The organism is Jeotgalibaca porci, assembly GCF_011299095.1.
GTDB lineage: Bacteria > Bacillota > Bacilli > Lactobacillales > Aerococcaceae > Jeotgalibaca > Jeotgalibaca porci.
The window spans coordinates 173015-217500 of record NZ_CP049889.1 but is presented as its reverse complement, the minus strand read 5'-3'; the positions used below and the strand labels follow the sequence as shown (position 1 = coordinate 217500).

General features: G+C 41.3%; 36 protein-coding genes, 19 tRNA genes, 2 rRNA genes, 1 riboswitch and 1 other annotated feature (2 of these 59 running past the window's edge). Of the genes, 51 read left to right on the top strand and 6 right to left on the bottom strand.

Annotation, left to right across the window (positions count from 1 at the left end; genetic code table 11):
- From G7058_RS01290 to G7058_RS01190, 21 genes are all read left to right on the top strand, one after another.
- Positions 1–1303, top strand: a 23S ribosomal RNA gene (locus tag G7058_RS01290) (it extends 1609 nt beyond the left edge of the window).
- 104 nt (positions 1304–1407) lie between these two features.
- Positions 1408–1523 (top strand): 5S ribosomal RNA (gene rrf / locus G7058_RS01285).
- Positions 1524–1550: 27 nt separating this feature from the next.
- Positions 1551–1623: transfer RNA gene (locus G7058_RS01280), tRNA-Val, on the top strand.
- 45 nt (positions 1624–1668) lie between these two features.
- Positions 1669–1741, top strand: a tRNA-Lys gene (locus G7058_RS01275).
- A gap of 23 nt (positions 1742–1764) precedes the next feature.
- Positions 1765–1846, top strand: a tRNA-Leu gene (locus G7058_RS01270).
- Positions 1847–1851: 5 nt separating this feature from the next.
- Positions 1852–1924 (top strand) — tRNA-Thr (locus G7058_RS01265).
- Between the two features lie 7 nt (positions 1925–1931).
- Positions 1932–2003, top strand: a tRNA-Gly gene (locus G7058_RS01260).
- 10 nt (positions 2004–2013) lie between these two features.
- A tRNA-Arg gene (locus tag G7058_RS01255) sits at positions 2014–2087 on the top strand.
- A 10-nt stretch (positions 2088–2097) separates the two neighbouring features.
- Positions 2098–2171 (top strand) — tRNA-Pro (locus G7058_RS01250).
- 17 nt (positions 2172–2188) lie between these two features.
- A tRNA-Ala gene (locus G7058_RS01245) sits at positions 2189–2261 on the top strand.
- Between the two features lie 12 nt (positions 2262–2273).
- Positions 2274–2347, top strand: a tRNA-Met gene (locus tag G7058_RS01240).
- 60 nt (positions 2348–2407) lie between these two features.
- Positions 2408–2480 (top strand) — tRNA-Met (locus tag G7058_RS01235).
- Between the two features lie 42 nt (positions 2481–2522).
- Positions 2523–2595, top strand: a tRNA-Phe gene (locus tag G7058_RS01230).
- 5 nt (positions 2596–2600) lie between these two features.
- Positions 2601–2671: transfer RNA gene (locus G7058_RS01225), tRNA-Gly, on the top strand.
- Between the two features lie 5 nt (positions 2672–2676).
- Positions 2677–2750: transfer RNA gene (locus G7058_RS01220), tRNA-Ile, on the top strand.
- Positions 2751–2764: 14 nt separating this feature from the next.
- Positions 2765–2854, top strand: a tRNA-Ser gene (locus G7058_RS01215).
- A gap of 19 nt (positions 2855–2873) precedes the next feature.
- A tRNA-Glu gene (locus G7058_RS01210) sits at positions 2874–2945 on the top strand.
- Positions 2946–2985: 40 nt separating this feature from the next.
- A tRNA-Ser gene (locus G7058_RS01205) sits at positions 2986–3075 on the top strand.
- Positions 3076–3121: 46 nt separating this feature from the next.
- Positions 3122–3194: transfer RNA gene (locus G7058_RS01200), tRNA-Met, on the top strand.
- 74 nt (positions 3195–3268) lie between these two features.
- Positions 3269–3344: transfer RNA gene (locus tag G7058_RS01195), tRNA-Asp, on the top strand.
- 1 nt (position 3345) lies between these two features.
- Positions 3346–3416 (top strand) — tRNA-Gly (locus tag G7058_RS01190).
- A 128-nt stretch (positions 3417–3544) separates the two neighbouring features.
- Here G7058_RS01190 and G7058_RS01185 read toward each other — a convergent pair.
- Both G7058_RS01185 and G7058_RS01180 read right to left on the bottom strand, forming a co-directional pair.
- Positions 3545–4885: an ISL3 family transposase gene (locus G7058_RS01185; RefSeq protein WP_166061837.1), complete on the bottom strand. Its 1341-nt coding sequence runs from the start codon at positions 4883–4885 to the stop codon at positions 3545–3547.
- A 149-nt stretch (positions 4886–5034) separates the two neighbouring features.
- Positions 5035–5844, bottom strand: a complete 810-nt coding sequence (locus G7058_RS01180) for a hypothetical protein (protein ID WP_166061836.1) — start codon at positions 5842–5844, stop codon at positions 5035–5037.
- Positions 5845–5978: 134 nt separating this feature from the next.
- Positions 5979–6053: riboswitch (SMK box riboswitch) on the top strand.
- Between G7058_RS01180 and metK the strand changes: the two genes are divergently transcribed.
- A complete protein-coding gene (gene metK, locus G7058_RS01175) occupies positions 6051–7247 on the top strand; it encodes a methionine adenosyltransferase (RefSeq protein WP_166061835.1) in 1197 nt (398 codons plus the stop codon). It overlaps the preceding riboswitch by 3 nt.
- 22 nt (positions 7248–7269) lie before the next feature.
- On the opposite strand, the gene G7058_RS01170 is transcribed toward metK, so the two are convergent.
- On the bottom strand, positions 7270–7851 hold the full coding sequence (locus G7058_RS01170; protein WP_166061834.1) for a tRNA (mnm(5)s(2)U34)-methyltransferase: 582 nt from the start codon (positions 7849–7851) through the stop codon (positions 7270–7272).
- A 152-nt stretch (positions 7852–8003) separates the two neighbouring features.
- Here G7058_RS01170 and G7058_RS01165 point away from each other — a divergent pair, with 152 nt between their 5' ends.
- The 3 genes from G7058_RS01165 to lepA all read left to right on the top strand — a co-directional run bounded on the left by G7058_RS01165 (position 8004) and on the right by lepA (position 14686).
- Complete coding sequence (locus G7058_RS01165) at positions 8004–10019, top strand: LysM peptidoglycan-binding domain-containing protein (protein ID WP_166061833.1); 2016 nt, start codon at positions 8004–8006, stop codon at positions 10017–10019.
- A 45-nt stretch (positions 10020–10064) separates the two neighbouring features.
- Positions 10065–10258, top strand: a binding site (T-box leader).
- A gap of 69 nt (positions 10259–10327) precedes the next feature.
- Positions 10328–12742 (top strand): leucine--tRNA ligase, encoded by a 2415-nt coding sequence (gene leuS / locus G7058_RS01160; RefSeq protein ID WP_166061832.1) that lies wholly within the window; start codon positions 10328–10330, stop codon positions 12740–12742.
- A 117-nt stretch (positions 12743–12859) separates the two neighbouring features.
- Positions 12860–14686 (top strand): translation elongation factor 4, encoded by a 1827-nt coding sequence (lepA, locus tag G7058_RS01155; protein WP_166061831.1) that lies wholly within the window; start codon positions 12860–12862, stop codon positions 14684–14686.
- Between the two features lie 100 nt (positions 14687–14786).
- Here lepA and G7058_RS12045 read toward each other — a convergent pair whose 3' ends face one another.
- Complete coding sequence (locus G7058_RS12045; protein ID WP_373706069.1) at positions 14787–14933, bottom strand: hypothetical protein; 147 nt, start codon at positions 14931–14933, stop codon at positions 14787–14789.
- A 94-nt stretch (positions 14934–15027) separates the two neighbouring features.
- Between G7058_RS12045 and G7058_RS01150 the strand changes: the two genes are divergently transcribed.
- The 9 genes from G7058_RS01150 to G7058_RS01110 all read left to right on the top strand — a co-directional run bounded on the left by G7058_RS01150 (position 15028) and on the right by G7058_RS01110 (position 22628).
- Positions 15028–15738 (top strand): DUF1538 domain-containing protein, encoded by a 711-nt coding sequence (locus G7058_RS01150; protein WP_166061830.1) that lies wholly within the window; start codon positions 15028–15030, stop codon positions 15736–15738.
- A gap of 14 nt (positions 15739–15752) precedes the next feature.
- Complete coding sequence (locus tag G7058_RS12040) at positions 15753–15905, top strand: DUF1538 family protein (protein WP_166061829.1); 153 nt, start codon at positions 15753–15755, stop codon at positions 15903–15905.
- Positions 15853–16242 (top strand): DUF1538 domain-containing protein, encoded by a 390-nt coding sequence (locus tag G7058_RS01140; RefSeq protein ID WP_264372321.1) that lies wholly within the window; start codon positions 15853–15855, stop codon positions 16240–16242. Before G7058_RS12040 ends, G7058_RS01140 begins: the two co-directional genes overlap by 53 nt.
- Entirely contained in the window at positions 16199–16981 is a 783-nt protein-coding gene (locus G7058_RS01135; RefSeq protein WP_166061827.1) for a P-II family nitrogen regulator, read from the top strand. Before G7058_RS01140 ends, G7058_RS01135 begins: the two co-directional genes overlap by 44 nt.
- Before the next feature lie 83 nt (positions 16982–17064).
- Positions 17065–18738 (top strand): formate--tetrahydrofolate ligase, encoded by a 1674-nt coding sequence (locus tag G7058_RS01130; protein ID WP_166061826.1) that lies wholly within the window; start codon positions 17065–17067, stop codon positions 18736–18738.
- Between the two features lie 73 nt (positions 18739–18811).
- Complete coding sequence (locus G7058_RS01125) at positions 18812–20698, top strand: ABC-F family ATP-binding cassette domain-containing protein (RefSeq protein WP_166061825.1); 1887 nt, start codon at positions 18812–18814, stop codon at positions 20696–20698.
- 23 nt (positions 20699–20721) lie between these two features.
- Positions 20722–21669, top strand: a complete 948-nt coding sequence (locus G7058_RS01120; RefSeq protein WP_166061824.1) for a thymidylate synthase — start codon at positions 20722–20724, stop codon at positions 21667–21669.
- Positions 21670–21686: 17 nt separating this feature from the next.
- Positions 21687–22163, top strand: coding sequence for a dihydrofolate reductase (locus G7058_RS01115; protein WP_166061823.1), 477 nt, complete (start codon positions 21687–21689; stop codon positions 22161–22163).
- 135 nt (positions 22164–22298) lie between these two features.
- Positions 22299–22628 (top strand): hypothetical protein, encoded by a 330-nt coding sequence (locus tag G7058_RS01110; RefSeq protein WP_227004464.1) that lies wholly within the window; start codon positions 22299–22301, stop codon positions 22626–22628.
- Between the two features lie 381 nt (positions 22629–23009).
- Here the strand turns inward: G7058_RS01110 and trhA are convergent, their stop codons facing one another.
- Positions 23010–23657: a PAQR family membrane homeostasis protein TrhA gene (gene trhA / locus G7058_RS01105; protein WP_166061821.1), complete on the bottom strand. Its 648-nt coding sequence runs from the start codon at positions 23655–23657 to the stop codon at positions 23010–23012.
- A gap of 115 nt (positions 23658–23772) precedes the next feature.
- On the opposite strand from trhA, the gene G7058_RS01100 reads away from it, so the two are divergent.
- The 14 genes from G7058_RS01100 (at position 23773) to codY (ending at position 36870) form a co-directional block, all read left to right on the top strand.
- Positions 23773–24399: a DUF2140 family protein gene (locus tag G7058_RS01100; protein WP_166061820.1), complete on the top strand. Its 627-nt coding sequence runs from the start codon at positions 23773–23775 to the stop codon at positions 24397–24399.
- 27 nt (positions 24400–24426) lie between these two features.
- The gene (locus G7058_RS01095) at positions 24427–24681 is read left to right on the top strand and encodes a YozE family protein (protein ID WP_166061819.1); all 255 of its coding nucleotides are present in this window, start codon (positions 24427–24429) and stop codon (positions 24679–24681) included.
- A gap of 2 nt (positions 24682–24683) precedes the next feature.
- The gene (deoD, locus tag G7058_RS01090) at positions 24684–25388 is read left to right on the top strand and encodes a purine-nucleoside phosphorylase (RefSeq protein WP_166061818.1); all 705 of its coding nucleotides are present in this window, start codon (positions 24684–24686) and stop codon (positions 25386–25388) included.
- 41 nt (positions 25389–25429) lie between these two features.
- On the top strand, positions 25430–26926 hold the full coding sequence (locus G7058_RS01085; protein ID WP_166061816.1) for a S41 family peptidase: 1497 nt from the start codon (positions 25430–25432) through the stop codon (positions 26924–26926).
- Positions 26927–27463: a signal peptidase I gene (lepB, locus tag G7058_RS01080; protein WP_166061815.1), complete on the top strand. Its 537-nt coding sequence runs from the start codon at positions 26927–26929 to the stop codon at positions 27461–27463.
- Between the two features lie 28 nt (positions 27464–27491).
- Entirely contained in the window at positions 27492–28097 is a 606-nt protein-coding gene (gene lepB, locus G7058_RS01075; RefSeq protein ID WP_166061814.1) for a signal peptidase I, read from the top strand.
- 105 nt (positions 28098–28202) lie between these two features.
- A complete protein-coding gene (gene ylqF, locus G7058_RS01070; RefSeq protein ID WP_166061813.1) occupies positions 28203–29081 on the top strand; it encodes a ribosome biogenesis GTPase YlqF in 879 nt (292 codons plus the stop codon).
- A complete protein-coding gene (locus G7058_RS01065; protein WP_166061812.1) occupies positions 29074–29856 on the top strand; it encodes a ribonuclease HII in 783 nt (260 codons plus the stop codon). Before ylqF ends, G7058_RS01065 begins: the two co-directional genes overlap by 8 nt.
- Positions 29857–29914: 58 nt before the next feature.
- Positions 29915–30808 (top strand): DNA-processing protein DprA, encoded by an 894-nt coding sequence (gene dprA / locus G7058_RS01060; protein WP_227004463.1) that lies wholly within the window; start codon positions 29915–29917, stop codon positions 30806–30808.
- Positions 30809–30903: 95 nt separating this feature from the next.
- Complete coding sequence (gene topA, locus G7058_RS01055; RefSeq protein WP_166061811.1) at positions 30904–32970, top strand: type I DNA topoisomerase; 2067 nt, start codon at positions 30904–30906, stop codon at positions 32968–32970.
- 182 nt (positions 32971–33152) lie between these two features.
- Positions 33153–34076, top strand: a complete 924-nt coding sequence (gene xerC, locus G7058_RS01050) for a tyrosine recombinase XerC (protein ID WP_227004462.1) — start codon at positions 33153–33155, stop codon at positions 34074–34076.
- A 25-nt stretch (positions 34077–34101) separates the two neighbouring features.
- Positions 34102–34629 (top strand): HslVU peptidase proteolytic subunit, encoded by a 528-nt coding sequence (hslV, locus tag G7058_RS01045; RefSeq protein ID WP_166061809.1) that lies wholly within the window; start codon positions 34102–34104, stop codon positions 34627–34629.
- A 15-nt stretch (positions 34630–34644) separates the two neighbouring features.
- Positions 34645–36051: an ATP-dependent protease ATPase subunit HslU gene (gene hslU, locus G7058_RS01040; protein WP_166061808.1), complete on the top strand. Its 1407-nt coding sequence runs from the start codon at positions 34645–34647 to the stop codon at positions 36049–36051.
- Positions 36052–36063: 12 nt separating this feature from the next.
- A complete protein-coding gene (gene codY, locus G7058_RS01035) occupies positions 36064–36870 on the top strand; it encodes a GTP-sensing pleiotropic transcriptional regulator CodY (protein ID WP_166061807.1) in 807 nt (268 codons plus the stop codon).
- A 63-nt stretch (positions 36871–36933) separates the two neighbouring features.
- On the opposite strand, the gene plsY is transcribed toward codY, so the two are convergent.
- A complete protein-coding gene (gene plsY / locus G7058_RS01030) occupies positions 36934–37542 on the bottom strand; it encodes a glycerol-3-phosphate 1-O-acyltransferase PlsY (protein WP_166061806.1) in 609 nt (202 codons plus the stop codon).
- Between the two features lie 203 nt (positions 37543–37745).
- Between plsY and parE the strand changes: the two genes are divergently transcribed.
- From parE to pflB, 3 genes are all read left to right on the top strand, one after another.
- Positions 37746–39815 (top strand): DNA topoisomerase IV subunit B, encoded by a 2070-nt coding sequence (parE, locus tag G7058_RS01025; protein ID WP_166061805.1) that lies wholly within the window; start codon positions 37746–37748, stop codon positions 39813–39815.
- Entirely contained in the window at positions 39815–42292 is a 2478-nt protein-coding gene (parC, locus tag G7058_RS01020) for a DNA topoisomerase IV subunit A (protein WP_166061804.1), read from the top strand. The genes parE and parC overlap by 1 nt, the downstream gene beginning before the upstream one ends.
- A gap of 282 nt (positions 42293–42574) precedes the next feature.
- Positions 42575–44486, top strand: partial view of a formate C-acetyltransferase gene (pflB, locus tag G7058_RS01015; protein ID WP_166061803.1) — the 5' portion only. It continues 317 nt past the right edge of the window; the window shows 1912 of its 2229 coding nt (coding positions 1–1912); its start codon is at positions 42575–42577; its stop codon lies off the right edge, out of view.

Below are 44486 nucleotides of genomic sequence, written 5' to 3'. Positions count from 1 at the left end.
AAGAAAAGCTTCTAGTTAGAAAACAACTGCCCGTACCGCAAACCGACACAGGTAGTCGAGGAGAGAATCCTAAGGTGAGCGAGCGAACTCTCGTTAAGGAACTCGGCAAAATGACCCCGTAACTTCGGGAGAAGGGGTGCTGACCGCAAGGTCAGCCGCAGTGAATAGGCCCAAGCGACTGTTTATCAAAAACACAGGTCTCTGCAAAATCGAAAGATGACGTATAGGGGCTGACGCCTGCCCGGTGCTGGAAGGTTAAGAGGAGAGGTTAGCTTCGGCGAAGCTTTGAATTGAAGCCCCAGTAAACGGCGGCCGTAACTATAACGGTCCTAAGGTAGCGAAATTCCTTGTCGGGTAAGTTCCGACCCGCACGAAAGGCGTAACGATTTGGGCACTGTCTCAACGAGAGACTCGGTGAAATTATAGTACCAGTGAAGATGCTGGTTACCCGCGACAGGACGGAAAGACCCCATGGAGCTTTACTGCAGGTTGATATTGATTGTTTCTGCTACATGTACAGGATAGGTAGGAGCCATAGAAGTCGGGACGCCAGTTTCGATGGAGGCATCATTGGGATACTACCCTTGTAGCAGGACCAGTCTAACCCGCCGCCCTTATCGGGCGGGGAGACAGTGTCAGTCGGGCAGTTTGACTGGGGCGGTCGCCTCCTAAAAAGTAACGGAGGCGCCCAAAGGTTCCCTCAGAATGGTTGGAAATCATTCGTAGAGTGCAAAGGCAGAAGGGAGCTTGACTGCGAGACAGACAAGTCGAGCAGGGACGAAAGTCGGGCTTAGTGATCCGGTGGTACCGCATGGAAGGGCCATCGCTCAACGGATAAAAGCTACCCTGGGGATAACAGGCTTATCTCCCCAAGAGTTCACATCGACGGGGAGGTTTGGCACCTCGATGTCGGCTCGTCGCATCCTGGGGCTGTAGTCGGTCCCAAGGGTTGGGCTGTTCGCCCATTAAAGCGGCACGCGAGCTGGGTTCAGAACGTCGTGAGACAGTTCGGTCCCTATCCGTCGCGGGCGTTGGAAATTTGAGAGGAGCTGTCCTTAGTACGAGAGGACCGGGATGGACACACCGCTGGTGTACCAGTTGTTCTGCCAAGGGCATTGCTGGGTAGCTATGTGTGGAAGGGATAAACGCTGAAAGCATCTAAGCGTGAAGCCCCCTCGAGATGAGATTTCCCATCATCTAGAATGAGTAAGACCCCTGAGAGACGATCAGGTAGATAGGCTAGGAGTGGAAGTGCAGCGATGTATGGAGCGGACTAGTACTAATCGGTCGAGGACTTAACCAAGATTTAGAATAAAAAAAGCAAGCGATGAATGAGCTTTGGTCAGCTGTTCAGTCGTGTTATGGATTCAGTTTTGAGGGAACGTTGTTCCTTTAATTAAATAATTGTGCGGTGACGATGGCGAGAAGGTCACACCTGTTCCCATCCCGAACACAGAAGTTAAGCTTCTTAGCGCCGATTGTAGTGAAGGGTTTCCCTTTGTGAGAGTAGGACGTTGCCGCGCACTTGTTTTTTTGTCTATTTTATTTATGGAGGTTTAGCTCAGCTGGGAGAGCATCTGCCTTACAAGCAGAGGGTCGGCGGTTCGATCCCGTCAACCTCCATTATCTGACTTTCAAACGGGTCAGATAAAGAGATTTAATTTATTTGAGGCATTAGCTCAGTTGGTAGAGCATCTGACTTTTAATCAGAGGGTCGCAGGTTCGAACCCTGCATGCCTCATTCTATTATTAATAATAGAAAACGCGGGTGTGGCGGAATTGGCAGACGCACTAGATTTAGGATCTAGCGCCGCAAGGCGTGGGGGTTCAAGTCCCTTCACCCGCATATTAGCCGGCTTAGCTCAGTTGGTAGAGCATCTGATTTGTAATCAGAGGGTCGAGGGTTCAAGTCCTTTAGCCGGCATTTTTTTGCGGAAGTAGCTCAGTGGTAGAGCACCACCTTGCCAAGGTGGGGGTCGCGGGTTCGAACCCCGTCTTCCGCTTTTGCATATTGCAGCCATAGCTCAACTGGATAGAGTACCTGACTACGAATCAGGCGGTTGTAGGTTCGACTCCTACTGGTTGCATTTTTAACATCGGGAAGTAGCTCAGCTTGGTAGAGCACTTGGTTTGGGACCAAGGGGTCGCAGGTTCGAATCCTGTCTTCCCGATATAGTAATAGTATTATGGGGGCTTAGCTCAGCTGGGAGAGCGCCTGCCTTGCACGCAGGAGGTCAGCGGTTCGATCCCGCTAGTCTCCATTCCATATACTTAGCGGTGTAGCTCAGCTGGCTAGAGCGTCCGGTTCATACCCGGGAGGTCGTGGGTTCGATTCCCTCCGCCGCTATACCAGATATCTTGCTACTTATGCAGCGAAATAAATGGAATTAAAGACAATTAATATTATCGCGGGGTAGAGCAGTTGGCAGCTCGTCGGGCTCATAATCCGGAGGTCACAGGTTCGAGTCCTGTCCCCGCAATTTCATGACTGTGTGAAATAAAACAGAAGTGACTCAGAAATAGGCTTGGTAGCTCAGTTGGTAGAGCACTTGATTGAAGCTCAAGGTGTCGGCGGTTCGATTCCGTCCCAAGCCATTTTAGCGGGTGTAGTTTAGTGGTAAAACCACAGCCTTCCAAGCTGTTGTCGGGAGTTCGATTCTCCTCACCCGCTTCTGAGGGCCTATAGCTCAGCTGGTTAGAGCGCACGCCTGATAAGCGTGAGGTCGATGGTTCGAGTCCATTTAGGCCCATTTAAACGTTTTTTGGGGAAGTACTCAAGAGGCTGAAGAGGCGCCCCTGCTAAGGGTGTAGGTCGGATCATACCGGCGCGAGGGTTCAAATCCCTCCTTCTCCGTATTACAATTTTATTTCATGGCCCGTTGGTCAAGCGGTTAAGACACCGCCCTTTCACGGCGGTAACACGGGTTCGAGTCCCGTACGGGTCATTGTCATTGTTTATGACATATTTTAATATCAGCTTATTTCGGAGGATTACCCAAGTCCGGCTGAAGGGAACGGTCTTGAAAACCGTCAGGCGTGTAAAAGCGTGCAAGAGTTCGAATCTCTTATCCTCCTTTGATATCTTTTTATAGATATCCAAAATATATTAATATTTTATTATCGCGGGGTAGAGCAGTTGGCAGCTCGTCGGGCTCATAATCCGGAGGTCACAGGTTCGAGTCCTGTCCCCGCAATTTCATGATTGTTTTGCTTTAGCAACTTTCAAGCATGATACACTTGAGTGCAAACTCACAGTGTTATTTTTTTCGGTTCCGTGGTGTAGGGGTCAACATGCCTGCCTGTCACGCAGGAGATCGCGGGTTCAAATCCCGTCGGGACCGCCACGCGGGTGTAGTTTAGTGGTAAAACCACAGCCTTCCAAGCTGTTGTCGGGAGTTCGATTCTCCTCACCCGCTTAATTGAGTACAGTAAAGCCCTCAACTATTACTAATATAGTTGAGGGCTTTTTTCGGTTCTATGTCAAATAGTGTTGGTGGACCCTATGAAAGTCAAAGCGAGAATTAATTTTTCGCTTTGACTTTTTTTATTCACCTTGGTGAGCTAGTTCATCCTGATAGTGCAATGCCTTCGGCTCAAAACGACTTGCTGTCAGACGATAACTGATGAGAATCCGTGCACGCAGGTGACTATAATTTCGGTAACCAAACCCAGAACGTTTGATGTTCTTGATTTTATTATTGACGCCTTCAATTGCCCCGTTAGAAAGGGTATATAAACAGGCGTTGCGAATGCCTTTTTGATGCTTAAATAAAGTCTGGACGGTTGTACGGACTTTCCTTGGTAACGCATATTTTTTGGACTCTTCTAAGGTAGTGTTAAACTGTTCAAAATCATGGTTATGGAGCGCGAAACGGAGGTCATTTACCAACTTGTAGACGTGACGCAACCGCGGGTTGAGAGACAATAAATAATCAATCATCATCTTTTCAGTCATAAGTCCGTCATAAAGGCGATCTGTCTTGTAATCGGTAAAATTTAATTCCCATTCGTTCTTCAAAAGTAACTTCCATTGTTTCTTTAACTTACGGTAATCTGTCGCACTTTTATTGCGTATTTCATTCATCACACGTATTCGGAACGTATTCAGAGCGCGATTCAGATGCTGCACAATATGAAAACGATCGATGATAACCTCAGCTTTTGGGAAACAGTTCTTTACCACCTCCAAATACGGTGAGTACATATCCATGGTAACGGTCTTGACGCTGTAACGGGAATCTTTAGGATACCGCATAAAGTAATCAATCAAGTGAACCTTTCTCCTGTCTTCGACGACATCGATTAACCGATGGTTTTGGGCATCAAGAAACAGAAAACTCATAGACCCCGAGACATTTTTAACAGACTTAAATTCATCGATAGAGAGGTGCTGCGGTAAATAAAGATACTTGGAAGCTAATGGTTCCCCGACCTTTTCAAGTACACGTATAACAGTGCTATTGGAAACAGAAAGATGCTGTGCCACCAATTTCATGGACTGTATTTCACGTAATTCCATCGCAATTGTCCGCTTGATAATATTAGAAATAAAACAATGCCGTTCAACCAGTTTTGTTTCAGCGATAAACGTTTGGTCACAATGCTTGCACAAGAAACGTTGTTTCTTTAGACGCAGAAGAAGCGGTTGAAAATTGATGTGTGTCAGCTTGATAGTGGATATTTTTGTTCCATTCTTAATAATGTCTTGATGAGAATGATTGACGACACCACATTTTTCACAATAATGTGGCGTGTATGTCAGTTTTCCTTGCAAGATCATATGATTAACTTCTTTGCTTTTCTTAAATTCCAATGGAATTTCTTCCAATTGAATATTTGGGTCTTCTATTCCGAGCATTTTTTTAATACAATAAGTTTGGGTCATGTGAATCCTCCTGTTGTTTTGTGTGGTAACTTAATTATAGGGGTTCACGGACCTTTTTTGTCTTTAAAAACAGAAAAAGTGCCGGTGAATCATTTCGATTCACCAACACTATTTACTATAGAGCCCTTTTTTCTATGTATAATCTGGCTTTATGCAGGGTACTGTACCAATATGGCATATAAAACAATTGTTATTAAGATGATTAAATTTAGATAATTATCCATACGCATGGATATACGAAACTTTTTAATTACTAGAAGGACGAACAAACCTAACAGTGGTAACGCATAAAGGAAAACGGTGGTGAACGTCACGCTTTGCACCAATAGTAAAATAATAATCGAGATTGTACCGACCGCGTAACTAATGCTGATTAACGGCAAGTAGTAGAGTTCTATGAAATATTGATAACGACTATCTTCTTCCATAAACATTCCTCTTTGGCGATAAATAACCAGTGATAGAAGGATAAAGATATTAGGTATAACATAGCCTATAAAATCCCATTCCAGGAATCGCGTCTGGATATAATAAGAAAGGTAACCGAGAATAATCACCTTGAAAAAGAGCTGTAATACCACATAGAAGACAGATTGTTCCATTCTAAGTGCCGGATTATAAGCAATGAAGATAAAGAGCAGGTAGAGTAGTAATAAGCCCACACTCAACCAATTTACCGTGGTCCAGATAAGAAGAAGGACTATCAGCATTGCAGCCCAGTAGATTGGATTTAGAATAGAAGGGTACGCCAACGTTTTTTTTACTTTTTTGATTAAGATTCTTTCCAATAAACTAGTAAGTAAAAGAAACGTGTAGAGTAATATGGTAGGGAATAATTGAAGCCCTGTTTGTCTTGAACCTAAAACCGTTCCGAATAGTATCAAAGAAAAAGGAAGGGTTCCCCAAGCAAAAAGTGGATGGTTAAGACACCTTATAATAAGAGTTAGTAGCTGGTTCATGATTCACATCCTAAATATGATAATTTCCTAATCTTCATCTAATCAAATATACGACATGATGTCAATAGTATGCGAAGAATTAGGTTGCTTTTTCGTTGTAAAACGTGTATATTAGAACCGTTGCTGTTTTAGAGGCAGAGAGCAATATCCCGATAGGATCCTGCAAAAGGAGAAGCCTTGTAACCAAAAAAATGGGGGAATTACATATGGTAGAGAAAAAATTATTTACATCAGAATCTGTAACAGAAGGACATCCGGATAAAATAGCTGATCAAATCAGTGATGCAATTTTAGATAAACTATTATCTTTGGATCCGCAAGCGCGTGTTGCTTGTGAGACAGCTGTTACAACTGGACTTGTCTTCGTGTTTGGAGAAGTTACGACTTCTGCTTATGTGAATATCCAGGAAGTAGTAAGAGAAACAGTTACTGAAATAGGGTATACACGTGGAAAGTTCGGTTTCGATGCGGACAATCTAGCCGTTATGGTAGCGTTAGATGAACAATCTGATGATATTGCACTTGGTGTAGATAAAGCGTTGGAAATCAGAGAAGAAGCAGTTGTATCTGAAGAAGACAACAAGCTCATTGGTGCAGGCGATCAAGGTCTAATGTTTGGATTTGCGATTAACGAAACAGAAGAGCTAATGCCATTACCAATCAGTTTAAGTCACAAGTTAACTGAGAAACTTGCAGAGGTTAGAAAAGATGGTACGATGGAATACTTGCGTCCAGACGGAAAAGCGCAAGTAACTGTTGAGTATGATGAAGAAGACAAACCACTGCGTGTTGATACTGTTGTTTTAAGTACACAACATGATGAGTTGGTTACATACGATATCTTAAAAGATGACGTTATGGAAAAAGTAATTAAAGCAGTTATTCCAACAGAGTTGCTTGATAGTGAAACGAAATTCTATATCAACCCAACGGGACGCTTCGTCACAGGAGGACCAAAGGGTGACTCTGGTTTAACTGGTCGTAAAATTATCGTTGATACTTACGGTGGGTATGCACGTCATGGTGGAGGTGCGTTTTCTGGGAAAGATGCAACAAAGGTTGACCGTTCAGCAAGTTACGCAGCACGTTATATTGCTAAGAATATTGTTGCTGCAGGTATTGCTACAAAATGCGAGATTCAATTAGCTTACGCAATTGGGGTCGCAGAACCTGTATCTATTTCCGTAGACACTTTTAACACTAGTGATGTATCAGAAGAGCGCTTGATTGCTGCGATTCGTCAAATTTTCCAATTAACACCAGCGGGAATTATTAATATGTTGGATCTTCGTCGTCCAATCTATAAAAAGACAGCTGCATATGGTCACTTCGGTCGTTCAGACAGTGATTTCACATGGGAAAAAACTGACAAAATCGAAGCATTAAAAGAAGCTTTGGCATAATCAAAACACGTACAAACACCAATTAGGATGTTTGTACGTGTTTTCTTTTTTCTATAGCCAATAGGAAAGGCGGATTATTCTTTTGATTAATAAAGCCATATTGGAGAACAGAATACGCATTTTGATCCAGAGTCATCACATAATCTAAGACTCCTTCTTTTTCGTCTTTTCCTTGCATGTGTCCACTATAGACAACTAAGAGCATTAATCCACCAACACGTAAGCGCGGTAACAGCGTATCAATACTGGTCAACGTTGATTCTCGCATGGTTGTAATACGCTTGTCGCTGCCGGGCAAATAACCCAAATTATAAATAACCGCCCCTAACTCACAATCTGGTTCTAGAAACGTATGTGCCTGTTCGTGCCCGATATGATGTAACGAGACCTGTTCTAAGACACCGGCTTGTAAACATTTTTCTTTAGTAATGGCGATTGCTTCCTCTTGAACGTCAAATCCATGAATGTGTCCGGTCTGTCCGACTAGCGACGCCAAGAAGAGGGTATCGTTTCCTTTTCCAACGGTAGCATCTATGACTATGTCTCCCGTTTTTACTGTTTGACGCAAGAGCGTATGACTATAAGTAATGGCTCTCTCTAACATATTTTCAGCTCCTTCCCACTTATTATAGTATGAACTATGTTACAAATAGATTACAATTCTAACATTTGTACAAAAAGCAACACATCATAAATCAAACGCTTTATAATGTTGGTAATTGACGATTAGAAATGGTAAGAACGGAGTGGATAAATTTGAGCAGTTCAAGAAAACAAGTAATCAAAAAAAGAAAACTAACTCTATTAAACGATAAACTTAAACATACGTCCCTTAGAATGCGGAAAAGTTTCGCACTTATCGGTGCTTCTGCCCTTATTCCTTCACTAGTAGCACCTACTATACAAACAAAAGCGGCTGAAGTATCCGTAAAAGGACAAACCGCTCAGCATCAAAATCCGTTTCTTAATTCGATCATTCCCGCTGCGTCTAAAATCGCTGAAAAAAATGATCTTTATGCTTCTGTCATGATGGCTCAGGCTATCTTGGAAAGCGGCTGGGGACAAAGTACACTTGCAAAATCACCTAACCATAATCTCTTTGGGATTAAAGGGGATTATGAAGGCGAAACTGTAGCGATGGATACCTTAGAAGACAGCGGTAATCAAAATTACTACCAAATTAATGCGGAATTCCGTAAATACCCATCTTACTCAGAATCATTAGAAGATTATGCAGCCCTTATACGTGGAGGCACGAATTGGGATCCGTCTTATTATAGTGGTGCTTGGAAAAGTAATACTCAATTGTATCAAGATGCTACACAGCATTTAACAGGTCGTTATGCAACAGACACTGCATACGCAACTAAATTAAACGCAATTATTCAGACGCATGGTTTAACAAATTACGATACGCCTTCTTCACCAAGTAACCAAACTGGGACCAAGCCCGTAACGACTGTCCCAGGCGCTTCTTATAGTGTCAAAGCTGGCGATACCTTATACAAAATTGCGAATATGCATGGTATTTCGGTTGTACAATTAATGGAATGGAACCAATTAAATAGTTCAAATATCTATGTTGGCACGACTCTAAAAGTGAATGCAACCGTGCCAGTTAGTGTTGAAAAACCAACACCGACTACACCAGCTCCATCTGCAAATAGCGTCTATACAGTGAAGTCCGGTGACTCTTTGTGGAGAATTAGCCAAACACAGGGTGTAACAGTTGCTCAAATCAAAGCATGGAATAACCTGAAAAGTGATTTCATTGCGCCGGGACAAGTATTGAAAGTAGCAACTACTAGCACTCAACCAAAACCGAGTCCGACACCAACTCCGGGGGTGACGCAAACGCAAGGTACTTACACTGTCAAAAATGGTGATACTTTGTATAAGATTGCCAACGAACTAGGCGTTTCCGTAGCTTCTATAAAAACGCTAAATAATTTGCGAACAGATATGATTTATCCAGGACAAAAATTACTAACGAATAAAACGACAACGGTGGTTGAAACACCTGAAAAAGTTGAAAAAGAAACCACTACAACACAAACGTATACCGTAAAAAATGGCGATTCTTTATTTGCGATTGCATCACGTCTAGGTACGAGTGTAGCGAATTTGAAAGCAGTAAATAATTTGAAATCCGATATGATTCATCCGGGCCAAAAATTAGTGACAACTCAAGTGTCTGCTACGAAACCACAAGAAATAGTTTCACGTCCGGTACAATCTGCACCGACTACAAACGCGAATACGTACACGGTTAAGAACGGAGATACGTTGTACAAAATTGCGTCTCAGTTAGGCATAACATTAGCGCAGCTGAAAGAAGTGAATCAACTAAAATCAGATATCATTTACCCGGGCCAAATCTTGACAGGCCAAAAAGCGGCTACTGTGGTTCAAACACCCGTTACAACACCAGTTGTTACAGCACCTGCTACAACTGGGAACTATACAGTAAAAGCGGGCGATACCTTATATAAAATCGCAACGACTGTCGGCGTAACCGTAGCGCAGGTTAAGAGTTGGAACAATCTGCCATCGGATATTATTTTCGTAGGACAAACACTTCACTTAAAAGCGTCAGAAACAGCAAAAGAAACATCTAAGCCAGAAAATGTAACTACTGGCTATACTGTGAAGTCGGGCGACACACTTTATTCGATAGCGCGTGTAAATGGTGTTTCTGTAACACAGTTGCTGGAATGGAACAATACAACAAGTGATACAATCTATCCGGGTCAGACGTTGAGAGTTAAATAAGCAACTTGATAAATCAAGCTTTATTTGATAAAATGATATAAATAATGAAAAACAAAGAATGGGAATAGTAGGAAATCGATTTCTGTAGAGAGTGCATGGTTGGTGAAAATGCATGAATGATATTTTTGAACTCGCCCGTAAGTTGCTGTGCTGAAAGTTATAGTAGGCATTGCCGTTTCGCCGCGTTATTGGCATGAAGAGAACCAACATAGGTGGTACCACGAGCATTCGTCCTATAGACTTTCCCACAGGGGGGAGTCTATAGGTTTTTTTATTTTTCAGAATAATTTTCAAAAAGGAGAATCGCAATGTCTTATAATCACAATACGATTGAAAAGAAATGGCAAAAATACTGGGAGGATAACACAACCTTCAAGACAGAACAAAAATCGGATAAACCAAAATACTACATTTTAGATATGTTCCCTTATCCATCAGGTCAAGGCTTGCACGTTGGGCATCCTGAAGGGTACACAGCGACAGATATTCTTGCCCGTACGAAACGTGCACAAGGTTTTAACGTTTTACATCCGATGGGGTGGGATGCATTTGGGTTACCAGCAGAACAATATGCGTTGGATACAGGTAATGACCCAGCTGAATTTACAGCTCACAACATTAAAACTTTTAAACGCCAAATTCAATCATTGGGATTCTCTTATGACTGGGATCGCGAAATCAATACTACAGATCCAGAGTACTATAAATGGACCCAATGGATTTTTACGAAGCTCTATGAAAAAGGCTTAGCTTATGAAGCGGAAGTTTCAGTTAACTGGTGTCCGGCACTGGGGACTGTTTTGGCAAACGAAGAAGTTGTAGATGGTGTGAGTGAACGTGGAGGTCATCCTGTTTACCGTAAACCAATGCGACAATGGATGCTTAAAATTACAGCTTATGCTGAGCGTCTATTAGATGACTTAGAATTAGTTGACTGGCCAGATAGCATTAAAGATATGCAACGCAACTGGATTGGTCGCTCTGAAGGATCAAATGTTACTTTCAAAATTAAAGGAACTGATAAGGACTTTACTGTGTTTACAACGCGTCCGGACACTTTGTTTGGGGCAACGTATGCAGTTATGGCACCAGAATTGCCATTAGTACAAGAAATTATGAGTGCTGAACAAGCGGCAGAAGTAAAAGCATATGTGGATTCAATTGCTACTAAGAGTGATTTAGATCGTACTGATTTAGCAAAAGAAAAAACCGGTGTCTTTACGGGTGCTTACGCAATTAACCCTGTGAATGGTAAAGAAATGCCGATTTGGATTTCTGATTACGTTTTGTCTACTTATGGAACAGGCGCAATCATGGCTGTACCTGCTCACGACCAACGTGACTATGAATTCGCTAAGAGATTCGATTTGGCTATCGTTCCGGTTCTAGAAGGCGGAAATGTAGCAGAAGAAGCATTTGTAGGCGATGGTCTGCATATAAACTCTGAATTCTTGGATGGCTTGGATAAAGATACAGCAATTAAAACAATGAATGAATGGCTAGTAGAAAATGGAGTCGGCGAATCTGTCGTTTCATACCGTCTGCGTGACTGGTTATTTGCCCGTCAACGTTACTGGGGAGAGCCAATTCCAGTCATTCACTGGGAAGATGGCACGACAACGACTGTTCCTGAAAATGAATTGCCATTGTTACTGCCTAAGACAGACAAAATTAAACCAAGCGGTACCGGCGAATCACCTTTGGCAAATATTGAAGACTGGGTTAATGTAACAGATCCAGAAACAGGTCTAAAAGGACGTCGTGATACAAACACAATGCCACAATGGGCAGGTAGCTCATGGTACTTCTTGCGCTTTATGGATCCACATAATGAAGAAGCACTTGTAGGGGAAGAAGCGCTTGATTACTGGGGAAATGTCGACCTATACATAGGGGGAGCAGAACACGCAGTGCTTCACTTGTTATACGCTCGTTTCTGGCATAAATTCCTTTATGATATCGGCATTGTTAAAACAAAGGAACCGTTCCAAAAACTATTTAACCAAGGAATGATTCTTGGTGAAAATAACGAAAAAATGTCTAAATCTAAAGGGAACGTTGTGAACCCGGATGATATCGTTGAAGCATTTGGTGCGGATACATTGCGTCTCTATGAAATGTTTATGGGTCCATTGGATGCAAGTACAGCTTGGAGCGAAAAAGGAATTGAAGCCAGCCGTCGTTTCTTGGACCGTGTCTGGCGTCTGGTTATTGACGAAGAAGGCAATGTCCGTGATCGTGTTACAAAAGTAAACCGCGGTGAATTGGACAAAGTTTACCACCAAACAATTAAGAAAGTAACCGAAGATTATGAACAATTGCACTTCAACACGGCGATTTCTCAAATGATGATTTTCGTTAACGAAGCTAACAAAGTAGATGCTTTGCCAATTACTTATATCGAAGGTTTCGTTCAAGTGCTTGCGCCAATCGCGCCGCATATGACCGAAGAGATTTGGAAGAAGCTGGGTCACACCGTAAGTGTGACAAAGGCAGCTTGGCCGATATATGATGAAAAATTCCTTGTCGAAGATGAAGTTGAAGTTGTCTTCCAAGTAAACGGTAAAGTGAAATCCCGCAGCAGTGTTCCTGCAGCAGCAACAAAAGAAGAGTTGACAGAGATTGCGATGGCTGATGAGAAAGTTAAAGAGGCAATTGCAGGCAAGCAAGTGCGTAAAGTGATTGCTGTCCCAGGTAAACTTGTTAATATTGTTGCGAACTAGTTTTTAACAGAGAAGATAAAGCGGCTGGTGTTGAACCAGTCGCTTTATCGGCTTGTTACTTTGCAACAAACTTGGTATAATTTTAGAATAATAGGTTTTCAGAAAGTGAGCAATTAGATGAATTTAGAGCAGATGAAAGAAAGACAGAAAAAGATAAGGAACTTTTCCATTATCGCCCATATTGACCATGGGAAGTCGACATTGGCAGACCGGATTCTGCAACAGACACACACGGTGGCAGATCGTGAAATGCAGGCCCAATTGTTGGATTCCATGGACTTAGAGCGTGAACGTGGGATTACCATTAAATTGAATGCTGTCGAAGTGACCTACCTAGCGAACGATGGGGAAGAATATATTTTCCATCTAATCGATACGCCTGGTCATGTCGATTTCACTTATGAAGTTTCGCGTAGTTTGGCTGCTTGTGAGGGTGCAATCCTTGTCGTGGATGCCGCACAAGGTGTTGAAGCCCAAACCCTAGCAAACGTTTATTTAGCAATTGACAACGAACTGGAAATTATTCCGGTTATTAATAAAATCGATTTACCTGCTGCAGATCCTGAACGTGTGAGAAAAGAAGTAGAAGACGTTGTAGGAATTGATGCAAGTGAAGCGATCCTGGCAAGTGCCAAAGCAGGAATCGGAATTGATGAACTGTTAGAGCAAATTGTCGAGAAAATTCCGGCACCAACAGGGGAATTGGAAAAGCCTTTACAAGCATTGATTTTTGACTCTGCCTACGATCCATATCGTGGGGTTGTATTAAACGTTCGAGTTGAAAATGGTGTTTTGCGTCCGGGCGATACAATTCGGATGATGGCTAGCGGGAAAGAGTATGACGTAACGGAAGTTGGTATTTTGTCACCGAAGGCCATTAAACGTGATTTCTTGATGGTTGGTGATGTAGGCTACGTGACTGCTACCATTAAAAACATCCAGGATGCTCGTGTAGGGGATACTGTTACATTGGCTAACAATCCTGCTCAAGAGCCGTTAGAAGGGTACCGTAAGCTAAATCCAATGGTTTACTGTGGTATTTATCCAGTAGAGTCATCAGACTTCAATGATTTGCGTGAAGCGTTGGAGAAGTTGCAGTTAAACGATGCTTCTTTACAATTCGAAGCTGAATCTTCTCAAGCTTTAGGTTTTGGTTTCCGTACTGGATTCTTGGGACTATTGCATATGGACGTTATTCAAGAACGGATTGAACGTGAATTCGGTCTGGATATTATTACGACTGCTCCTTCTGTTATTTATAATATTGAGAAAACAGACGGAACGACACTGTCAATTGACAACCCGTCTGAATTACCGGACGCAACAGAAGTTGAAAAAATTGAAGAACCATATGTAAAAGCAAGCATTATGGTACCCAATGATTACGTAGGTGCTGTTATGGAAATCGCACAACGTAAACGTGGGAACTTTATGACAATGGACTACTTGGACGACAATCGTGTAAATGTCATTTATGAAATGCCATTAGCAGAAATTATCTTTGATTTCTTCGATACATTGAAATCAAGTACCAAAGGCTATGCGTCACTTGATTACGAATTGATAGGTTACAAATCAAGTAATCTGGTTAAAATGGATATCTTATTGAATGGCGAACAAGTGGATGCTTTCAGTTCTATTATTCACCGCGATTCAGCCTACCACCGTGGTAGAGCCATCACAGAGAAACTGCAAAAACTTATCCCGCGCCAACAATTCGAAGTGCCGATTCAAGCTGCTATTGGACATAAAATCCTAGCCCGTACAACAATCAAGGCGCTTCGTAAGAACGTTTTGGCAAAATGTTACGGGGGTGACGTTTCTCGTAAACGTAAGTTATTAGAGAAACAAAAAGAAGGTAAAAAACGTATGAAACAAGTAGGATCCGTAGAGGTTCCACAAGAAGCGTTTATGGCTGTTCTTAAGATTGACGAGCAAGATTAGCCCGTCATAGCAACGTTCTGTAGAGTTACAATTTATATAAATATGGTGTTTGCCATCCTTTTGCCATCTTTGGCCTAAAAAGTGGATGGCAAGATACCATTTATTGAGAGATGCGGTCGAATAAATCGGCCGTGTCTCTTTTTTTCTTTTCCGTTAAGTGTAGGTAGGTATCTTGCGTTATGGCAGACCGCGAATGTCCTAACCGCACCTGTACCTCTTTAACGCTGGCGCCTGCTTCTAATAGCATTGTTGCATGCGATGGGCTAACATCCGCGGCAAAAAGGCGTGCATAAAGACATCAGGCTGATAACAAGACCTATCTTTAGAAGTGACATATAAAAATGGAAACAGAAATCGTTTATCGCTTTTTAATCGGTTCAGTTCTGATTATGATTGGTATGCCCCTATTTTTATTGGGAGTAGACATCAGTATCGAGAGAATTGGGGAGGATATGAGTCAGTCACTCATCCAAACAAATAAGATGAAGATTGTCATGGTCGGAAGTTTTATCTTTGGCTTTATTATTTCGGTAGCTGAGCCTGATTTACATATATTGGCACAACAAGTAAGTGCTGTTACAAATAATTTAATTCCACAAATGACATTGGTTATTACGGTGTCCTTAGGAATAGGTTTAATGATTGCACTCGGGATGTATCGTATTTTGAAGAGTATACGTCTCAATCGTTTTATAACCATTGTATATGGACTCATTTTCGTTCTGGCATTATTTAATTCAGGTGATTTCCTGGCGATAGCATTCGATGCATCAGGATCTACAACCGGCTCGATTACAGTATCGTTTATGCTGGCCTTGGCTGGTGGGGCATCTGCTATTACGCGGAGTGGTCTGGAGGAAGATACTGACAGTTTTGGGCTGTTGGGGATTGCTTCAACGGGAGCCATACTGGGAGTATTAATAATGGGGATGATTAGTCCTAACAGTAATTTGGCAGGAAACATTCCTGTAGATACTGTTCAGTCTAGTGGTGTAATTGGTACATTTTTAGATCAAATACCCCTTACAGCGAAAGATTCTTTCCTGTCTTAATCTTATTCTATATTTTGAATGCAATCAGTCTTAAAAAGACGAAACGTCAATTGATTCGGATTAATATCGGCTTGGTTTACACCATTATTGGATTAATTCTCTTTCTTAACGGGAGTGAATGCCGGATTTATGGATGCGAGTCGCAGTGTCGGTTATTTACTGTCTGAAACCAAAGGGAATATTTGGGTAATCGTAGTAGGCGTTATCTTCGGTGTATTAACAATTCCAGCAGAGCCATCTGTTCACGTTTTAACGGATCAAATTGAAGATGAAACAGCTGGTGCGATTAAGGCACGGACAGTCATGTTCAGTTTGGCGATAGGGGTAGGATTGGCAGTGGGATTATCTATCTTGCGTATCGTTATCCCGGCTCTAGAATTGTGGCATATTTTGCTACCAGGAATGGCAATAGCGCTTATTCTATCCTATTTTGTTCCGGTCGGCTGCACAGGAAAAGGAAATGCTGGATGCGTTCAACACCAAATTTTCTTTCGAAAAACGTAATACAGGGATTATATTCTCTGTTTCGTTGTCAAGTTGTTTGGGAATCACGCATAAAGCACCGCCGCATACTGATCTGCCGGCAGAAAATAAATCAGGAATTGTTGGCATCTTTACGGTGGTTGATAAGGGAATGGGCGAAGAGATTATCGCTATTTCAAATGAAGATGCCTGTTTTGGCGGAACAATTATGCCTGCACACGGCTCTGCGGATCATTCGCATAAGATTTTTACTCTCTCGGTTCAGGCTGAAAAAGAGACGGTCTTAATGCTTGTCCCGGCAGGAAAGGTTGCATCTGTACGGAATAAATTAATGGACAACCATAATTTTAAGAAAGCAAATTCAGGGATTTTCTTTACATTTGATGTGAATGCCTTTTATGGATTGGCTAAGAATACCTCAGATGGAACTGAAGTAAAGAGCGAAGAAACAGGGCCCCAATACGATGCGATTTGGGCGGTTGTTCCTTCCGGAAAGGATGTCGCTGTAATTGAATCGGCAGAAAAGGGAGGATCTACTGGCGGAACTATTTTCCACGCACGTGGTTCACATGTCGTAGAGAATGGTTTCTTCTTGAGCGCACTAGAACCGGAAAAAGAATTAGTGATGTTGATTGCCAAAAGAGAAGATGCTGAAGCAATCAGTCACAGTATCAATGAAGATTTACGCTTGGATAATCCGGGAACCGGTGTCCTATTCGTGTTTCCAATCGGGAATCCTACCGGGTTATTTGTCAAATAAGTATATCCGCCCCCAAACAATGTAGAGTGTTTGGGGGTTATTTGTTAGAATAGATAAAAACAGGCTTATGGAGGCTAAAACCTATGAAGAGTGATATACAGATTGCACAAGAAAATGTGATGCTGCCCATCGTGGAAATTGCAGAGCGCTTAAACTTAGAAATGGATGACTTGAAATTATACGGTAAATACAAGGCAAAAATCGATCAAAACGCGATTGCGCAATTGGATACTAAAGATGATGGCAAACTTATTTTAGTTACAGCTATTAACCCGACCCCTGCTGGTGAAGGGAAATCTACCGTAACAGTTGGCCTTGGCGACGCCTTAGCTTTGGCAGGTAAGAACAGTATGATTGCCTTGCGTGAGCCATCAATGGGCCCAACGATGGGAATGAAAGGTGGAGCAGCAGGTGGTGGCTATGCACAAGTACAGCCAATGGATGAAATCAACCTGCATTTTACCGGTGATATGCATGCCATAACCGCGACAAACAATGCCTTATCTGCCTTCATTGATAATCATCTGCAACAAGGAAACGAATTAGATATTGATTCTCGTAGAATCACCTGGAAACGTGTCATGGACATTAATGATCGTGCATTAAGAAATATTGTCGTGGGGATGGGTGGACCGACTAACGGTGTGCCGCGTGAGGATGGCTTTGATATTACGGTTGCCAGTGAGATTATGGCTATATTATGTCTGGCGACATCTATGGAAGACTTGAAAAAACGTTTGGGAAATATTGTGTTTGGTTATAATCGTAAGAGAGAACCGTTAACTGTCCGTGACTTAAAAATGGAAGGTGCTTTGACGTTAATACTAAAAGATGCGTTAGAACCAAACCTTGTTCAAACACTGTATCATACACCTGCTTTCGTTCACGGTGGACCGTTTGCGAATATCGCTCATGGCTGTAACAGTGTTATTGCAACGAAAACAGCGTTAAAACTGGCTGATTACGTGGTCACAGAAGCGGGCTTTGGAGCTGATTTGGGGGCTGAAAAATTCTTGGATATCAAAGTTCCAGAACTCGGTAAAGCACCGGATGCGATTGTTATAGTAGCGACGATTCGTTCTCTAAAGATGCACGGTGGTATTAAAGTTGCTGACTTAAAAGACACGGTTGATCCAAGCGCAGTTGCGAGAGGCTTTGCAAATCTTGAAAAACATATCCAAAATATGCAACGATATGGCGTTCCCGTAGTAGTTGCTGTTAATGCTTTTACGCAAGATACGAAAGAAGAAATTGCAGTAGTACAAGAGAGCTGCAAAAATCTCGGGGTAATATGTGAAATCGCGGATGTATGGGGTAAAGGACCGGAAGGCGGTCTTGATTTGGCGCAGGCAGTTATCGCTGCAACAGAACAAGAAATGACTTACAAACCTCTTTATGATCCCCAAAAGACAACGATTGAGGAAAAGATTACGGCCGTTGTTCGCGAAATATACGGAGGAGATACGGTTGTCTTCACACCAAAAGCACGCCAACAAATGAAACAGTTTAGCCGTCATGGTTGGGAGCATCTGCCGGTTTGTATGGCCAAAACACAATATTCTTTATCCGATAATCCAAAACAATTAGCCCGTCCGGAAGGCTTTTCCATTACGATTCGTGAATTCGTACCTAAAATTGGTGCTGGCTTTATCGTTGCTTTAACGGGTGATATTTTGACAATGCCTGGGTTACCGAAGCAACCGGCTGCTCTAAATATGGATGTGTTGGAAGACGGTACGGTGGTTGGATTGTTCTAGACGCCTGGATAGGCTATACTGGATAATGGAATAAATCAAATGTAATCGATAGAAATTGAGGGTTGACGCATATATGAAAGATATAAAAGCAGTAGGGCTATCGAAGTCTCATGGGATTAAGCAGCTATTTACAGATATTTCATTTACCATTCGCGAAGGGGAATACGTTGGCTTAATTGGTCAAAACGGGAGCGGGAAAAGTTCACTTTTACGAATTATTGCTGGCGCTGATACACCCGATGCGGGTACGATTGAAAAATCAAATGATTACCGGATTAATTATCTGCCGCAAGAACCGTCCTTTGATGAATCACATACTATTTTTGAAGCTGTCTTCTCAGGGGATGCTCCGTTAATTAAAACGGTGCGTCGGTACGAAGAAGCTGTTTCTAACTTGGCGAACGATAGTGAGAACGTCAAGCATCAAGAGGCGTATATGCGCTGTGAGCAAGAAATGAATGCCAACGACGCTTGGCAAGCAGAAGTGCAATACAAAACAATTTTGAATAAATTAGGTCTCGATAATTTGGAACAAAAGATTGGTGCGTTATCAGGCGGTCAAATAAAACGGGTCGGGCTGGCTCAGGTATTGATGCAAGCACCGGATTTATTGCTTCTGGACGAACCAACAAACCACTTGGATGTGGATGCAATTATTTGGTTAGAAACCTATTTGGCGCATTATAAGGGCGCTTTACTGTTAGTTACGCATGACCGTTACTTCCTTGAACGGGTCACCAATCAAATGTTAGAAATTAAGAATGGCGCTATTGAAAGCTATTCAGGTAACTATGTCTCGTATCTGGAACAAAAAGCTGAGCGCGAGGCCATTCAACAAAAGATGACTGAAAAACAAGCAAAACTTTATAAGAATGAATTGGCTTGGATGCGTAAAGGTGCGAAAGCCAGAACGACCAAACAACAGGCTCGGATTCATCGTTTCGAAGACTTGGCAAAAGACGTAAAAGAAGCACAAGGCGAAGAACAGAATTTAGAAATTAACTTTGACAGTTCACGGTTGGGTAAACGCGTATTCCAACTGGAAGATATTTCTTTGAAAGCCGGAGAAAAAGAAATTTTAAATAATTTCAGTCATATCTTCCAAGCTTCGGACCGGATTGGAATTGTTGGGAAAAATGGCTCTGGGAAAACGACATTTTTGAAAATGTTGGCGGGTGATGTTGTACCAACTTCGGGTATCCTGACCATTGGTGAGACCGTTAAAATCGGTTATTATCGTCAGATTATGGAGCCGTTCCCGGAAGATAAACGTGTGATTAATTACTTGCAGGAAATAGCAGAAGAAGCACAAATTGCTGATGGTACGCGTGTAAGTGTGACGGAATTGCTGGAAACTTTCTTATTCCCACGCGAAATGCACGGAAGTTTAATTCGGACATTATCAGGTGGCGAACGCCGTCGTTTGTATTTACTGAAACTATTAATGAATCAACCGAACGTATTGTTATTTGATGAACCGACGAATGATTTGGACATTGAAACGTTGACAGTACTTGAAGATTACTTAACGAGCTTCCAAGGAGCCGCGTTGGTTGTTTCACATGACCGTTATTTCTTAGATAAAGTTGTTGAGAAATTGATTGTTATTGATGCACCTTCTGGGCCGTTTCTATTTTACGGAAATATGACGGATTATCTGGAAGTGGCGGATGAACTTTATCAACCGGCACCTATAAAGTCGGAGAAAGAAAAAACAACCGTTTCGGATACAAAAGAAAAAGTAAAACTAACTTATAGCGAGCAACTGGAATGGTCTGGAATTGAAGAGGAAATAATGCTCATTGAAGAAGCGGTGAGTCAAGCGAAAGAAGAAATGCTTGAATTCTCGTCAGACTTCACTAAGTTGGGTGAGTTACAAATCCAAGTTGAAGAAAAAGAAGCGCAGTTAGCTGCCAAATGGGAACGTTACGAATACCTCAGTCAGTACGCAGGTGAATAAACTATCAATAAGGGTGGGTAATGATGACGAAGCAATATCTTGAGTTGGCACAAAAAATACGCGATGAGGGCGTGGAGAAATCCGATCGGACCGGTACAGGTACTAAAAGTATCTTTGGGTATCAAATGCGCTTTGATTTACAAAAAGGTTTTCCTCTTCTAACAACAAAGAAAACAGCATTTGGGCTTATTAAAAGCGAGTTACTTTGGTTCTTAAAAGGGGATACCAATATCCGTTATTTACTGGAAAATAATAATCATATTTGGGATGAGTGGGCGTTTGAGCGATATATCAAGTCTAGTGATTATACGGGTCCCGATATGTCGGACTTTGGTCGTCGTGTTCTTGAAGATGAAGACTTCAAAATCGCGTATCAAGAACAAATGGCTCTTTTCAGAGAAAAAGTACTAACGGATGATGCCTTTTCAGCACAATATGGGGAACTGGGAAATATTTATGGTTCACAGTGGCGCCATTGGAAAACATCACAAGGTGAAACCATTGATCAAATTAAAGACGTCATCCAGATGATTAAGACACAACCGGACTCCAGACGTCTGATCGTGTCAGCGTGGAATCCTGAAGATGTCCCACACATGGCTTTGCCACCTTGCCATACACTGTTCCAGTTTTTTGTGGCTGATGGAAAGTTGAGTTGTCAGCTGTACCAACGCAGTGCGGATGTATTTCTGGGTGTGCCGTTTAATATTGCCAGCTATGCCTTGTTAACGCATTTGATTGCCAATGAGACTGGCTTAGAAGTCGGTGATTTTGTCCATACTTTTGGTGATGCACATCTTTATTTGAATCATATGGATCAGATAAACGAACAGCTCTCCCGCGAAACGTATGAACTTCCTGAACTAGTCTTGAAAGCACCTGAAAAATCTATTTTTGACATGGAAAAAGACGATATTATTGTAAAAGGGTACAAGAGTCACCCCAGAATTAAAGCACCGATTGCGGTGTAAGTGAACGGAGGAAGGATATGTATCTATTAGTTTGGGCAGAAGATACAACGGGAGCCATCGGGAAAGATGGCAAGCTTCCGTGGCATCTTCCGAATGATTTGAAATTCTTCAGAACCACGACAACCGGTAAAACGATTGTTATGGGAAGAAAAACGTTTGAGAGTATGGGGAACCGTCCCTTGCCGAACCGCAACAACTATATTTTATCGCGTCAAAAAGAGTATCAAGCACCGGGCGCAACTGTTATCAGTGAATTATCGGATCTCCCGGACGGCGATATTTATGTAATTGGCGGGAGTGAGATATATAAGCAATTCTTACCTGATGCGGATGTTTTAATCCGTACGAAGATCAATGGGGTATTTGATGGTGATACGTTCTTCCCTGAAGTGGATTGGAGCGAATGGGAATTAACCGAGGAAACGCCAGGGATCCAAGACGAAAAGAACGTCTATAAACATGTTTTTCAGACGTTTAAGCGTAAAAACAAATAGGAAAGAGAGCCGTTTAGATTCGAATCTTCTAACGCATACCATATCCGAGAGCTACTAAAGTAGGTAGTTAAATAAAATAATCTATAGTCTGAGTAATTAAAAATACCGTCATATCAAGGGTTATTCTTCCTAGATATGACGGTGTTTTCTAATTTAGTTAGTTATTTCCCGGTGGTACTGATTGTAAATAGTTTTACAATCAGTTGGAGATCGGATTTCGCAGTTGAACTCGCTGTAAACAGTTTTACAATCAGTTGGTCGCCGGTTTTGCCAGTCGAACTCGCTGTAAATGGCTTTACAATCAGTTGGAGGACGGTTTTCCCAGTTGAACTCGATGTAAATAGCTTTACAATCAGTTGGACGCCGATTTTCCTATTCGAACTCGATGTAAATAGTTTTACAATCAGTTGGAGACCGGATTTCGCAGTCGAACTCGATGTAAATAGTTTTATAATCAGTTGGTAGACCGATTTTCTAAACCAACTCCTTATAATATACTAGATTCCTCAGTATTTCCCTTGTGCTACGAAGTTAGCCGTTAAAGCCTTGCTGCATTCAAAATAGCCTGCGTAACATTCTCATTTTTAATTCTTGATGATTCGGGTTTGGTGAAGGAAATGCCCCACGGATCCACAAAAGCACCCCCCACGGACCACAGGGCATTTCCGTCTCATCTCGGATAACTTAAAAAAAATCAAAAAAAGGAAGAACCCATCCAATGAATGCATGCTCCCTTTCTATATGACATTGCTATCGGATCTGCCTTTTTAAGCATATTTACGCCACTATTATTCGTTAATAGGAAAAGGGACCGAGAGTTTTTTCTCGGTCCCTCTTCTATTATATTTATACATAAAGTAAAACAGTAAAGTAATGGAAAGCAGCTCCCGCCAGTACAAATAAATGCCAAATGACATGCATAAACTTGAAGCGTTTGATGCTGTAAAAAATAGTTCCCAGGCTGTATGCTAAGCCACCGATGATGAATATAGTCATACCCGTTGTACCCAGGTACACAGTAATGGGCTTAATAAGGAAAACAGCTAACCAACCCATTGCCAGGTATAAGAAAGTAGAAGCTTTATTAAAACGGCCTACAAAGAATATTTTCAATATTAAACCGATTAGCGCAATACTCCAAACGGTGATTAACAAAACCTTAGCTTGCGTTCCTTCCAGAACAATTAGACAAAACGGTGTGTAACTCCCTGCAATAAGCAAGTAGATAGCAGCGTGGTCGATATAATGGAAGATTTTTTTGAATCGTGTAAAGCTAAAGCTATGGTATAGAGTTGACGCTAGGAATAAGAGAATCATGGAGATGCCGTAAACGAGATAGGCTGCCAAATGGACACCATCACCTGATCGGATGCCTTTGATGATTAGAAAAACCAAGGCGATAACACTTAATAGAGTACCGATACCATGCGTAATTGCATTTAACACTTCAGTTAAGATATCACTTTTTTTTCTTGTAATTGTTTGATTTGACATATTCTTGCCCCCAATTTTTGATGGTCACTATATTTTCAAACATATCTAATAGAAGTATAGCATAATTAGTGCTAAAATTAAAAAAACGCATTTGTAATTATTGAGGTGACAATAAGTGGAAAAAGTAGCTAAAAAGAAGAAATCCGGATGGAAATGGGCCTTTTTTCTTCTTTTGCTGTTAAATATGGGTGTTATTATTTATGTTGGAAGTCTCTTTATCGCTTCTCCGACAACGGACACTCATTCCAAAAAAGAAGAAATAACAGAGGAGATAATAAACAGTGAAGAGGAAATCGACGCGCTGATCACGCTGGGGAATAAGGATTTGGAAACGTTATTGTTGTATGCACTTTCCGAAAATACATCAACAGGTGAGGTGCCCGAAATCACTATTTCTGAAGATGTTATTATATCAGGAGAGCTTGAAGTCTTGGGTTTTCCGATTCAATACCAGTTGACAGCGGAACCATTTGTTGTGGAAGATGGCAATCTGCAGCTGAAAGTTTCCGAAGTAGCATTGGGACGGTTTACGTTACCAGTTAAGCAAGTCCTTCAATTACTCAGCAATCAAATGGATCCGAATTTACCGCTTGAAGTGGATATAGATAATGCATTTATTACTGTACGACTCTCTGAAGTCGAAACAGGGAGTGTAAAACGAATTAAATTAATAAAAATTGAAAAAGAACTTGCTGAATACACCTTTAACATCACCATAGCAAAGGAAAATTTGCTACAATAAGACTTATAACGAATTGGGAGGTAAATTATGGACCAGCAGTTTTACCAATATGCTATGACATTCAGGGATCCATATAAAAAAGATCCTCTTGTGGCGTTTGCGAATAAACTCGACAATGATACAGGCTTTCCCAGGAATCATTCTGATTACTATATCTTAGCGGATTACTTAGAGTTAAGCGGAGAATACTCAGAGCATATGGCCGACTTTGATGAAATGTATAATCAGTTTAGAGAAAAAAAGCACCAAGCAAATAAAATATTAAGAAGAGGCGAGGAATAAAAATGAGTACACATATTGCAGCAAAACCAGGAGAAATTGCAGAAACAGTCTTATTACCAGGAGATCCATTACGCGCGAAGTATATTGCCGAAACATATTTAGAAGATGTGGTTCAATACAACTCTGTTCGTAATATGTTTGGTTATACCGGAACCTATAAAGGAAAGCGTGTTTCTGTGCAAGGAACAGGGATGGGCTTACCGTCCATTATGATTTATGCCCATGAATTGATTACCGAATATGGTGTTAAAAACTTAATCCGCGTTGGTTCAGCGGGAAGTATTCAAGAAGATGTGCACGTTCGTGACATCGTTTTGGCACAAGGCGCAACTTCAGATTCAAGCGTTGTCGCAAATGTATTCAAAAACCAAGTTAATTTTGCGCCTTTAGCAAGCTTTAACTTACTATACGATGCTTTCAACACTGCCAAAGAACGCGGTTTAAATGTTCATGTTGGAAATGTTTTGTCTTCAGATCGTTTCTACAACGCAGAATTGGATAAGCAAAAATTAGCAGATTACGGTGTCTTGGCGATTGAAATGGAAGCGACAGGACTTTATATGTTGGCTGCCCAACACCAAGTTAATGCGCTTGCTATTTTAACAATCAGTGATCATATTCTGACAGGGGAAGAAACAACTTCTGAAGAACGCGAGCGTACCTTCGACGACATGATGCTTGTAGCATTGGACAGCGTCCTAAAATAAATTTTAAGTATGAAAGTGACTGAAGGAGGTTTCCCAACAAGATGGATCCGAACAAACAAATTAAGAAAAAGAAATTGGGAGTTAAGCTTCCGGTCTATTTTTTGTCTCTTATCCTGGTTGCCACAGTAGCGGCAGGGGTAACGTTCATCTTTACAAAAGGCAATCAATTAAGCTTTGCCAATCGCGGAACGGGCAGTGACGAATCAGAATCAACACAAGTGATTACAGATTTAAATAAGGTTCCCGGATCAAAAAATATTCAAGCAGTTTATGAGATTATTCTATCTAATTACATTGAAGATATTAGTGAAGAAGATTTGATTGAAGGAGCTTTGTCCGGTATGGTCAATGCCATCGATGATCCCTACAGCCAGTACTTGAATATTGAAGAAACGGAAACAATGGATGAAACCATTTCAGCTTCTTTTGAGGGAATTGGCGCTGAAATTATGAGCATGAATGATCAAATTGTTATCGTATCACCAATTAAAGGAGCACCTGCGGAAGCAGCAGGCTTGCTGCCAAATGATATTGTTCTGAAGGCGGATGGTGTTTCTTTAGCAGGGATGACAGCCACTGAGGCAGTTGCCTTGATTCGTGGCGAACGTGGAACGACCGTGACGTTGGAAATTCAACGCGGCTCACAGACGTTAACTGTTGATATCGTTCGTGACACGATTCCGATTGAAACGGTTGCTTACGAACTCTCAGAGGAAAATTCAGAAATCGGTATTGTGTCGGTATTTAGTTTTGCCAGACCGACTTATGATGAAATCGTATCAGCTGTTGAGGATTTGCGAGGACAAGGAGCGAAGAAATTCGTGTTTGACTATCGTCAAAATCCAGGTGGTCTTTTGGATCAATCGTTGAAGATTGGGAATATGTTTGTAGAAGACGGTGCAGTTTTATTACAGACAGAAGAAAAAAATGGCAATCCTTATATTATCAAGGCAAGTGATAAAGAATATGGTGAATTCCAAGTTACTGAACCATCTGTTATGTTAATCGATGAAGGGAGTGCAAGTGCTTCTGAAATCATAGCGGGTATTATGAAAGAAGAAGCGAATGTTCCACTCGTTGGGATGACTACATTTGGTAAGGGAACGGTTCAATCCATTTATCCTTTGACTGAAGACAGTGAGTTAAAACTGACAGTTGCGAAATGGTTAACGCCTGCAGGTAATTGGATACATGGCGAAGGGATTTCACCGGATTATGAGGTTGAGATGCCAGCCTATGCATTCTTGACCATCATCGATTCATCCGCAACGTATGAATTAGGTGCCGTTTCCGAAGCAGTTAAAAATGTCGAGCATATGTTAAGTGCAGTAGGTTACTCCCTTGTAGCAGACGGCTATTATGATTACGATACGAGTGAAGCGATTTATCAGTTCCAATCCGATAACGCGCTAGCACAAACGGGAGAAATGGATGAAGAAACATCCGTTAAATTAGTTTCAGAATTAAGAGCAGCTATTTCTGAAAATGACACCCAACTTAATAAAGCATTAGAGTTACTTGAGAGTATGAGTGATTAGATGAAAAGACCATTTTCTGAAATAGTATGGGAATGGACGAAAGCGCTGGTAGTGGCGATTGGAATGGCGCTGTTTATTCGCTACTTTGTATTGATTCCAGTCCAAGTTGAAGGCGATTCAATGGAACCTGCGCTACAGCCTGCCAGTTATATTTTGTATCACCAATTAACCCCGATTGATCGCTTTGATATTATCCTCTTCCACGATGACTATGGAGAGGTATATATCAAGCGGGTAGTGGGGCTACCGGGTGAAACAGTGGCCTATGAGAATGATCGCTTGTACATCAATGGCGAACTTATTACCGAGCCGTTCTTAAAGCAAGCACGTGAAGAAAATCAAATCTATACAACCGACTTTTCCATAACGGAAGCAGCAGACCAACAAGAAGTACCAGCAGGCCATTATTTTGTATTAGGAGATAATCGCCCCAGAAGTAAGGATAGTCGCATGTTTGGTTTTGTTCCGGAGACTTCAGTAGAGGGAAAAGCACAAGTTGTTATTTACCCGCTGAACCAAATTGCATGGATCAAATAAAAGCGGCCTATCTAAAGGAGAGTATGATATGAATAATAATCAATATAAATCAAGAAACAAAGGCAGCAATTTTATAAAGGAAGTTATAAGTATATTGTTGTCGGTGGTTGTTGCCTATGTATTGTTCATCCTTATCAGAACTTTTCTTTTCTTTCCTTTTGAAGTAGTTGGTAACTCTATGGTACCCACGCTCGAAAGTGGGGATCGTTTAATTCTGAACCGTTTGGGAGAATTGGATCGATTTGATGTAGTGGTGTTTCCCGCTCCAGATACTGATACTGATTCGGATAATGAAGAATATGTAAAGCGTATTATCGGTATTCCCGGAGATGAAATTACCTATTACAAAGATGATTTATTTATTAATGGTCAGTTAGTCGAGGAACATTACTTAGAACCTTTAAAAACGGCGGATAGTGAAAGTCAAGTGACCAATGATTTCTCATTGCTTGACATTCCCGGAAGCACTTCAGCGGTAGTACCGCCAGAAAGTTACTTTGTCTTAGGCGATAATCGTCAAGTTTCTAAAGACAGCCGGATGTTTGGCTTTGTGCCTGAAGATGAGATTGAAGGGACATCGAGTTTACGCATTTGGCCGTTTGATAAGATTGGATTTTTAGAAAAAAATGAATAAGTAAATGGATAGTAAGGAAAAGACCCGGAATCATGACCGTAGATGGTTATGGAGGCCGGGTCTACCTTATTTAATGAAAGAAACAGAATAAACGGAGGAGAAAATATGCATATACAGTGGTTTCCTGGGCATATGGCCAAGGCAAAAAGACAAGCAATAGAAAATAGAAACATGGTTGATATCGTTTTAGAATTAGTGGATTCACGTATTCCTGAATCGAGTCGTAATCCTTTGATGGATGAGATCGTAAACAATAAACCGCGTCTCGTTATTATGAATAAAGCCGACTTAGCAGATCGCTCACGTACAGAAGAATGGTTGACGCATTTTAACCAGAGTGAAAAAAATCAACAAGCGATTGCGATTGATGCGTTTAGTCATTCTGATATTACACGCACGAAGAAAATTATTAAAGAAATGATGGCCGAAAAAATGGCTATCCGGAAGCAAAAAGGGATGAAACCGCGTGCCATCCGTTTAATGGTACTCGGAATTCCGAACGTTGGTAAATCAACATTTATCAACCAAATGATTAAAAAGAACCGGGCTAAAACAGCAAACAAACCTGGTGTGACACAACAGCAACAATGGTTGAAGATTGAAAATGACTTTGAATTATTGGATACTCCTGGTATTTTATGGCATAAATTTGAGGATCAAAAAGTAGGAGTAAAACTGGCTTTGACGGGTGCAATAAAAGACGCACTTTTTCATAAAGACGATATTGCGTTATATGCACTTGATTTCTTCATCCACACGTACCCAGGCCGGATAAAAGAAGCATACCACCTATCTGAAGATATGACCGACAAGACTTATCCAGAATTACTGATGGAATTAACCACGCATCTTAACTTTGGTGATGACTTTGACCGCGCAAGTGAAAAACTGATTTTTGACATCCGTGATGGCAAGTTGGGAGCCTATACACTAGACGAAGTTCCGGTTGAACCAGAAGAAACTAAGGTGTCTGGTAATGAATAAAAGTCGTTCCATTGCTGAAATAAAAGAAGCTTTAGCTACTGTAACTGAACCAAATAATCCACTTTTGGCAGAGTTGCGTCTGGATAGCCGCAAAGGAGTCCAGACGCAATTGAAGAGATGGCAGGCGCAGTACGAAAAAATGCAAAATAGCATCCAACACCATGCGTTGATGTTAACTTACGAGAAAGAGCTGCAAACAGAAGGCTTCCAGATGATTGCGGGTATTGATGAAGTGGGAAGAGGTCCCTTAGCAGGCCCTGTCGTTGCAGCTGCCGTTATTTTACCGGAAGATATGCCGACATTACCGATTAATGACTCAAAAAAATTGTCTAAAAAAGTACGCGAGGAACTCTATGATATCATCATGGAAAAAGCGGACGTCGGAATTGGGATTGTAGACAATCGGGAAATCGATGCGATGAATATTTATCAAGCCACTAAAAAAGCAATGATTACAGCTGTAGAAAATTTAACCGGTAAACCGGACGCGCTCTTAATCGACGCGATGCAGTTAGCCTTACCTCTTAAACAGGTTTCTTTAATCAAAGGGGATGCGAGATCTTACTCTATTGCTGCGGCAAGTATTATAGCCAAAGTATACCGCGACCGTCTTATGGAAGAGTATGCGATTCAATATCCGAACTATGGTTTTGAGAATAATTCGGGTTATGGGACGAAAATTCACCTGGAAGGTTTGGAAGATTGTGGGTATACGCCCATCCATCGTCAGAGTTTTGAACCCATTAAAACGATGGTAAAAAATAAATTTAAATAAAAAAAAGCTTTTCGCTCTTTTTTCTCTATATATATGTAGAGGGAAAGGAGTTTTTTATATGGAAAATGTAATAAAGGAAAAAATGATTGTCTGTTCGTTGTTAAATGTCTTTAGTGTTGAGGAAATGCAAGGTATTCTTATTGCTTTAAGTGATGAACCGGAGGCAAGTCTGGATGCCATCTTACTCAGGAAAGGGATTTGGAAAAATCAGGCCACAGCATTTAAACGGATGGATGCTGTAAAAGAGGCACTAAAAAGAGAGGGACTCGAGCGTAAAAAGGAGCGGCTTAATCAAACGGATACAAAAATTTGTACGATTATCGATGAAGATTATCCGCAGTTATTAAAAGAAATGTATCAACCGCCACTCGTTCTTTATTATCAGGGAGACTGGTCTTTAACAAAGAAGAATATGTTGGGTGTAGTGGGCAGTCGGATTATTTCAGATTATGGTAAAAAAGTTGTGAAGGATATTATTCCTTCCATCGTAACAGCGGGTGTCGTGACCGTAAGCGGACTAGCCAAAGGAATCGATTATGAAGTTCATAAACAAACGCTAGAAACAGGCGGACGGTCTATCGCTATTATTGGGACCGGACTGGATCGTTTTTACCCATCACAAAATCGTGAGCTTCAGAACCAAATGGCAACAGAACACCTTGTTGTGAGTGAATACCCCTTGGGAACGGGACCTCAGAAATTACATTTCCCGATGCGGAACCGGATTATCGCAGGAATGTCGCAAGGTGTCCTAGTAATAGAAGCCAAAGAACGCTCGGGCAGCCTGATAACAGCAAATCTGGCTTTGCAGGAGAATCGAGAAGTCTTTGCTGTACCGGGAAACATTCTAAACCCCGCGTTCAAAGGGACAAATCAGTTGATTCAAGCCGGCGCAAAGGCCGTTTTGTGTTACCCAGACATTGCTTTAGAGATGGATAAAATTTGGAAATAAAAATAAATATTTGACAAAACTCTTATTAATAGCATAAGATGATAAACGATTTCAGGTCGTTCTTACGACCAGTAAGTAATGGAAGGAGTTTTCCTTTGGCATATAAATATTTGGTGATCGTAGAGTCACCTACCAAAGCAAAGACAATCGAAAAATATCTAGGACGGAATTACAAGGTGGTTGCAAGTAAAGGGCACCTGAGAGACTTACCAAAAAGCCGTATGGCGGTAGATTTTGAGAATGACTACCAACCGGACTACATTTCCATTCGCGGGAAAGGCCCGCTTATCAAAGAACTTAAAAAATATGCTAAAGGCGCAGAAAAAATATTTCTCGCATCTGACCCGGATAGAGAAGGGGAAGCAATTGCATGGCATTTAGCTTATTTATTAGGACTCGATCCAAATGACAACATCCGTGTTGTCTACAACGAAGTAACGAAAACAGCCGTTAAAGAGGCTATTAAGAACCCAAGACCTATTAATCTGGATTTAGTTTCATCCCAAACTGCGCGTCGTGTGTTGGACCGTATTGTGGGTTATTCTATTTCACCTATTCTATGGAAGAAAGTTAAAAAAGGATTGAGTGCCGGTCGTGTACAGTCTGTCGCACTGAAATTAATTATAAATCGTGAAGAAGAAATTAATGGGTTTGTTCCGGAAGAGTCTTGGACATTAGATGGAACCTTCCAAAAAGACAAAAAAGTATTTGAAGCTGCTTTCTACGGCTTAAACGATGGGAAGAAACTAAAATTACTGAATGAAGAACAAGCCAAAAATACGTTAGCGAAGCTGTCAGGGAATGAATTTATGGTTGCGGACGTTGAGAAGAAACAACAAAAACGTAATCCTGCGCCACCCTTTACAACATCCAGCTTGCAACAAGATGCAGCTAACAAATTAAACTTCAGAACGCGTAAAACAATGATGGTCGCACAACAGTTATATGAAGGAATACCGCTTGGTAAAGAAGGGTCAGTCGGTCTGATTACTTATATGCGTACGGATTCCAGTCGTGTAGCAGATTCGGCTGTTTCAGAGACGTATGCGTTCATCTTGGATGAGTACGGCAAAGAATACGCACGTACTAAAGCACCAGTTAAAAAAGCGGCTGAAGGATCGCAAGATGCGCATGAGGCAATTCGTCCTTCAAGCGTCTTGCGTAAACCTGTTGATATCGAACAATACTTAACGAAAGATCAATTCAAATTATACCAATTGATTTGGTCACGTTTTGTAGCTAGCCAAATGCAGCCGGCAATTTTTGACACAATGCGTGTAAATTTGGCGAACCAAGACCTAATCTTCCGAGCAAACGGATCAAAAGAAAACTTTGCTGGTTTTAGAAAAGTCTATCAAGATAATAAATCAAAAGATAATATGCTTCCGGACTTAGTAGTCGGTGATACGGTTTATTCGAAAGATATTATTCCGAATCAGCATTTTACACAACCGCCGGCACGCTATTCTGAAGCGACACTCATTAAAGCTCTGGAAGAAAATGGTGTAGGAAGACCTTCTACGTATTCGCCAACCATCGAAACAATCCAACGCCGTTACTATGTTAAGTTGGTAGCGAAACGGTTTGAGCCAACAGAACTGGGAACAATCGTGCATGGTTTAGTTGATACCTATTTCCCACGTATTGTTGACGTGTCCTTTACTGCTGAAATGGAAAAAGATTTGGATGCCATTGAAGAAGGTAAGTTGGAGTGGGTAAAAGTTATCGATGCCTTCTATCGCCCGTTTGAAAAACATCTAAGCATTGCCGAAGCTGAGATGGAAAAAATCGAAATTAAAGATGAACCAGCTGGATTTGACTGTGAGTTATGTGGCAATCCAATGGTTATTAAGATTGGTAAATTTGGGAAGTTTTATGCATGTAGTAATTTCCCTGATTGCCGCAATACGAAAGCAATTGTTAAGAAAATTAACGTTAAATGTCCGCTTTGTAAAGAAGGGGAAGTAATCGAACGAAAATCCAAGAAAAATAGAATTTTCTTTGGGTGTGAACGTTATCCGGACTGCGAATTCGTGTCGTGGGATAAACCGATTGGCCGTGATTGTCCGAAATGTGAGAAATATTTGGTACAGAAAAAAGTTCGTGGTGGGCAGCAAGTGAAATGTAGCAGCTGTGATTACGAAGAAGAAGTTCAAAAATAATCAATGTGAACGGGCCGGGAGCTATTTCCTAGCCCGTTTATTTTGTATCGTTCCGGTGGGTGAACTTTCTAATTTTTTGTTAAAAAGATGGAAAACGGTATCAAAATGGCTGATGTTCGGTTTCTATAATTGAACTAAAGCTGTCCATGTGCTATTTTAGTGTAAGGATTGGAGAGATACCTGTGAAAGATAACGATGCTTTATTAGAATTATTTGTACATTATTTAGCGATAGAGAGACGTTATTCCGATGAGACGGTTAAAGCTTACCTTCAGGACTTGAGAAAGTTCGAAGGTTATTTAAAGCAGACTGGAGAAGGGGATTTTAAGAGCGTCGCGTTGATTGATGTGCGATTGTATTTGAGCTTTCTGGATGAAGAGCAAATGAGTCGGAACAGTATCTCACGCATGTTATCCAGTCTAAGAGGTTTTTATAGTTTTTTATTACGGGAAAATAAGGTGACGGAAAACCCCGTCGCGAGTATTTCCTATAAAAACCGCACCCTGCGCTTGCCGAAATATCTTTACCAGGACGAACTGGATAAGATATTTGATTCCGCACGCGGGGATGAACCGTTGGATTACCGAAATGTCACTTTACTTGAAGTTTTGTATGCAACGGGGATACGTGTCAGTGAATGCAGAAATATTCAAATGTCCGATATCGATATGGCATTGGGTGTGATTTTAATTTTTGGTAAAGGAAATAAAGAGCGCTATGTTCCCTTTGGTCATTTTGCCTTAGAAGCAATTGAAATGTACCTCGAAAAAAGTCGTCTTCCACTCATGACCAAATACAACCAACAACATGATTATCTGTTCGTGAATCGGTTGGGTGAGCCGATTACATCTGGTGGAATTGAATATGTATTAAAGCAAGTCATGAAAAAATCAGGACAAACAGGAACTTTGCATCCACACATGCTCAGACATACCTTTGCAACGGATATGTTAAATGAAGGTGCCGATTTACGGACCGTTCAAGAGCTTTTAGGACATGCCAGCCTATCATCGACCCAAATCTATACTCATGTGACGAAAGATGCCTTACAGAGAAACTATCAAGCCTTTCATCCACGTGCGAAGCGAAAATCAAATGAAACTTAAACGAATGAGATAAAGGAGATTTATTATGACAACAATATGTGCGATTCAACATAACGGGAAATCAGCAATGGCTGGAGACGGTCAAGTAACATTAGGAGAATCCGTTATTATGAAAGGCTCTGCAAAAAAAATTAGACGCATATACAATGATCAAGTCATTGTTGGTTTTGCGGGTGGTGTTGCAGATGCTTTTACATTGGAAGATAAATTCGAAGAGAAGTTAAATCAATATAAAGGGAACTTACTGCGTGCTTCTATTGAAGTTGCCAGAGAATGGCGCGGTGACCGTGCAATGCAGAAACTTGAAGCATTGTTAATTGTTATGGATAAAGACCAGATGTTTTTAGTCTCAGGGAGTGGCGAAGTCATTGAACCGGATGATGGAATCTTAACAATTGGCTCAGGCGGGAATTTCGCCTTGGCTGCTGCTCGTGCACTAAAACGAAATAAAACGGATTTGTCTGCACGTGATATGGCTTACCAAAGTCTAAAAATCGCGTCAGAAATCTGTGTGTATACGAATGATGCCATCATGGTTGAGGAATTTGTTTAAGAAGGAGCAGATGGAATGAATATGAAAATAAATCAGACCCCACGTCAGGTGGTCGCTGAACTTGATAAATATATTATTGGTCAAAATGATGCCAAGAAATCCGTTGCCGTTGCATTACGCAACCGTTATCGTCGGATGCAATTACCGGAAGATATGCAGAAAGAAGTCACACCGAAGAATATTCTGATGATTGGACCGACAGGTGTAGGTAAAACGGAAATTGCCCGTCGTTTGGCTGGTTTAGTCCATGCGCCTTTTGTCAAAGTAGAAGCAACCAAATTTACGGAGGTCGGGTACGTCGGCCGAGATGTTGAATCTATGGTACGTGATTTAGTCGAACATGCCATTTCCTTAGTTGAGAAGGAGAAGCGCAGTGATGTATACAGCCAAGCGTATGCAAAAGCACTCGAACGGATTGCGCAAGTACTAAAACCAGGTGTCATCAAGAAAAAAGCAAACAATCAAAATCCGATGCAAAGCATGTTCCAACAGTTTGGCTTACCAGCGGATATGATGCCAGAAGAGGAAGAAACAGAAGAAGTAACCGCAGAAGTAGCTTCACAACGCCGTGAAATTGTGGAGCAATTGAAAAAAGGTGTTCTGGATAATCGCGAAGTAACGATTAAAGTCGTGGAAAAAAATAGCAGCCCGCTAGGAGCAATGGGGAACAACGATCAAATGATGATGTTGCAATCTGCATTGGATTCCATGACACCGAAGAAGAAAACGAAAAGAACATTGAAAGTGAAAGATGCCATCAAGGTTTTGACGGATGAAGAAACCGATAAATTGATTGACAAAAATGACCTTTCAACGGAAGCATTGAAAATGGCTGAAGAAAACGGCATTATCTTTATCGATGAGATTGATAAAATCACATCCAAATCGGACCAAGGCGGACAAGTATCCCGTGAGGGTGTCCAACGTGATATCCTACCGATTGTTGAGGGCTCTCAAGTATCAACGAAGTATGGAAATATCCAAACGGATCACATTCTTTTTATTGCATCAGGTGCCTTCCACGTTGCCAAGCCAAGTGACTTGATTCCCGAGTTACAAGGGCGTTTCCCGATTAGAGTCGAGCTAGATGATTTGACGGAAGCAGACTTTATCCGCATTTTGACGGAACCAAATAATGCTTTAATTAAACAATACCGTGCTCTTCTGGAGACAGAGGATGTAAAAGTCATCTTCACTAAAGAAGCGATTGAACGCTTGGCGGCAATTGCAGCTCGAGTAAACGAAGAGACCGATAACATTGGTGCGCGCCGTCTGCATACGATTTTAGAGAAGTTACTGGAAGATTTATTGTTTGAGTCACCAGACATGCCAGGACAAGAAATTACAATCACAGCGAATTATGTCGATGAGAAAATCGCACATATTGTTGAGGATCAAGATTTAAGACGTTATATTCTGTGAGGTTGATGGTACATGGATGAAATTTTAGAACGCTTACGAACAATAAATCAGATGCTGCAAAAAGAAGAAGGATTTATCAACCGGGAAAAGATGAGTAATCTACCTTTTCTGGATATGATTGAACGTTTGGCAGCAATCCTAGGCGCGAATACCTATTTGATTGATAAAGACGGCAAGTTGCTAGGATTCAGCGAAGCCATTGATATTAATAATGCCCGGGTGAAACAGATGCTGGCTGATAAGAAATTTCCTTTTGTCTATACTAACGAAATTAATAAAATCAAACAGACAACAGCTAATATTGGCATTGAATCCGATTTAAGTGTTTTTCCGGTCGAGACGCGTGATATTTTCGTCACCGGCTTAACGACCGTAACACCTATCTTTGCAGCTGGAAATCGTTTGGGCAGCTTAATTTTCGCCCGGTTAAACCGTCCGTTTGACAGCGGGGATTTAATCTTGGCCGAACACAGTGCGACGGTAATCGGTGTAGAAGTGTTGCATTTAATGAACCTTCAGACAGAGTTGGCGACACGTGCAGAAACGGCTGTGACAATCGCTTTGCAATCTCTCTCCTACAGTGAGACCGAAGCGATTACAGAAATCTTCTCGCAGGTTGAGGGATTAGAAACACGTATTAATGCGTCACAAATATCAGCAGCGAAAGGTATTACACGCTCTGTGATTGTGAATGCATTAAGAAAATTAGAGTCGGCTCGAATTCTAGAGTCGAAATCTTTAGGAATGAAGGGGACGTATATTAAAGTCCGCTCCGATATTCTCCTGAATCAAATGAAAGACAAGCTGGATATAAAGTGAAAAAAAGTAAGGTCGGGATTTTTTCCCCAACCTTACTTTTTTTACTTTGCTTAAACAAGCAGCTTATTCTTTATTTTTACGTTTGTAGCGCAGACCGAAAGGGACCATACTTTCTGTACCTGCACGGATCCGTCCGATATTTTCACGATGACGGATAATGATATAAGTGGTCAAAGCGATGGTCACGATTGTTAACCAAAAATCACCCATAAACAAGGAGATAACAACAGCACTCAGGCAAGCCGTAATGCTTGAAAAACTCACCATGCTGGAAAAATACAAATAAATTAAGAAACACGTAATCGCAAGTGTAAAGTACAAGGGATTATATGCTAAGATAATACCGGCACTGGTCGCAACTGCTTTTCCGCCTCTAAAACCGGCGAAAATAGGCAATGTATGTCCAAGCGCAGCCAATACTCCGGCAAATAAAGGATGAATAGGTGCTCCCAACCATATAGGCAGCAATGTTGCAATAGAGCCTTTTAAGATATCCATGATTAACACGATAACGCCTGCTTTCGTTCCTAAGACACGAAAAGTGTTCGTCGTTCCCATATTTCCGCTACCGTATTCACGGATATCTGTTTTATAGAAATATTTCCCAATCCATACGCCAGATGGGATGGATCCTAATAAATATGCTAAAAGTATCGCTAATATCGTACTCAAAAATGTCACTCCTAATAATCATATAAATACTTCGTAGCTAGTTTACCACTAAACCCTCGTGTTTCCTATCACGATTTTAGTAAAACCTTGCTACAATAACATTCTTAAGTATTAATTTTTCCAAAATTCTTTTACAATGTTTAAAATATCAAGTATTATGATAGAATGGATGTTCGAATTCCGTACGAAAAAGGAGTTTAACGATGGTAGAAACAAAAAAGAATCAATACAATGATGACGCTATTCAAGTGCTGGAAGGCCTTGAAGCGGTTAGAAAAAGACCAGGTATGTATATCGGGTCTACAGATAGTCGTGGTCTACACCATATGGTTTATGAAATTGTAGACAACGCCGTCGACGAAGCTTTATCTGGTTTCGCTGATGAGATAGTAATCAAACTACATAAAGATCAAAGCGTCACGGTTACGGATAACGGCCGTGGTATGCCAACCGGGATGCACCAAAGTGGTGTTCCGACGATTCAAGTTATTTTTACAGTCTTGCATGCCGGAGGTAAGTTCGGGCAAGAAGGCGGTTATAAAACGTCGGGAGGCTTGCACGGGGTTGGTGCCAGCGTGGTAAACGCGTTATCTGAATTCTTGGAAGTCAGTGTCGTGCGGGATAAAACGCTTTACTCCGTTTCATTTGTAGATGGTGGGAAGCCCAAAGGTAAAATGAAAAAACAAGCCAAGGTCAATAAACCCAACGGCTCTTCAATTCATTTCCTGCCGGATCCAAAAATATTTGGCAGTGCTCATTTAAATTACGATACACTTGCTGAGCGTATGCGTGAATCAGCATTCCTGCTTAAAGGTCTAAAGATTACTATTATCGATGAACGTAACGACAAGAGTGATACCTTTAAGTATGAAGAAGGCATTAAAGAATTTGTTGGTTACTTGAATGAAGAAAAAGACACTTTGAATCCCGTTGCTGCTTTTTCAGCAACAGTTGAAGAAATCGAAGTGGAATTTGCATTTCAGTATAACGATGGCTATTCCGAAACAATTTTGTCCTTTGTCAATAACGTGCGGACGAAAGACGGAGGAACACATGAAGTCGGTGCCAAAACAGGTATGACAAAGGCGTTTAATGAATATGCCCGTAAAGTCGGTCTCCTGAAAGAAAAAGATAAGAATTTAGAAGGTAGCGATGTGCGTGAAGGTCTGACTGCTGTTCTATCCTTGCGGGTGCCTGAAAGCATTTTGCAATTTGAAGGACAAACGAAAGAAAAATTGGGAACACCCCAAGCACGTGCAATCGTTGATAATTTGATTAACGAGCATTTGAGTATCTATTTACTCGAAAATGGTGAAGTAGGTCAAATGTTGGTACGTAAAGCCCTTAAAGCACGCGAAGCACGTGATGCGGCTCGAAAAGCGCGTGAAATGTCGCGGAACGGTAAGAAGCGAAAAGGTGAATTATTACTTTCGGGTAAATTGACGCCAGCGCAAGGGAAAAACGCCAGCAAGAACGAATTATTCTTGGTCGAGGGTGACTCTGCCGGAGGTTCTGCTAAACAAGGTCGCGACCGGAAGTTCCAAGCCATCTTGCCATTACGTGGAAAGGTTATTAATACCGAACGTGCGAACATGCAAGATATCTTGAAAAACGAAGAGATTAGCACCATTATCCACACGGTCGGTGCGGGGGTTGGACCCGATTTCGACGTAAAAGATAGTAGTTACGATAAAGTTATTATCATGACCGATGCGGATACAGACGGTGCTCACATCCAAACGCTCTTATTAACATTCTTTTACCGTTACATGAAACCTTTATTAGAGGAAGGGAAAATCTATTTAGCCCAACCGCCTCTTTACAAAGTTTCGAAGAAATCAGGTAAAAAAGAAATCATTGAATACGCCTGGACAGAAAAAGAACTCGAAGGTGCCGTTAAAAAAGTTGGAAAAGGCTACATTCTTCAACGTTACAAAGGGTTGGGGGAAATGAACGCCAATCAACTATGGGATACAACTATGAATCCTGAAACACGTACTCTTATTCGAGTTGTTATTGATGACAAAGCGACTCTGGAACGCCGTGTGACAACATTAATGGGTAATAAGGTGGAGCCGCGTCGTAAATGGATTGAGAATAACGTCCAATTTTCACTTGAAGATGATAAGAGTATTCTGGAAGAATCTGACGGAACTGCTTCTGATCAAATGAAGAAACATAAGCAAGAAGAACACGCAGCATTAGAGCAGACGAATACAACAAATGACGATGCCGCTCAATTGACATTGAACTTTGAAAGCGAGGAGATTTAATGGCCTTCGAGCAAGATATTAAAGAAATCATGATGGAAGATATTATGGGTGACCGTTTTGGTCGTTACTCTAAATATATTATCCAAGACCGAGCACTTCCTGACATTCGAGACGGGTTGAAACCTGTTCAGCGTCGTATCTTATATGCGATGTATGTCAGCGGAAACACATCAGAAAAACAATTTCGTAAATCAGCTAAAACAGTTGGTAACGTAATCGGGAACTATCACCCACACGGGGATTCAAGTGTTTACGAGGCGATGGTCCGCTTGAGTCAAGAGTGGAAAATGCGTGAACCGCTTATTGAAATGCACGGGAATAACGGGAGTATGGATGGAGATCCGGCAGCGGCGATGCGGTATACAGAAGCACGTCTTGCTAAGATTTCTTCGGAACTCGTGGGTGATATCGATAGTGATACTGTTGACTTTATCCTAAACTTCGATGATACAGATGAAGAACCAATGGTATTGCCTGCACGTTATCCAAACCTTTTAGTAAACGGAACGACAGGTATTTCAGCCGGTTATGCAACGGATATTCCTCCGCATAACTTGGGTGAGGTGATTGATGCAACGGTTCATTTAATTGATAACCCTGAAGCAACAATCAAGCAGTTGATGAAATATGTCAAAGGACCTGACTTTCCGACAGGTGGGATTATCCAAGGGAAAGCCGGACTGGAGAGCGCCTATAAAACAGGACGCGGTAAAGTGGTTGTTCGTTCTGTTACCAAGATTGAATCATTGCGCGGTGGGAAACAGCAAATCATTATTAACGAGATTCCTTATGAAGTAAACAAGGCTTTGCTTGTGAAGCGTATGGATGAGATACGTCTAAATCGTAAGATAGAGGGCATTTCCGAGGTGCGGGATGAAACAGACCGCGAAGGACTTCAAATTGTGGTAGAGCTTAAGAAAGACGCCAATGCAGAAGGTATTTTGAACTATTTGTTCAAAAATACCGATTTGCAAGTCAACTATCACTTTAACATGATTGCGATAGACGAATTAAGACCACAACAAGTTGGATTGGCACAAATTCTCAGTGCCTATATTACCTTCCAACAAGAAGTCATCATCCGCCGCACGCGTTTTAATCTGCGTAAAGCAGAGGCGCGCTTGCATATTGTGGATGCTTTAATTCGGGTAGTATCAATTTTGGATGAAGTTATTGCGTTAATACGGAATAGTTCGGACAAGAAAGATGCCAAAAATAATTTAATGGAAACATACCAGTTTTCTGAAACGCAAGCCGAAGCGATTGTATCTTTACAATTGTATCGCTTGACGAATACAGACATCGTTTCCTTGCAAAATGAAAAACTTGATTTGAATGAACAAGTGGCCTCTTACAACAGTATCTTAAACAATGACATGACGTTACGCATGGTCATGAAGAACGAACTGATGGCAATTAAGAAGAAATACGCAACACCACGCTTATCCAGCCTGGAAGCAGAAATCGAAGAGATTAAAATCGAAACGGAAGTCCTTATTCCGGATGAGGAAGTATTCGTTGTACTGACCCAAGAAGGGTATTACAAACGCACGACCTTCCGCTCCTTTGCAGCCACGGAAGCCAGTGGTTTAGGGTTAAGAGAAGGGGATCAGCCGCTCTTAATCGAAAAAGCCTCGACTTTAGATGCGATTGTAATGTTTACAAATAAAGGCAGCTACTTGCACTTGCCAATTCATGAGCTACCGGAATTGAAGTGGAAAGAGATGGGACACCATATTTCTCAAACCATTCCTTTTGCAGCAGGCGAAGAAATTGTAAATGCACGCATTGTCAAACATGAAGAATCGCTTACGGATAAACAAACAGTCATATTTATCACAAAGGAAGGTATGATTAAGCGGACGCTCTTGTCAGAATATCAGACCTACCGTGGATACAAACGTAAAAAAGCGGTCGCTATCAAGTTGAAGACGGACGATGATATTGTCCAAAACATTCACTTTAGTGATGAAACGGAAAAACAATATGAAGTTCTCTTCATTACCAACGGTGGATTCAGCCTACGTTATCTATTAGAAGAGGTAACGCCGACTGGTATTCGCACAAGCGGCGTGAAAGCGATCAACTTGAGAGCCGATGACTATGTAGTAGGGGCAACAATCTTTGAAGTAGATGATGACAAACATCCTCTTTTGATTATGACCCAAAGAGGGAATGCGAAGCGTTTCAGAACAGGTGAGATTTCCCGTCTGGGTAGAGCGAAGCGCGGACTCATGTTAATCAAAGAGCTAAAAACAAATCCGCACCGAATTGTGTATATGGATTCAAATCCAGACAGCCAAGACTTGTACACCATTAAGACGACACGTGGGAAAGTAAAAGAACTGATCAGCAAAAATGTTCCCTTTACACCACGCTATACGAATGGCACGTCTATCCTTGTTGAGAGCGAAGATGGACACATTCATGCTATCAAGAAGTTGTATCCCATTTCACAATTGGATGCAGAAAGCTAACTGTATCGATACAATTGAAACAGCCTCCATCTGTTATATAATACAGATGGAGGCTGTTTTTATTTTTAAAGATAAATAATGAATTAAGTGATTAATAATATTTATCTTTAAGAACGTTGATTTATAAGGGTGCGTATCGGTTTTTTAGAAGTTGAAACATAAAAATAACAAAATGCATGAAAAACATTGCACAAACTGTAAAACGTGTTATAATGAATTTGTTAAAGGTGTTACATAATTCACAAATTAAAAAAACAGGTATTTATTAGGAGGATTTTAGTTATGGAACAATGGCAAGGTTTCAAAGGCAAGACTTGGAAAACAGAAGTTGACGTTCGCGATTTTATCCAACAAAACTACTCAGCGTATGAAGGCGATGCAGAATTCTTGGAAGGACCAACTGAAGCAACAAACGAACTTTGGGCTCAAGTAATGGACTTAACGAAACAAGAAATGGAAGCTGGCGGCGTACTTGATATGGATACGAAAGTCGTATCAACAATCACATCCCATGATGCAGGTTATTTGAATAAAGACAAAGAACAAATTGTTGGTTTCCAAACAGAAAAACCTTTCAAACGTTCATTGCAACCATTTGGCGGAATCCGTATGAGTGAGCAATCAGCAGAAGCTTACGGTTACGAAATCGATCCTGAAGTTTCCCATATTTTCCGTGACTACAGAAAAACACATAACCAAGGTGTATTTGACGTTTATACGCCAGAAATGCGTAACGCACGTTCAAACAAAATCATCACTGGTTTACCAGACGCATACGGACGTGGCCGGATTATCGGAGATTACCGTCGTGTTGCATTATACGGTGTCGATTTCCTAATGCAAGAAAAATTAAAAGACTTCGCAGTTCTTGGTAACGGCACAATGTCAGAAGATATTATCCGTTTACGTGAAGAAATGAGCGAGCAATATCGCGCATTGAAAGACTTGAAAGAATTAGGAAACATCTACGGATTTGATATTTCTAAACCAGCTACAACAGCTAAAGAAGCATTCCAATGGCTATACCTTGGTTACTTGGCTGCTGTTAAACAACAAAACGGTGCAGCAATGTCCCTAGGTCGTGTTTCTACATTCTTGGATGTTTATATCCAACGTGATTTAGAAAACGGTACGTTAACAGAAAAAGAAGCACAAGAAATCGTTGATCACTTTGTAATGAAACTACGTTTGGTTAAATTTGCTCGTACACCAGATTACAACGAACTATTCTCTGGAGACCCAACATGGGTAACAGAAGCAATCGGTGGTATGGGTGAAGACGGCCGTACGCTCGTAACTAAGAGCTCATTCCGTTTCCTACAAACATTGAAAAACATGGGAACTGCTCCTGAGCCAAACTTGACAGTACTATGGTCAACACGCTTGCCTGAAGGCTTCAAACGTTTCTGTGCACACATTTCCATCGTTACAAGCTCAATCCAATACGAAAACGATGATGTAATGCGTCCAGAGTGGGGCGATGACTACGGAATCGCTTGTTGTGTATCTGCAATGCGTATCGGTAAACAAATGCAATTCTTCGGAGCGCGTGCGAACTTGGCTAAATCATTGTTGTATGCAATCAACGGTGGTGTGGACGAAGTTACAAGAAAACAAGTTGGTCCTAAATACCAACCAATTACTTCTGAGTACTTAGACTATGACGAAGTAATGGAAAAATTCGATATGATGAACGAATGGGTTGCTGGTATGTATATCAACATCCTGAACGTTATCCACTATATGCATGATAAATACAGTTATGAAGATTTAGAAATGGCACTACATGATACAAATGTTATGCGTACAATGGCAACAGGTATTGCTGGCTTCTCTGTAACAATCGACTCTCTTTCAGCGATTAAACACGCAAAAGTTAAAGTAATCCGCGACGAACACGGAATTGCAGTAGACTTTGAAATCGAAGGCGATTATCCAAAATACGGTAATAACGATGACCGTGCGGATGAAATTGGAGTCTGGTTGTTGAAAGACTTCATGAGTAAAGTTAAAAAACACAAAACTTACCGTGATGCAAAACATACAACATCAATCCTAACAATTACTTCAAACGTTGTTTACGGTAAGAGTACGGGTGCTACACCAGACGGGCGTAAAGCAGGCGTACCATTCGCTCCAGGTGCTAACCCACAACATGGTCGCGATACACATGGTGCTTTAGCAAGTCTTTCTT

What these genes read in the sequence shown, in the direction of transcription:
- G7058_RS01185 (WP_166061837.1), bottom strand. Translation starts at nt 4,885, where the DNA reads ATGACCCAAACTTATTGTATTAAAAAAATGCTCGGAATAGAAGACCCA.
- G7058_RS01180 (WP_166061836.1), bottom strand. Translation starts at nt 5,844, where the DNA reads ATGAACCAGCTACTAACTCTTATTATAAGGTGTCTTAACCATCCACTT.
- metK (WP_166061835.1), top strand. Translation starts at nt 6,051, where the DNA reads ATGGTAGAGAAAAAATTATTTACATCAGAATCTGTAACAGAAGGACAT.
- G7058_RS01170 (WP_166061834.1), bottom strand. Translation starts at nt 7,851, where the DNA reads ATGTTAGAGAGAGCCATTACTTATAGTCATACGCTCTTGCGTCAAACA.
- leuS (WP_166061832.1), top strand. Translation starts at nt 10,328, where the DNA reads ATGTCTTATAATCACAATACGATTGAAAAGAAATGGCAAAAATACTGG.
- lepA (WP_166061831.1), top strand. Translation starts at nt 12,860, where the DNA reads ATGAATTTAGAGCAGATGAAAGAAAGACAGAAAAAGATAAGGAACTTT.
- G7058_RS12045 (WP_373706069.1), bottom strand. Translation starts at nt 14,933, where the DNA reads ATGCTATTAGAAGCAGGCGCCAGCGTTAAAGAGGTACAGGTGCGGTTA.
- G7058_RS01150 (WP_166061830.1), top strand. Translation starts at nt 15,028, where the DNA reads ATGGAAACAGAAATCGTTTATCGCTTTTTAATCGGTTCAGTTCTGATT.
- G7058_RS01135 (WP_166061827.1), top strand. Translation starts at nt 16,199, where the DNA reads ATGCTGGATGCGTTCAACACCAAATTTTCTTTCGAAAAACGTAATACA.
- G7058_RS01130 (WP_166061826.1), top strand. Translation starts at nt 17,065, where the DNA reads ATGAAGAGTGATATACAGATTGCACAAGAAAATGTGATGCTGCCCATC.
- G7058_RS01125 (WP_166061825.1), top strand. Translation starts at nt 18,812, where the DNA reads ATGAAAGATATAAAAGCAGTAGGGCTATCGAAGTCTCATGGGATTAAG.
- G7058_RS01120 (WP_166061824.1), top strand. Translation starts at nt 20,722, where the DNA reads ATGACGAAGCAATATCTTGAGTTGGCACAAAAAATACGCGATGAGGGC.
- G7058_RS01115 (WP_166061823.1), top strand. Translation starts at nt 21,687, where the DNA reads ATGTATCTATTAGTTTGGGCAGAAGATACAACGGGAGCCATCGGGAAA.
- G7058_RS01110 (WP_227004464.1), top strand. Translation starts at nt 22,299, where the DNA reads ATGACGGTGTTTTCTAATTTAGTTAGTTATTTCCCGGTGGTACTGATT.
- trhA (WP_166061821.1), bottom strand. Translation starts at nt 23,657, where the DNA reads ATGTCAAATCAAACAATTACAAGAAAAAAAAGTGATATCTTAACTGAA.
- G7058_RS01095 (WP_166061819.1), top strand. Translation starts at nt 24,427, where the DNA reads ATGGACCAGCAGTTTTACCAATATGCTATGACATTCAGGGATCCATAT.
- deoD (WP_166061818.1), top strand. Translation starts at nt 24,684, where the DNA reads ATGAGTACACATATTGCAGCAAAACCAGGAGAAATTGCAGAAACAGTC.
- G7058_RS01085 (WP_166061816.1), top strand. Translation starts at nt 25,430, where the DNA reads ATGGATCCGAACAAACAAATTAAGAAAAAGAAATTGGGAGTTAAGCTT.
- lepB (WP_166061815.1), top strand. Translation starts at nt 26,927, where the DNA reads ATGAAAAGACCATTTTCTGAAATAGTATGGGAATGGACGAAAGCGCTG.
- lepB (WP_166061814.1), top strand. Translation starts at nt 27,492, where the DNA reads ATGAATAATAATCAATATAAATCAAGAAACAAAGGCAGCAATTTTATA.
- ylqF (WP_166061813.1), top strand. Translation starts at nt 28,203, where the DNA reads ATGCATATACAGTGGTTTCCTGGGCATATGGCCAAGGCAAAAAGACAA.
- G7058_RS01065 (WP_166061812.1), top strand. Translation starts at nt 29,074, where the DNA reads ATGAATAAAAGTCGTTCCATTGCTGAAATAAAAGAAGCTTTAGCTACT.
- dprA (WP_227004463.1), top strand. Translation starts at nt 29,915, where the DNA reads ATGGAAAATGTAATAAAGGAAAAAATGATTGTCTGTTCGTTGTTAAAT.
- hslV (WP_166061809.1), top strand. Translation starts at nt 34,102, where the DNA reads ATGACAACAATATGTGCGATTCAACATAACGGGAAATCAGCAATGGCT.
- hslU (WP_166061808.1), top strand. Translation starts at nt 34,645, where the DNA reads ATGAATATGAAAATAAATCAGACCCCACGTCAGGTGGTCGCTGAACTT.
- codY (WP_166061807.1), top strand. Translation starts at nt 36,064, where the DNA reads ATGGATGAAATTTTAGAACGCTTACGAACAATAAATCAGATGCTGCAA.
- parE (WP_166061805.1), top strand. Translation starts at nt 37,746, where the DNA reads ATGGTAGAAACAAAAAAGAATCAATACAATGATGACGCTATTCAAGTG.
- parC (WP_166061804.1), top strand. Translation starts at nt 39,815, where the DNA reads ATGGCCTTCGAGCAAGATATTAAAGAAATCATGATGGAAGATATTATG.